Consider the following 57,671-nt stretch of genomic DNA (forward strand, 5'->3'; position numbering starts at 1 on the left):
GACGGATCCTTCGACCTTCGTCGTTACGCACAGGGATATTTTGCAGGTTTGGATCGCTAGATGAGAGGCGTCCTGTCGCAGTAACCGCCTGATGATAGGAGGTATGCACACGCCCAGTAGCAGGGTTAATCATCTGCGGAAGTTTATCGGTATAGGTGCTCTTTAGCTTGGCTAAACCACGATGTTCCAAAATGATGGTTGGCAGTTCAAAACCTTGTTCCGACAGCTCAGCTAACACTTCTTCGTTGGTCGAGGGTGCGCCGCCCGGTGTTTTCTTCACAACTGGCAGTTTCTGTTTTTCAAACAGAATAGCTTGTAGCTGTTTTGGAGAAGAGAGATTAAACGGCTCACCCGCGGCTTCATGCGCCTTTTTCTCAAGCTCATCTAAACGAATAGCTAACTCTTGCGAGTGCTTACCCAGAATATTGCTATCGATCAGCACCCCAGTACGTTCCATACGGGAAAGCACAGGAACCAACGGCATATCAATATCGGTGAAGACTTTCTTCAGACCGGCTTCTTTTTCCAACTGTGGCCAAAGTTTGAGATGCAGCTGCAATGTAACATCGGCATCTTCGGCTGCGTAAGGTGCGGCCTGTTCCAAAGCGATTTGATTAAACGTGAGCTGAGATTTCCCCTTACCCGCAATTTCTTCAAATGTGATCGTTTTATGATTCAGATGACGCTCAGCTAAGCTATCCATATCATGGCGGCCAGCGACGCTATCGAGATCGTAAGATTCAAGCATAGTGTCAAAGGCAATCCCCTGAAGCTCAATACCATAGCGAGCCATCACTCCCTGATCGTACTTGAGGTTCTGCCCCACCTTCAGCAAGTTAGCATCTTCCAGCACGGGTTTTAGCTTAGCTAATACATCGTCACGATCCAGTTGATCGGGTGCATCCAAATAATCATGACCAACCGGAATATATGCCGCTACGCCTGGCGCAGTGGCAAATGACAGACCAACCAGATTGGTAGTCAATACATCCAGAGAGTCTGTCTCTGTATCGAAGGCAAAAATCTTGGCCGCTTTCAAACTGGCGATGAGGCTATCAAGCGCTGCATCATCCAGAACAGTGAGGTAGTTTTCTTGCGACAGAATCGCCGTAGTTTCTTCAACGGCGGTAACCGCGGTTTCAGTATCATCTTTTGCCGATTTTCGCGCCGCCGGCGCTTTTTTCTCACCGCTTAACCAAGAGCCGGTTTCAGCATCTTCGAGCCAACGTTTAAATTCATACCGACTAAACAACTCATGCAGCTGAGCTGTATCCATGGGTTTAAGCTTGAGATCATCACAGGTAACGTCTAGCTCAACGTCGGTCTTAATCGTCGCCAACAGGTATGAGAGATCGGCCTGATCTTTATTCAATTCAAGTTTGGCACCCATGGTTTTAGCACCACGGAAACTCAGCGTCGCGACTTTATCCAGATCGCTGTAGATCTGTTTTAGGCTACCAATTCCCTGCAACAATGCCTGAGCCGTTTTTTCACCGACTCCAGGCACACCTGGAATGTTATCCGAGGAGTCGCCCATCAGCGCGAGGAAATCAATGATCAACTCTGGCGGTACGCCATATTTATCGCATACTTCCTGAGGCCCCAGAATCGTATTATTCATGGTATTGATCAGCGTAATATTCGGCGTAACCAACTGAGCCATATCTTTATCGCCGGTACTGATCAGTACATGGCGACCTGCTTTTTCAGCAGCCTGCGCCAGCGTTCCGATGACGTCATCGGCTTCAACGCCCGATACAGCCAGCAGCGGCAATCCCACCGCTTGTACCATCTTATGTAGCGGTTCTATTTGCTCGCGTAAATCGTCCGGCATTGGCGGGCGATGAGACTTATATTCAGCAAACAGCTCATCACGGAAAGTCTTTCCTTTGGCGTCAAATACCACGGCTACGTGGCTAGGTTGATATTGCAGCATCAGGCTGCGCAGCATGTTCAACACGCCATACATTGCCCCTGTAGGCTCACCCGCACGATTAGTTAGTGGAGGAAAAGCGTGGTATGCGCGATACAGGTATGAAGATCCATCAACTAGGATCAGAGGGTTTTCAGGTATTTCGGCCATAGTATGTCTTTATCGTGATGGTGGACTTAGAGGTAAGGATGCCATACCTCGAGACAAGAGACGAATTTTAGCGGGAGATTTGATGAGGAATGCGATCAAGTATTCAGATCTTGTTGATCAAATTGTGGATAAGTTTGTGAACAAAAGATCATAAATTTAATAACGCGGGTTCTCACTGAGAACTTAGTAGTAATTTTATTAGTAATTTAAATGAGTTATATACAAAAACACATATGTGTGTATAAAAGCATCAAGCAACTAATGATGTGGATAATATTTCAATCACTTACCAAAAATTTTGTATACCTGCATGCAACCTCATACAGATTAGCCTAAATTATCAACAACGCCACTGCTTTGCAGCTTATCTGTCATATATTTTTAGAATTGCTGTCGTTCAATGACCCTTCTGATAAAATCGTACTTTAACAACTCGATTGCGATTGCGCGAACAAGCTAATGCCTACGTTAATTACCTTGGTCCTATCCCCTATCATATTTGTGTTATCCACGGTGTTAACGGTAATGGTAACGATTTTATGTTCTGTGCCGATTACGCTTGCCGGGGTCCTTAAGCTACTGCTCCCCATCCCTATCGTTTGGCGCTATATCGCAAGCTTCGCCGACTTCATGATGTGGTGCTGGTGTGAGGGGTTATCCATTCTGATGAAGCTTAATTACGGCCTGAATTGGGAAGTTTACGGCCTAGAAGACCTAAGCAAAGAGAACTGGTATTTAGTTATCAGTAACCACAAAAGCTGGACAGATATCGTCGTTCTTTGCGTTTTGTTACGCAATCATATTCCAATGAATAAGTATTTTCTAAAGCAACAACTCGCTTGGATTCCGTTCGTTGGCTTGGCATGTTGGGCATTAGATATGCCATTTATGAAACGCTATTCTCGAAGTCATTTGCTAAAGCACCCTGAACTGCGCGGGAAAGATATTGAAGCCACTCGCCGTTCCTGTGAGAAATTCCGCATACGCCCTACGACCATTGTTAACTTCGTTGAAGGTACTCGGAGCACTAAAGAAAAACGCATAAAATCACACTCTCCTTATCGCAACTTACTTCCTCCCAAAGCCGCTGGAATTGCATTCACTTTGAACGCATTAGGCCAGCAATTTGATCGTGTATTAAATGTCACGCTACTGTACCCAGACAATAACCGTAGTCCTTTTCTCGATTTACTTTGTGGAAGAATGAAACGAATTGTTGTACATGTGGAAACCCTATCAGTGAGCTCCGAAATGCATGGAGACTACTTTAACGATAAGGTTTTCAAAAGAAAGTTCCAGCTATGGCTGAACAATCTGTGGCAGCAAAAAGATCAGCTTATCGATCATTTGAAAAAAGTTTATGCCTCGCCGAGTAAATAAAAAACCGGGCTTTAGCCCGGTTTTTTATGAGACGGAAATGGATTATTTCTGTTTCAGCAGGAAGTTGACTACGTTAGAGAACTGCTGAACGTAGGAGTCCATTGAGCTGGTATCCAAACCATCATTTTTGACCATATATTTGCCGTTAACGAAGATTGCAGGAACACCACGCAATTGAAGATCTTCAGCAGCTTTCTCTTGCTGAACAACCAGAGATTTCACGACAAAGCTGTTCAAGGCACCATCATAGTCTGCTGCACTGACACCCGCTTTAATAAAGACGTTGCGGATATCTTCTGGGCTCTGAACGCTCTGAGTTTTCTGCACGGCCTCAAACATTGGCTGAGTAATTTTATCCTCAACACCTAACGCCATCGCAACAGCCCAAGCCTGAGTCAGTTGTTTACCCAACGGCCCCAAGAACTCAACATGGTATTTGGTCATCTTGACGCCTTCAGGCAGACCTTTACGCACTGCATCAGAAACGTGGTAAACCTCTTCGAACTCATAGCAGTGTGGACAGTAGAAAGAGAAAAACTCTAATACCTGTGGTTCTCCAGTTATGCTTTTATCAAGCTTAACGTACTGATCGCCTTCAGAGAATTGAGCCGCAGAGGCACCAAATGCCATTGCGATCCCAACTAACGCCAACAAAATCTTTTTCATGCGAACTTCTCCATCGTCTTAAGTTTTTGATTTAATACATCGGCATTAGCTGCAACGGTGGTGCTCGTAACAGCTTAACCTGCTCCATAAAGGCTGATGTTTGCCTCAACCAGAAACTTTCATCAACCATCCACGGAAAACTCTTTGGAAAGGCAGGGTCTTGCCAGCGACGAGCAACCCATGCCAAATAATGCACCATACGCATCGCGCGTAACGGCTCAATAAGCTTTAACTGTTGAGTATCGAAATCAGCAAATTCTCCATATGCCTCAAGCAAAATATCCAACTGGATCAGCTGTTCTTGGCGCTCACCGTGCAACAACATCCAAAGATCCTGAACAACCGGACCGTTGCGCGCATCATCTAGATCGACAAATAATGGGCCATCACGCCATAGGATATTCCCTGGATGACAGTCACCATGCAAGCGTACGGGGGCCCAATCCGTCGTCCAATATTGCTCAACCTCAACAATCAACGAGTTTAACGCAGCCAGAAAGGCTGGCTTGAGTTTCGCTGGCAATAATGGTGTTCTTTCTAAAACGTCTCTTGGCTGATAAAGATATTCATCCAAGCCAATCGTTGGGCGCTCAGAAAAGAGCTGTTGTTTACCCACTTGGTGGATTCGAGCCATATAGCGCCCGACCCATTCAAGTTGATCGTCGTTGTCTATTTCATATTGCCGCCCCCCAACACTGGGAAACAGAGTAAACGCATATCCAGCAAAGTGATGAAGAGTTTGTCCATGCAGAGATAGGGGGGCCACAACAGGAATTTCAGCGTTGGCCAATTCGCGAGCAAAAACATGCTCTTCATCAATTTGGCCATCAGACCATCTCTCCGGACGATAAAATTTCACAACATAACGTTGTCGATCTTCGTCCATTAACTGAAAGACGCGGTTCTCATAGCTGTTAAGCTCTGTTAAACCTGAATCAATGCGAATTCCTGTACTCTCGATAGCATCAAGAATGAGATCGGGAGTAAGTGTTTGAAAACTGAAAGCTGGATTAGTCATAGTCAGGCCAAGACTCACGCAATAAACCGAGATAATAGCACTATCAAATCGACCTATTGCGCTGTTTGTGCACTATCGTGTCTGAAATTAATCCTTAATTACGCCTCTAGCGCGCAGGATGGCGGTTTTGAAGTCTTCTTCATAGTCTTTCTTCAAACCGGGAATAGCCTCTGTACTTGAGCTATTACGCATCTTAAGGTGATAAATAAGGATATCGTCGGTCAGCTCACCTAAATTACCTTTAAATCCGGCCTCATCGGCCAACTTCTGCAAAAACTGCACCAAATTCAAATCAGGCTCTTGCTGCCAAGCTGGATGGATTAATTCAATTAGTTCATTAACGCGATGGCATTTCATTTTATTTCTCCCTGATGCTTAATGGGCTGACAAATTATCAGGCTTAATTTACCAAAGATAGTCCTAGCTCGTATAACATTCACTTTTTACAAACTATTACACGCATGGGAAAGTGCTGCATCCCCGCGTTACAATACAGTATATAAGTAACAAAAGGAGGCCCACATGCATGATATTGAAGGCGTAATACTGGCAGGAGGAAGAGCCTCTCGAATGGGTGGAGATGATAAAGGGCTAGTCATGCTTAACGGGAAGCCCCTTTATCAATATGTCTTAGAAACACTTAAGCCCCAAGTCAAAACACTCTCAATCAGCGCAAATCGTAATTTACCCATCTATCAGCAATCGGGGCTAAAGGTTTTCACTGATACGCTCAGAGACTATCCTGGCCCGTTAGCAGGGATGCTAAGTGGTTTGCAGCAAAGCAAGCATGAATGGGTTATGTTTGCGCCCTGTGATGTCCCCTTTATCCCATCAGATATAGTGCAATATCTTTGGATGCAAAGAGATGGTCATAAGGCCGCATATATACATGATGGCAATAGAGCTCATCCAACTATCGCATTATTAAGTCGCGAACTTATTTCGCCATTGATGAAATATCTTGAGCAAGGTGAACGCAAATTAATGATATTTTTAGAACAATGTAATGCACAGCAGGTTATCTACCTTGCTCAAGATTGCTTTATTAATTTTAATACTCATGAAGAATGTCAGCGTTGTGAGCAGAAGCTAAAGGAACAAGAATGAAAACTCAAATACCTTTACTTGGAATCGCTGCCTATAGCGGAACAGGAAAGACCACGCTTTTAAAGAAGTTGATACCACAGCTGAATGCTAGAGGGATCAGGATAGCGCTAATTAAGCATACCCACCATGATATGGATGTGGATACACCAGGAAAAGACAGTTACGAATTGCGTAAGGCCGGAGCAGAACAAACGTTAGTGGCAAGCGATAAGCGTTGGGCGCTAATGACTGAAACGCCTGAGCAAAAGCCTCTAGACCTGCAATTTCTTGCATCAAAGATCGATCCTGAGCGCTGTGATTTAATTTTAGTTGAGGGCTTCAAGCATGAAGCAATCTCTAAGATTGCACTCTACCGTGCATCAGTAGGAAAGCCATTTACAGGCATCATTGATAAGCATGTGCTGGTGTTAGCAAGTGATGGGCATGTTGATTGTGATATTCCGCAATTAGATATTAATAAGACCGAGAAAATTGCAGATTTTATCGAACAGTGGCTAAAACAACTGAAGCCATGAAGAAGAAAAATTCGCCGCGTCAGCGGCGATTCTTTTTAGATTTTCTTTTTTCCAATAGCAAAAAGGCCCCATGCTTTCGCATGAGGCCTTTTCGTTTATTTGATGCCTGGCAGTTCCCTACTCTCGCATGGGGAGACCCCACACTACCATCGGCGCTACGGCGTTTCACTTCTGAGTTCGGCATGGGGTCAGGTGGGACCACCGCGCTATCGCCGCCAGGCAAATTCTGTTAATCAACCCGCTACGTATATCGCTATACCCAGCCAGTTAATCCAATCTTTGAACAAGCTTACTCTTCGTCTTAGTCTCTCAACCAAAACATCTTCGGTGTTGTAAGGTTAAGCCTCACGGATCATTAGTACTGGTTAGCTCAACGTATCGCTACGCTTACACACCCAGCCTATCAACGTCTTAGTCTTAAACGTTCCTTTAGGAGACTCAAGGTCTCAGGGAAGACTCATCTCGAGGCAAGTTTCGCGCTTAGATGCTTTCAGCGCTTATCTTTTCCGCATTTAGCTACCGGGCAATGCCATTGGCATGACAACCCGAACACCAGTGATGCGTCCACTCCGGTCCTCTCGTACTAGGAGCAGCCCCTCTCAATCTTCCAACGCCCACGGCAGATAGGGACCGAACTGTCTCACGACGTTCTAAACCCAGCTCGCGTACCACTTTAAATGGCGAACAGCCATACCCTTGGGACCTACTTCAGCCCCAGGATGTGATGAGCCGACATCGAGGTGCCAAACACCGCCGTCGATATGAACTCTTGGGCGGTATCAGCCTGTTATCCCCGGAGTACCTTTTATCCGTTGAGCGATGGCCCTTCCATTCAGAACCACCGGATCACTATGACCTACTTTCGTACCTGCTCGAGCCGTCACTCTCGCAGTCAAGCTAGCTTATGCCATTGCACTAACCTCACGATGTCCGACCGTGATTAGCTAACCTTCGTGCTCCTCCGTTACTCTTTAGGAGGAGACCGCCCCAGTCAAACTACCCACCAGACACTGTCCTCAATCCCGATTAGGGACCGGAGTTAGAACATCAAACATTAAAGGGTGGTATTTCAAGGTTGGCTCCATGCAGACTGGCGTCCACACTTCAAAGCCTCCCACCTATCCTACACATCAAGGCTCAATGTTCAGTGTCAAGCTATAGTAAAGGTTCACGGGGTCTTTCCGTCTTGCCGCGGGTACACTGCATCTTCACAGCGAGTTCAATTTCACTGAGTCTCGGGTGGAGACAGCCTGGCCATCATTACGCCATTCGTGCAGGTCGGAACTTACCCGACAAGGAATTTCGCTACCTTAGGACCGTTATAGTTACGGCCGCCGTTTACTGGGGCTTCGATCAAGAGCTTCGCCTTGCGGCTGACCCCATCAATTAACCTTCCAGCACCGGGCAGGCGTCACACCGTATACGTCCACTTTCGTGTTTGCACAGTGCTGTGTTTTTATTAAACAGTTGCAGCCAGCTGGTATCTTCGACTGGCTTCAGCTCCATCCGCAAGGGACTTCACCTACGCGCCAGCGTGCCTTCTCCCGAAGTTACGGCACCATTTTGCCTAGTTCCTTCACCCGAGTTCTCTCAAGCGCCTTGGTATTCTCTACCTGACCACCTGTGTCGGTTTGGGGTACGATTCAATGTTACCTAGAGCTTAGAGGCTTTTCCTGGAAGCTTGGCATCAACTACTTCATCACCGTAGTGACTCGTCATCACGCCTCAGGGTTGATATGCGACCGGATTTACCAAGTCACACCCCCTACACGCTTAAACCGGGACAACCGTCGCCCGGATAGCCTAGCCTTCTCCGTCCCCCCTTCGCAGTAACACCGAGTACAGGAATATTAACCTGTTTCCCATCGACTACGCCTTTCGGCCTCGCCTTAGGGGTCGACTCACCCTGCCCCGATTAACGTTGGACAGGAACCCTTGGTCTTCCGGCGAGCGGGTTTTTCACCCGCTTTATCGTTACTTATGTCAGCATTCGCACTTCTGATACCTCCAGCAACCCTCACAGGCCACCTTCACAGGCTTACAGAACGCTCCCCTACCCAACAACACCTAAGTGTCGCTGCCGCAGCTTCGGTGCATAGTTTAGCCCCGTTACATCTTCCGCGCAGGCCGACTCGACCAGTGAGCTATTACGCTTTCTTTAAATGATGGCTGCTTCTAAGCCAACATCCTGGCTGTCTATGCCTTCCCACATCGTTTCCCACTTAACTATGACTTTGGGACCTTAGCTGGCGGTCTGGGTTGTTTCCCTCTTCACGACGGACGTTAGCACCCGCCGTGTGTCTCCCGTGATAACATTCTTCGGTATTCGTAGTTTGCATCGAGTTGGTAAGTCGGGATGACCCCCTAGTCGAAACAGTGCTCTACCCCCGAAGATGAGTTCACGAGGCGCTACCTAAATAGCTTTCGGGGAGAACCAGCTATCTCCCGGTTTGATTGGCCTTTCACCCCCAGCCACAAGTCATCCGCTAATTTTTCAACATTAGTCGGTTCGGTCCTCCAGTTAGTGTTACCCAACCTTCAACCTGCCCATGGCTAGATCACCGGGTTTCGGGTCTATACCTTGCAACTTGACGCCCAGTTAAGACTCGGTTTCCCTACGGCTCCCCTATTCGGTTAACCTTGCTACAAAATATAAGTCGCTGACCCATTATACAAAAGGTACGCAGTCACCCCATAAAAGAGGCTCCCACTGCTTGTACGTACACGGTTTCAGGTTCTATTTCACTCCCCTCGCCGGGGTTCTTTTCGCCTTTCCCTCACGGTACTGGTTCACTATCGGTCAGTCAGGAGTATTTAGCCTTGGAGGATGGTCCCCCCATATTCAGACAGGATGTCACGTGTCCCGCCCTACTCATCGAACTCACAGCATATGCATTTTCAAGTACGGGGCTATCACCCTGTATCGCCGGACTTTCCAGACCGTTCCTCTGACACATACGCTGATTAAGGTTCTGGGCTGCTCCCCGTTCGCTCGCCGCTACTAGGGGAATCTCGGTTGATTTCTTTTCCTCAGGGTACTTAGATGTTTCAGTTCCCCTGGTTCGCTTCGTTAAGCTATGTATTCACTTAACGATAGTGCAACGAATTGCACTGGGTTTCCCCATTCGGAAATCGTCGGTTATAACGCTTCATATCAGCTTACCGACGCTTATCGCAGATTAGCACGTCCTTCATCGCCTCTGACTGCCTAGGCATCCACCGTGTACGCTTAGTCACTTAACCTCACAACCCGAAGGTGTCTCTTGGTGAACGCGGTTACGAACCGGTTCAAGACAACATTCAAGATTGCAAAAAATTGAGAGACTGCTTAATGCTCGCTGTGTCAGTGTTTGACCGAAGTCATTCTCACAGCGGCTTAAGCTTTCAAATTTCAGCTTGTTCCAGATTGTTAAAGAGCAAAATACTTCGCAGCATACTGTTTCCAATACGCTCTGAAGTATGTTTTGAGACTGAACCTCTGTTGTATTCAACAAGAAGTAATGGTGGAGCTATGCGGGATCGAACCGCAGACCTCCTGCGTGCAAGGCAGGCGCTCTCCCAGCTGAGCTATAACCCCATACAGTCAACAGTTTACCTTTTGATACCAACTCGCTTAGCCGCGGAAAGATTCAACGTGAGTAGCGCAATGTGCAAACGCACATGAGCAACGCAACGATTGAAGATTTCAAGGATAAGTAGAGTTTGGTAGGCCTGAGTGGACTTGAACCACCGACCTCACCCTTATCAGGGGTGCGCTCTAACCACCTGAGCTACAAGCCTATAAAGGTATTCTGCTCGTTATTCTTCATCAGACAATCTGTGTGGACACTGCACTTAACGCTATCTTTAGGTAAGGAGGTGATCCAACCGCAGGTTCCCCTACGGTTACCTTGTTACGACTTCACCCCAGTCATGAATCACAAAGTGGTAAGCGCCCTCCCGAAGGTTAAGCTACCTACTTCTTTTGCAACCCACTCCCATGGTGTGACGGGCGGTGTGTACAAGGCCCGGGAACGTATTCACCGTAGCATTCTGATCTACGATTACTAGCGATTCCGACTTCATGGAGTCGAGTTGCAGACTCCAATCCGGACTACGACATACTTTATGAGGTCCGCTTGCTCTCGCGAGTTCGCTTCTCTTTGTATATGCCATTGTAGCACGTGTGTAGCCCTACTCGTAAGGGCCATGATGACTTGACGTCATCCCCACCTTCCTCCGGTTTATCACCGGCAGTCTCCTTTGAGTTCCCGACATTACTCGCTGGCAACAAAGGATAAGGGTTGCGCTCGTTGCGGGACTTAACCCAACATTTCACAACACGAGCTGACGACAGCCATGCAGCACCTGTCTCAGAGTTCCCGAAGGCACTAAGCTATCTCTAGCAAATTCTCTGGATGTCAAGAGTAGGTAAGGTTCTTCGCGTTGCATCGAATTAAACCACATGCTCCACCGCTTGTGCGGGCCCCCGTCAATTCATTTGAGTTTTAACCTTGCGGCCGTACTCCCCAGGCGGTCGACTTAACGCGTTAGCTCCGGAAGCCACGCCTCAAGGGCACAACCTCCAAGTCGACATCGTTTACAGCGTGGACTACCAGGGTATCTAATCCTGTTTGCTCCCCACGCTTTCGCACCTGAGCGTCAGTCTTTGTCCAGGGGGCCGCCTTCGCCACCGGTATTCCTCCAGATCTCTACGCATTTCACCGCTACACCTGGAATTCTACCCCCCTCTACAAGACTCTAGCTTGCCAGTTTCAAATGCAGTTCCCAAGTTAAGCTCGGGGATTTCACATCTGACTTAACAAACCGCCTGCGTGCGCTTTACGCCCAGTAATTCCGATTAACGCTTGCACCCTCCGTATTACCGCGGCTGCTGGCACGGAGTTAGCCGGTGCTTCTTCTGCGAGTAACGTCAATCACCAAGGTTATTAACCTTAATGCCTTCCTCCTCGCTGAAAGTACTTTACAACCCGAAGGCCTTCTTCATACACGCGGCATGGCTGCATCAGGCTTGCGCCCATTGTGCAATATTCCCCACTGCTGCCTCCCGTAGGAGTCTGGACCGTGTCTCAGTTCCAGTGTGGCTGGTCATCCTCTCAGACCAGCTAGAGATCGTCGCCTAGGTGAGCCATTACCCCACCTACTAGCTAATCCCATCTGGGCACATCTGATGGCGTGAGGCCCGAAGGTCCCCCACTTTGGTCCGAAGACGTCATGCGGTATTAGCTACCGTTTCCAGTAGTTATCCCCCTCCATCAGGCAGTTTCCCAGACATTACTCACCCGTCCGCCGCTCGTCACCCAGAGAGCAAGCTCTCTTGTGCTACCGCTCGACTTGCATGTGTTAGGCCTGCCGCCAGCGTTCAATCTGAGCCATGATCAAACTCTTCAATTAAAAGCTTGATGTGCTTCAACAAGTGAAGCGATGCTCGAAAATTAACTTTCGTAATAATTCAAAAATGAATTACTGCTTGGTCACTCTTCAAGACTTTAATATTTTATCGTCCGAGGACGTTAGATATTGTCTTGTGAGTGCCCACACAGATTGTCTGATAAATTGTTAAAGAGCAGTGAGTTGCGAACATTCGTTCCAGCAACTCGGGAGGTGCATATTACGCTTTCCTCCTGAAGAGTCAAGCCTTTTTCTTTTCAGAATTTCGCTAGTTAGCGACGCTTTTCTCTTCCTCACCGAGCGACGTTTGCGTCGTTGTTCCCGGTCAGTGGTGGCGCATTATAGGGACTTCTGAGCTGGTGACAAGCGTTTATTTCATAATTTTTTTTGAACGTATAATATTTCGACATCAAGTTCAAAAAACGATAAATACAGGACGAAATTCATACAAAAAATAGAGAACCCAAGCTTCTAGCTCCGCTGCTCATTCCAAGCAGCCGCCCAAGAAAATTTACGCATTCGCCATCTTGCCACTACTCTATTAACTAGTTTTTAAATATCTAAGAAGTAGAGACCGACATGATCAGAGGTAATATTGGTCGTTCTGCTAGTATCGTCGGCCCCTAAAGATAAGATAATAAGGTGTGAAAAAGGCAAATAGGGTCGAGTACAGATACAGACAGAACCCATCAATAGGCATACTAATGGAACTCAAATTAATATTTACCAGAACAGAACGACCGTCCAAACAATCTAAGAAGATCGTTTTGTCAGATCTCAAATAGCAAAAAAGCCCCATGCTTTCGCATGAGGCCTTTTCGTTTATTTAATGCCTGGCAGTTCCCTACTCTCGCATGGGGAGACCCCACACTACCATCGGCGCTACGGCGTTTCACTTCTGAGTTCGGCATGGGGTCAGGTGGGACCACCGCGCTATCGCCGCCAGGCAAATTCTGTTAATCAACCCGCTACGTATATCGCTATACCCAGCCAGTTAATCCAATCTTTGAACAAGCTTACTCTTCGTCTTAGTTTCTCAACCAAAACACCTTCGGTGTTGTAAGGTTAAGCCTCACGGATCATTAGTACTGGTTAGCTCAACGTATCGCTACGCTTACACACCCAGCCTATCAACGTCTTAGTCTTAAACGTTCCTTTAGGAGACTCAAGGTCTCAGGGAAGACTCATCTCGAGGCAAGTTTCGCGCTTAGATGCTTTCAGCGCTTATCTTTTCCGCATTTAGCTACCGGGCAATGCCATTGGCATGACAACCCGAACACCAGTGATGCGTCCACTCCGGTCCTCTCGTACTAGGAGCAGCCCCTCTCAATCTTCCAACGCCCACGGCAGATAGGGACCGAACTGTCTCACGACGTTCTAAACCCAGCTCGCGTACCACTTTAAATGGCGAACAGCCATACCCTTGGGACCTACTTCAGCCCCAGGATGTGATGAGCCGACATCGAGGTGCCAAACACCGCCGTCGATATGAACTCTTGGGCGGTATCAGCCTGTTATCCCCGGAGTACCTTTTATCCGTTGAGCGATGGCCCTTCCATTCAGAACCACCGGATCACTATGACCTACTTTCGTACCTGCTCGAGCCGTCACTCTCGCAGTCAAGCTAGCTTATGCCATTGCACTAACCTCACGATGTCCGACCGTGATTAGCTAACCTTCGTGCTCCTCCGTTACTCTTTAGGAGGAGACCGCCCCAGTCAAACTACCCACCAGACACTGTCCTCAATCCCGATTAGGGACCGGAGTTAGAACATCAAACATTAAAGGGTGGTATTTCAAGGTTGGCTCCATGCAGACTGGCGTCCACACTTCAAAGCCTCCCACCTATCCTACACATCAAGGCTCAATGTTCAGTGTCAAGCTATAGTAAAGGTTCACGGGGTCTTTCCGTCTTGCCGCGGGTACACTGCATCTTCACAGCGAGTTCAATTTCACTGAGTCTCGGGTGGAGACAGCCTGGCCATCATTACGCCATTCGTGCAGGTCGGAACTTACCCGACAAGGAATTTCGCTACCTTAGGACCGTTATAGTTACGGCCGCCGTTTACTGGGGCTTCGATCAAGAGCTTCGCCTTGCGGCTGACCCCATCAATTAACCTTCCAGCACCGGGCAGGCGTCACACCGTATACGTCCACTTTCGTGTTTGCACAGTGCTGTGTTTTTATTAAACAGTTGCAGCCAGCTGGTATCTTCGACTGGCTTCAGCTCCATCCGCAAGGGACTTCACCTACGCGCCAGCGTGCCTTCTCCCGAAGTTACGGCACCATTTTGCCTAGTTCCTTCACCCGAGTTCTCTCAAGCGCCTTGGTATTCTCTACCTGACCACCTGTGTCGGTTTGGGGTACGATTCAATGTTACCTAGAGCTTAGAGGCTTTTCCTGGAAGCTTGGCATCAACTACTTCATCACCGTAGTGACTCGTCATCACGCCTCAGGGTTGATATGCGACCGGATTTACCAAGTCACACCCCCTACACGCTTAAACCGGGACAACCGTCGCCCGGATAGCCTAGCCTTCTCCGTCCCCCCTTCGCAGTAACACCGAGTACAGGAATATTAACCTGTTTCCCATCGACTACGCCTTTCGGCCTCGCCTTAGGGGTCGACTCACCCTGCCCCGATTAACGTTGGACAGGAACCCTTGGTCTTCCGGCGAGCGGGTTTTTCACCCGCTTTATCGTTACTTATGTCAGCATTCGCACTTCTGATACCTCCAGCAACCCTCACAGGCCACCTTCACAGGCTTACAGAACGCTCCCCTACCCAACAACACCTAAGTGTCGCTGCCGCAGCTTCGGTGCATAGTTTAGCCCCGTTACATCTTCCGCGCAGGCCGACTCGACCAGTGAGCTATTACGCTTTCTTTAAATGATGGCTGCTTCTAAGCCAACATCCTGGCTGTCTATGCCTTCCCACATCGTTTCCCACTTAACTATGACTTTGGGACCTTAGCTGGCGGTCTGGGTTGTTTCCCTCTTCACGACGGACGTTAGCACCCGCCGTGTGTCTCCCGTGATAACATTCTTCGGTATTCGTAGTTTGCATCGAGTTGGTAAGTCGGGATGACCCCCTAGTCGAAACAGTGCTCTACCCCCGAAGATGAGTTCACGAGGCGCTACCTAAATAGCTTTCGGGGAGAACCAGCTATCTCCCGGTTTGATTGGCCTTTCACCCCCAGCCACAAGTCATCCGCTAATTTTTCAACATTAGTCGGTTCGGTCCTCCAGTTAGTGTTACCCAACCTTCAACCTGCCCATGGCTAGATCACCGGGTTTCGGGTCTATACCTTGCAACTTGACGCCCAGTTAAGACTCGGTTTCCCTACGGCTCCCCTATTCGGTTAACCTTGCTACAAAATATAAGTCGCTGACCCATTATACAAAAGGTACGCAGTCACCCCATAAAAGAGGCTCCCACTGCTTGTACGTACACGGTTTCAGGTTCTATTTCACTCCCCTCGCCGGGGTTCTTTTCGCCTTTCCCTCACGGTACTGGTTCACTATCGGTCAGTCAGGAGTATTTAGCCTTGGAGGATGGTCCCCCCATATTCAGACAGGATGTCACGTGTCCCGCCCTACTCATCGAACTCACAGCATATGCATTTTCAAGTACGGGGCTATCACCCTGTATCGCCGGACTTTCCAGACCGTTCCTCTGACACATACGCTGATTAAGGTTCTGGGCTGCTCCCCGTTCGCTCGCCGCTACTAGGGGAATCTCGGTTGATTTCTTTTCCTCAGGGTACTTAGATGTTTCAGTTCCCCTGGTTCGCTTCGTTAAGCTATGTATTCACTTAACGATAGTGCAACGAATTGCACTGGGTTTCCCCATTCGGAAATCGTCGGTTATAACGCTTCATATCAGCTTACCGACGCTTATCGCAGATTAGCACGTCCTTCATCGCCTCTGACTGCCTAGGCATCCACCGTGTACGCTTAGTCACTTAACCTCACAACCCGAAGGTGTCTCTTGGTGAACGCGGTTACGAACCGGTTCAAGACAACATTCAAGATTGCAAAAAATTGAGAGACTGCTTAATGCTCGCTGTGTCAGTGTTTGACCGAAGTCATTCTCACAGCGGCTTAAGCTTTCAAATTTCAGCTTGTTCCAGATTGTTAAAGAGCAATATCTTAAACACGACTTAATCAAGTCATCTTTAAGATATTCAGGTGATAATGTCTTTCACTCATTATCGGAATGGCGTCCCCAAGGGGATTCGAACCCCTGTTACAGCCGTGAAAGGGCAGTGTCCTAGGCCTCTAGACGATGGGGACACGAAAATACCGACAAAGCTTACACTTTCTCGTTTCGTATCAGCATGAGTCTTAAAACTCACAACATCAACAGGTGCTCTTGCTCATTAATTTCATCAGACAATCTGTGTGGACACTGCACTTAACGCTATCTTTAGGTAAGGAGGTGATCCAACCGCAGGTTCCCCTACGGTTACCTTGTTACGACTTCACCCCAGTCATGAATCACAAAGTGGTAAGCGCCCTCCCGAAGGTTAAGCTACCTACTTCTTTTGCAACCCACTCCCATGGTGTGACGGGCGGTGTGTACAAGGCCCGGGAACGTATTCACCGTAGCATTCTGATCTACGATTACTAGCGATTCCGACTTCATGGAGTCGAGTTGCAGACTCCAATCCGGACTACGACATACTTTATGAGGTCCGCTTGCTCTCGCGAGTTCGCTTCTCTTTGTATATGCCATTGTAGCACGTGTGTAGCCCTACTCGTAAGGGCCATGATGACTTGACGTCATCCCCACCTTCCTCCGGTTTATCACCGGCAGTCTCCTTTGAGTTCCCGACATTACTCGCTGGCAACAAAGGATAAGGGTTGCGCTCGTTGCGGGACTTAACCCAACATTTCACAACACGAGCTGACGACAGCCATGCAGCACCTGTCTCAGAGTTCCCGAAGGCACTAAGCTATCTCTAGCAAATTCTCTGGATGTCAAGAGTAGGTAAGGTTCTTCGCGTTGCATCGAATTAAACCACATGCTCCACCGCTTGTGCGGGCCCCCGTCAATTCATTTGAGTTTTAACCTTGCGGCCGTACTCCCCAGGCGGTCGACTTAACGCGTTAGCTCCGGAAGCCACGCCTCAAGGGCACAACCTCCAAGTCGACATCGTTTACAGCGTGGACTACCAGGGTATCTAATCCTGTTTGCTCCCCACGCTTTCGCACCTGAGCGTCAGTCTTTGTCCAGGGGGCCGCCTTCGCCACCGGTATTCCTCCAGATCTCTACGCATTTCACCGCTACACCTGGAATTCTACCCCCCTCTACAAGACTCTAGCTTGCCAGTTTCAAATGCAGTTCCCAAGTTAAGCTCGGGGATTTCACATCTGACTTAACAAACCGCCTGCGTGCGCTTTACGCCCAGTAATTCCGATTAACGCTTGCACCCTCCGTATTACCGCGGCTGCTGGCACGGAGTTAGCCGGTGCTTCTTCTGCGAGTAACGTCAATCACCAAGGTTATTAACCTTAATGCCTTCCTCCTCGCTGAAAGTACTTTACAACCCGAAGGCCTTCTTCATACACGCGGCATGGCTGCATCAGGCTTGCGCCCATTGTGCAATATTCCCCACTGCTGCCTCCCGTAGGAGTCTGGACCGTGTCTCAGTTCCAGTGTGGCTGGTCATCCTCTCAGACCAGCTAGAGATCGTCGCCTAGGTGAGCCATTACCCCACCTACTAGCTAATCCCATCTGGGCACATCTGATGGCGTGAGGCCCGAAGGTCCCCCACTTTGGTCCGAAGACGTCATGCGGTATTAGCTACCGTTTCCAGTAGTTATCCCCCTCCATCAGGCAGTTTCCCAGACATTACTCACCCGTCCGCCGCTCGTCACCCAGAGAGCAAGCTCTCTTGTGCTACCGCTCGACTTGCATGTGTTAGGCCTGCCGCCAGCGTTCAATCTGAGCCATGATCAAACTCTTCAATTAAAAGCTTGATGTGCTTCAACACGTGAAGCGATGCTCGAAAATTAACTTTCGTAATAATTCAAAAATGAATTACTGCTTGGTCACTCTTCAAGACTTTAATATTTTATCGTCCGAGGACGTTAGATATTGTCTTGTGAGTGCCCACACAGATTGTCTGATAAATTGTTAAAGAGCAGCGCCAATCGAACGTAAGTTCTCATTGGCGTGGGCTGCGTATATTACGCTTTTAGCCCGCAGAGTCAAGCATTTATTTTTCAACAAACTGCATAACTCTATAAATCATCTACTGGCTAAGCGATGCTTGCATCGTTGTTCTCAGTCAGTGGTGGCGCATTATAGGGACTTCTGAGCCGGTGACAAGTGTTTATTTCATAAAACTTTTTGAACGTATAATATTTCGGCATTAAGCTTAAAAAACGTAATATATGAGACTCTTTTAACCGAATAAAGCAATTGCTCTTCTCTTTTGTAGGATAAAATAAGAAGGAAACATTGGTAATTATGCCAAATAGGATCTGAAGACATGCAACTCAACGCACAACAACAAGCCGCACAGCGTAATCTTTCCTATTTATTAGCGGAAAAGATTGGGCAGCGCATTCTCTCCGGAGAATATCAAGCTGGGAGTATCCTGCCTGGAGAACTTGAGCTTGGTGACATTTATGGTGTCAGCCGAACCGCCGTTCGTGAGGCTGTAAAAATGTTGGCAGCTAAAGGTATGGTATTACCACGCCCACGTATTGGTACTCGAGTCATGCCAAGCAGCAACTGGAACTTTCTGGATCAGGAACTGTTAACTTGGTGGTTAACTCGCGAAAACTTTGAACATGTAAAAGAACATTTTTTGGTTCTGCGTACAGCTCTAGAGCCTCAGGCATGTTTATTAGCGGCACTTCATGCTTCTGATGAACAAAAAGCAGAACTCAGTGCATTAATGGAAGAAATGCGGGAATTAAACACGCGATTTGACCGTGAGCGTTGGATCAAGGTTGACGTTCAATTCCACCAGCTTATCTATAAAGCTAGCGCAAATCCGTTCCTAACCTCTTTCGCGAACCTATTTAGTTCTGTTTACCAGAGCTACTTCCGGGCTATTACCGGCGATGAAGTCATTAAGCTAAGTCTTCATCAAGATATTGTTGACGCTATTTTGACGGGGAACAGTATGACTGCATTTATATCCTGTCAGGCTTTGTTGGGACAAAAAGACGAATAAACGGTACATATATGACGAAAACTGCCCGTAGTATGGCTGGCTTGCCTTGGATCGCAGCCATGGCTTTTTTCATGCAAGCTTTGGACGCAACCATTTTAAATACGGCTATTCCGTCCATTGCGCGTAGTTTGGATCGCTCCCCACTCGCCATGCAATCAGCCATCATTAGCTATACGTTAACGGTCGCGATGCTCATTCCTGTCAGTGGATGGGTTGCTGATAAATTCGGTACGCGTAAAGTATTTATTTTCGCCGTATCTTTGTTTTCTCTTGGGTCGTTATCCTGTGCTCTTTCTGGCTCATTGGCGATGCTAGTATGTTCACGCGTGCTGCAGGGAATTGGCGGCGCGATGATGATGCCAGTGGCACGTCTAGCATTGCTACGAGCCTACCCTCGTAGCGAACTATTACCGGTATTGAACTTCGTCACCATGCCAGGTTTGATTGGTCCAGTCGTTGGGCCAATGCTGGGTGGTTGGTTAGTCACCGTTGCAACTTGGCACTGGATATTTCTAATCAATATTCCGATTGGTGTTGCCGGTATTTTCTACGCTCGCCGTTACATGCCTGATTTCACGGCACCGACCAGACGTTTCGACTATGTGGGCTTTTTGGTTTTTGGTTTAAGTTTAGTTTGCCTTTCTACCGGCATGGAGCTGTTTGGCGAGAATGTTCTGCCAATGGTATATGCATGGCTGATATTGTTTGCTGGGGTAGCTCTTCTATTTATCTATGTTCTTCATGCTCGCGTTCACCCGCAGCCACTCATTGACTTACCACTCTTTAAAACACGTACTTTCTCTATTGGCATCATTGGCAACGTAGCATCACGCCTTGGCACTGGCTGTATCCCTTTCCTGATGCCTTTAATGCTGCAAGTCGGTTTCGGTTATTCAGCCATCATTGCGGGTTGTATGATGGCGCCAACAGCCATTGGCTCGATAATCGCAAAATCGACCGTGACCGGCGTTTTGCGTCGTTTTGGTTATCGCAAGACGCTGGTGTGTGTGACGATGATTATTGGCGTAATGATTGCCCAGTTCTCTCTGCAAACACCTGATATGCCGCTATGGATGTTGGTTTTGCCGCTATTTTTACTGGGCATGGTGATGTCGACTCAATTTACGTCGATGAACACCATTTCATTAGGTGATTTAACCGATAAAAATGCCAGCGCAGGGAATAGTGTTTTAGCAGTGACTCAGCAGCTATCAATTAGTTTTGGGGTTGCTGTCAGTGCAGCGGTATTGCGATTCTACGATTCACTGTCGTTTGGCTCATTAGTCGATCACTTCCACTACACCTTTATTACTATGGGTATAGTGACTATTCTGTCAGCGCTAATCTTCTTAATGCTGCGCCCTACCGATGGCGATGCCTTAATTAAAGGGCGTAAAGCGCAGCTACGTAGAAAAAGTCGAGAGACTAAATCTGCCCAACAGAATCCCTAACCATGAGCTCTGGCGTTAAAACCAGAGTTTGTGGTTCTAGGCTAAGATTCATGAGCCGATGTAAGAGTGTGTCTACAGCTAACTCCCCCAGCTCATCTTTGGGCTGGTGAATGGTGGTTAACGGTGGCGAAAGATACTGAGACATCTCAATATCGTCGTAGCCTATAACAGCGACATCCTCGCCAACTTTTAATCCTGCACGATATAAAGCCTGATAGACACCAACCGCCATCGCATCATTGCCTGTGAATACCGCATGGGGTGGTTCAGGCAGTGCGAGTAACTGATTCATCGCGTTAACGCCGCCTGAAAACTCAAAGTCACTAAAAATGACATACTCATCAGGAATGGGAATCCCCGCCATCTGCATTTCATGACGGAAACCTTCTAAGCGCTCCCATGCTGGAGTTTTATCTTTTGGCCCAGCGATACAGGCAATTTTGGTATAGCCACGCTCTAACAGATGCCGAGTAGCAATTTGGCCACCGAAAAATGAATTATCTTGGATTACATCATTTGGACCATCGAATACGGCCCAGTCCATCATCACTGTAGGTAATGATGGATAGCGACTCAGCATTTCACGCGCCGGCCGATAGCTCTCCGTGCACATCATCAATAAGCCATCAACGCGCTTTTGCAGCAGCGTCTCTAGACTCTGATTCATACGAGACACATCCCCTTCGGTATTACATAGAATAAGGCTGTAGCCACGCTCATAGCAGCTGCGCTCAACGCCACGAACCACTTCAGCAAAAAAAGGATTGTTACTGGTCGTGACGAGCATACCGATAGTTCGAGTTTGATTGAGCTTTAGACTCCTCGCCAACGCGGAAGGCGCATAGTTAAGCTCTTTGACCGCAGATAACACTTTGTCGCGCACAGAGTCGCTCACAAAGCGGTTGTTATTGATGACATGGGAAACGGTGGACGTTGATACGCCCGCTAAGCGGGCGACGTCTTTCATGGTGGTCACGCAGAGCTACTCCTAATACCGCGACTCTTAATGTGACTGGAGAAAAGAATCGATCTCTTTGCGCCAAGGAACGGATGGCTGTGCACCTTCACGCGTAACAGCGATCGCTGCGGCCGCATGTGCAAAACGTACTGCAGCATTAATTTCCACGCCTTCCAACAAGGCGGTCACTAAGGCACCGTTGAACGTATCGCCTGCAGCGATAGTATCGACGGCTTTGACTTTAAATCCGGGAATGGTTTTTCCCTGCTGATTTTGGCTGAGCCATACGCCACGGCTTCCCAAGGTTATCAATACGGTTTTAATCCCTTTTTGATGCAGGATATCTGCCGCACGCTGAGCACCGAGATCATCTTTTACAGCAATACCCGTCAGCTTTTCAGCTTCAGTTTCATTTGGCGTGATGACATCAATATTAGAAAGCAGTTCATCGGGCAGTTCGCGAGCCGGTGCCGGATTTAAAATCACCTGCGTATTGTGCTCGCGAGCTAATTTAGCAGCGGCAATGACGGTTTCTAACGGTGATTCGAGCTGCATCAACAGCGCATCGGCATTTTCTATCAGTTTCTGATGACGAGATAAATAAACAGGTGTTACCGCAGCGTTAGCGCCAGCGCTGATACCAATGACATTTTCGCCGTCTTGATTAACAAAAATTAGAGCAACACCGGTGGTTTGTCCCTCAATAGCACCTATTGCTTGAGTATCAATGTTATCACTAGAAAGTTGCTGACAAATGCGTTCACCAATATCGTCCTGTCCAACGCATGCAATAAAGGAAATATCGGCACCGCTACGGCCAGCAGCGACTGCTTGATTAGCGCCTTTACCACCAAACGCCACTTTATATTGCTGACCTAGAACCGTTTCACCTGGGCGAGGGAAGTGTTCAATATTTAAGATATGATCAGCATTAATACTGCCCAACACCACCAATTTGCCTTTTTGCATCTTACCTAATCCCTTAAATGGACACCGCCGCAGAACTGTCTGCGGCGGCGTTTTTATTACTCGGTAACCAGTTTTAGCTCAACAGGGATATTGGCCGGCACTTTCTCACCTTTCAATACTTTATCCGCTGTTTCTACGCCAATTACGCCAATTTGCTCAGGCTGTTGAGCAACGGTTGCACCCAATTTGCCACGCTGAACCGCTTTTACACCATCAGCGGTACCGTCAAAGCCAACGACCAATACATCGCTTTTGCCAGCGGTTTGCAACGCACGTAAAGCACCCAACGCCATTTCATCATTCTGTGCAAATACGGCTTGTACCTGAGGATGCGCAGTCAACAGGTTCTGCATCACGTTCAGACCCTTGGTACGGTCGAAATCTGCAGGCTGACTAGCCAACATATTAAACTTGTGTTCTTCCTGCGCTTTTTTGAAACCGTCGCCGCGCTCACGAGCTGCTGACGTTCCGGCGATACCTTCGAGCTGAATGACTTTGGCATTGTCACCCAACTTCTTCGCAATAAATTCTCCAGCTGCTTTACCACCTGCAACGTTATCAGAAGCGATATGACTCACAACTTCACCTTTGTTCGCTGCACGGTCTAAGGTGATTACCGGAATTTTTGCCTGATTAGCCATCAGAATAGCATTACCGACGGCATCAGAATCAGTTGGGTTAATCAGCATCAATTTGGTACCACGTACCGTTAGATCCTGTACGTTAGCCAACTCTTTTGCTGGGTTGTTCTGAGAATCCAGAATGACCAGTTTATAGCCTAATTTATCCGCTTCTTTCTGTGCACCATCTTTCATGGAGACAAAGAACGGGTTGTTCAGCGTTGATACCACCAGCGCAATGGTATCTTGCGCCATTGCGTTCGCGCTCAGAGTTGCACTCAAAGCGGCCGCGGAGATTAAAGTTGCCAGTTTTTTCATATTCATTATCGTCGTTTCCTGTAGGGAAGATTATTTGTTGCTTTTGTTGTCTACCAGAACCGCCAGCAAAATAACCACTGCTTTAACGATCATTTGGTAGTAAGACGAAACACCCAGTAAGTTCAGCCCATTATTGAGGAAGCCTAAAATCAATGCACCGATCAAAGTCCCCATAATACGGCCTTTACCTCCCGCCAAACTGGTTCCTCCCAGTACAACGGCGGCGATAGCATCTAACTCATAGCCTGTACCCGCCGTTGGCTGCGCTGAGGAAAGACGAGCGACCTCAATCACACCCGCCAAGGCAGAGAGTAAACCACACAGCGAATAAACAATAATTTTGACGCGGTCAACGCTGATACCAGACAAGCGAGTCGCTGACTCATTACCGCCTAGTGCATAGATATAACGACCAAGACGAGTGTGGTGCAGCATGTACCATGCTAACGCAAACACAATAACCATCAACCAGATAGGTGTAGGTATGCCAAGAGGACGGCCAATACCAAACCAACCGAAGAGATCCGCTGCATCAGAGAAGCCGGTATTGATCGGGCTACCATTGGTGTACACCATCGTGACACCGCGTAATAGCAGCATCATGACCAACGTCGCGATAAATGCCTGAACTTTGCCTTTTGCAACAATCACACCCGTACAGCCACCAATGGCGGCGCCCAAAGCGAGAGCTGCAAATACAGCAATAAATGCGTTAACTTCTAATCCAACAATGGAGGCTGCGACAGCGCCAGTTACGGCCAGTAATGATCCAACGGATAAATCAATGCCCGAAGTTAGAATCACCAGCGTCATCCCCACCGCCATAATGGCGTTGACCGACGTCTGCTGCAAAATGTTGAATAGGTTATTGAGCGTAAAGAAGTTAGGGCTCATTGAGGACACTACCGCAATCAGCACCAGCAGGGCGATCAGCGATTTTTGTTCCAGCAACAACGTTTTTAACTGATCTTTACTAAACCCACCTTGTTTCTGGGTTGTCTGGGTGTTCATCTGCGATTACTCCTGCTTCACGCCGTATTGCTTGCCAACGGCGGCTGCCATCAGCACTTCTTGGGTTGCCTGTTCAATAGGGAATTCCCCACTCAGATGACCATCATGCATAACCAAAATGCGGTCACTCATGCCAAGCACCTCGGGCATTTCTGAAGACACCAAAATGATGCTCAGACCTTCTTGTTTGAACTGGTTAATAAGTTGGTAAATCTCTTTTTTGGCGCCAACGTCTACACCGCGAGTGGGTTCATCAAGGATCAGAACTTTTGGACGCGTCATGAGGCCACGCGCAATGGCCACTTTTTGCTGATTACCACCAGAAAGTAGTCCGATAGGCTGATCCATTGATGGCGTTTTCACGTTGAATAAGCGCATAAAATCGCTAACGGCCTCTTGCTCTTCGGTGTGTTTGAGTGAGCCATTGGCACGGCTGAAGTAGCGCAATGCGGTAAGCGACATATTTTCTTTAACGGACATCCCCAGAACCAAACCATCACGCTTACGGTCTTCAGAGATGTAAACAATGCCGTTCGCTAAACCATCCTGAGGTGAATGAGTCACGACCTCTCGGCCGTCGAGCATGACAAATCCCTGCTTACGCGGTAACGCGCCATACAGAATCTTCATCAGTTCAGTACGCCCAGCCCCCATCAAGCCAGATACGCCTAAAATCTCTCCGCGATAGAGATCAAAGCTAACGTTTTCAACCCCAGGGCCATACAAGCCTTTCACCTGCAGACGGAGCTCACCACGCGGCTGGTTTAAGCGTGGGTATTGCTCTTCCAGCTTACGACCAACCATCATTTCAATGAGAGAGTCTTCCTGTAACTCACTGACAGGGCGCTCAGCGATAAACTGCCCGTCACGGAAAATAGTGACGTCATCGCAGATCTCAAAGATCTCTTTTAAACGGTGTGAAATGTAAACTATGCCGCGCCCTTCAGCCTTCAGCTCATTAATCACCTTGAACAGTGACTCAGTTTCAGTATCCGTTAAAGCATCTGTTGGCTCATCCATGATGATGACTTTGGATTCAAAGCTCAGCACCTTGGCGATCTCCACCATTTGCTGATCGCCGATGGATAAATCGCCCACCAGCCGATGGCTGCTGTAGCGAATATTTAAACGAGCCAGAAGTTTATCCGCTTCGGCATACATCTTTTTCCAGTCAATACAGCCCAAACGGTTAACAAATTCACGCCCCAAGAAAATGTTCTCGGCAATCGTGAGTTGTGGAATGAGGTTTAATTCTTGGTGAATAATACCGATACCCGCTTCCTGAGAAGACTTAGGGCCATTAAAAACGACCTCTTTACCCAAAAAGTGCTGAGTCCCGGCATCTTTTTGATAGATACCGGTTAACACTTTCATCATCGTGGACTTACCCGCACCATTTTCACCGACTAACGCCATTACGCGTCCCGGATAAACATTTAGCGCGGCACCAGACAGGGCTTTAACCCCAGGAAAGCTTTTATCAATGCCTTTTAAGGCTAATAAAGGTTGCATAGCGGCCTCAGAAGGTTACGCCAGAATAAAGCAGAACATTGGCATACGGAGAACACTCTCCGCTACGAATGACGGCCTTACTGGCAGAGCTCAGCGCTTTAAATTGCTCATGGCTGACATACTCCACCGTGATGGTATTTCCCTGGTGTTGTTCGAGTTGTTTCAAGTGATCAAGTAACTGTTCATGAATCACGGAGTTATTACTAGGCATCTCTTGCGCAATAACCGCTTTCTCAACCTGCATTTCCTGCGTAATCACACCAACAACCTGCAAAAAACCGGGAACCCCATGAGTCAGCGCTAAATCAATACGCTGAGTCGAATCAGGAATTGGAAGCCCCGCATCACCCACAACAATGGCGTCGGTATGACCTAAACGAGAAATGAGATAGGAAATCTCAGAGTTGAGTAAAGTGCCTTTTTTCATTTATTTGCTCCATCAGCGAAACGTTTCGCTTGAGAGGGAGTTTAGGAGCTAATAAAACACAGACAATAAATAATATGAAGAAATGTGATCTCTATCGAAACGTTTCGCTAGCAGAAGCGTTTCAGCTTATATGGGCCGTTAAGCTGAAACTACTTATTATTTTCTGCGTTTAAGTATTGGTAGAGAAAGCCAACGACGGAAAGGAGTCTCACAAGGTTTGGGGGCGCTGGATGCACATCCCAAACCTTGCGGAAAAACTACCTAGGTATATGCAATGCCTAAATTTCCACCTGCGTACCAAGCTCGATCACCCTGTTTGGCGGGATCTCGAATTGATCGGCAGCCTGCAGTGCATTTCGACTTAAGGCCATAAACAGTTTGCCACGTGCTTTTAAATACCACGGACGATTGCCCAAGATCAGCGATTCGTGAGACATGAAGAACGAGGTTTCCATCATCCGACACGGCAATCCTTCCAAACCACAGCGATGGAAGATTTCTTCTACGTTTGGCGTTTCTTTAAAGCCGTAGCTCGCCACGACTCGCCAGAAAGTAGGCGACAGTTGCTCAATGGTCACACGCCGAACATTGTGTACATAAGGAGCATCTTCCGTGCGAAGCGTAAGCAAGATCACCCGTTCATGTAGCACTTTGTTATGTTTGAGATTATGTAACAGCGCAAAAGGAATGACGTTCATCGCTCGCGACATATAGACCGCGGTTCCTTGCACACGAACCGGAGGGGATTTCTCTAATGAGGCAATCATTGCTTCCAAAGAGTTACCATGTTCATGTAAACGACGCAGCAGGCGGAAACGCTCGCTTTTCCATGTGGTCATAATGATGAACATCACAAGCCCCAATGCAAGCGGCAACCAACCACCAGAGAAGAATTTCAGCGCGTTGGCTGTAAAGAGTGGAATATCCATACATAACAGACCCGCGAGCAGAATCATGACCACAAAGCGGTTCCAGTGCCAGTTTTTCACTGCAACGGTACAGCAGAGAATACTGGTTAATACCATGGTTCCTGTCACGGCAATACCGTAAGCCGCAGCCAGATTACTGGAATGTTCGAAGCTCGCGATAACAATAACCACCGAGATATACAGCGCCCAATTGATTGCTGGTATGTATATTTGTCCCGCTTCCATATCAGAGGTATGGATAATGCGCATCGGGGGTAGATAGCCGAGACGAACAGCCTGCCGCGTTAATGAGAAGACGCCAGAAATAACCGCCTGTGAAGCGATAACCGTCGCAAAAGTCGCCAGAATAAGAAGTGGAATCAATGCCCAATCTGGTGCAAGCAAGAAGAACGGGTTTTTAATCGCCTCTGGGTTTTTCAGTAGCAGCGCCCCTTGACCAAAGTAGTTCAAGATAAGAGACGGAATGACAAAGAAAAACCACGCTAAACGAATTGGCTTCTTCCCAAAATGTCCCATATCGGCATACAGAGCTTCAACACCAGTGATAGAAAGCACCACTGCGCCCAATGCGAAGAATGCCATTGAACGATGTTCAACGAAGAATCCAATAGCCCATTTAGGGTTTAGCGCAGTGAGCACTTGCGGGTTATCGATAATACTGCGAGCGCCGAGGATGGCCAACGTGAGAAACCATAGCACCATGACCGGCGCAAAGAGTTTACCGATACTCCCCGTTCCATGTTTTTGAATGAAAAACAGAATGGTCAGAACCAGAATGGAGAGCGGAACAATATAGGGATCAAGAGACGGTGCTGCTATCTCAAGGCCTTCTATTGCTGACATCACCGAAATTGCTGGCGTAATCACCACTTCCCCATAGAAGAAGCTGCCACCAATTAACCCCAAGATCACTAATATTGCCGTCACTTTAGGTGCAGTATTCCGCCCCGCTAATGACATTAGGGTTAATATCCCCCCTTCGCCGGCGTTATCTGCGCGCATAACGAAAGTTAAGTATTTAAGGGATACAATCAGGATCTGCATCCAGAAAATCAGTGAAAGAAAACCAAATACTATTTCTGGCTCAACACTAAAACCGTAGTGGCCAGAAAAACACTCGCGTAAGGTATATAACGGACTCGTACCTATATCGCCATACACTACACCGATTGCGGCCAGTGTGACTGTCGTTAATGAACGTTTATGTTCTGAACTCATAACTTGTTTCTTTTGCTGTAACATCTATAAGCGATGCGTGTACTGACAGACCGAGCGCTTATAAGAAACGCACAGTATGCATAAATCAGCACAATTTCCTACTATTTAGGATAAAGGAAATATGACTGAGCCTAGGGTAACCGGCCTATAACAAGCTTAGAAAGGTTTAAAAAAATCAACAAGCTAAGCAGTAAAATAAAGCTGGTCAACGCGCCAAGAAGTCGATAAAACAAAACAATCCTTGTTATGAATGGGACCATTATGACGCAATCTAGCCAATTGGCCGAACGTATTTCACGGCTCAGCCATGCTTTGGAAAACGGACTTTACGAACGACAAGAGGCCATCCGCCTATGTCTACTCGCTGCTCTATGCGGTGAAAGCGTGTTTTTACTGGGTCCGCCGGGAATTGCAAAAAGCCTGATCGCCCGTCGTTTAAAATTTGCGTTTAGCCATGCTCGCGCATTTGAATATCTGATGACTCGCTTTTCAACTCCAGAAGAAGTTTTCGGCCCACTGTCTATTCAGGCTCTCAAAGATGAAGGTCGCTACTTACGTTTAACCCACGGATATTTGCCAGAAGCCGAAATCGTATTCTTGGACGAAATTTGGAAAGCAGGGCCTGCCATTTTAAATACCTTGCTTACCGCGATTAACGAGCGACGCTTTCGTAATGGGGACAGTGAAGACCCTATTCCTATGCGTTTGTTGGTTACCGCATCTAACGAACTTCCTGAAGCAGACAGTAGCCTAGAAGCATTATACGACCGTATGCTTATTCGACTCTGGCTGGATAAGGTGCAAGAAAAACAAAACTTCCGCGCGCTAATCACCAGCAGTCAGGATGAAAACGCAAATCCTGTTCCTGAAGCATTAAGTATCTCAGATGAAGAGTTTTATGCTTGGCAGCCGCAAATAGGCAAAGTCACATTGCCGACTCACTGCTTCGAGCTCATTTACCAACTTCGTCAAAGAATCAATACGCTAGATGATGCGCCATATATCTCTGACCGTCGCTGGAAAAAAGCGCTTCGGCTGCTACAAGCCTGTGCGTTTTTCAGCGGCCGCTCGGAGCTGGCGCCACTCGATCTTATTTTGCTCAAAGATTGCCTATGGCATGACTTTGCATCACGACGGATGCTAAATCAGCAAATTCAACAAATGCTGACCGATCAGGCTTATCAACAACAAAACCTGTTATTGCAGCTACAGCAGGCCGAGGCCAATTGGTTACAGTCGCAACGTGACCAAAGCCAACAGCAAGCAATGACTCTGCCAGTAAAGTCAGGCTTATTTAACCGTAAGCAGGTGCACTCTTTGCCAGACGATTTCCCTGTAGGCAAAGTCACGTTAATGTTATTTAAACCATTAAAAATTCACGATATGCAAGTAACCCATATCGTGACGGATTCAGGTGACCTATCCCGCTGGTTACAAAAAGGAGGGGAGTTCCGTGCCAAACTCAACGGTATTGGATTTGCCCTGCCTGTAGACATCACGTTAGACGACAAGCACCAATTACAGGTGCGTGATGTAAGTTATCAAAGCACTATGCTTTCACTGCCGGGAAAAAGAAACGGTGACGTTCCCGCAGACGTTCAAGAAAAAATCCAGCAGATAGAAAACACGCTAGCTGAACAACGCCGATTGTTCGCTTCACACCAGCCTTGCTTATTTGTAAGTAATGATTGGTTAGCGCAAATTGAAGCCAGTCTGGCCGGTATCGATGAAAAGTTGCGTACTTTAAAAACAACCTTAAAGGGCGCGTGAAATGCCAAGTCTTGAAGCCGTCGAAGCTTTTTTGGTCGTCAATGAAAACGAGCTAATGCAGGATTTTTTAATTGGATTGATGGCGGCTCCGCAGCTGGCTGTCTTTTTTGAAAAATTTCCGCGTCTGCGTACGATCCTTGAAGGCGATCTCCCTAGTTGGCGACGACGCTTAGAGCAAAGGATCAAAGACACTTCTGTGCCGGACGATCTAGCGCGTGAATTCACTCTTTACCAACACCAGCTTGGCTTACAAAGTTCGGACTTCTTCCAACAACTCCCGAACACTTTGGCCACCTTACGCGAGCAAGAATCGCCTTTTATCTATGAGGCGGACTCACTATGTCCCGAAGGTAGCGCTCCCCGTAGCATTAGTTTCCAAACCTTATTTTTACAACGCTGGCGCTTAAGTTTGATAGCAAGAACGCTGACATTACATCATCAGGTGTTAGACGAAGAACGTGAGCTATTACAGGCCGAATTACAGCAACGTATGCAAATCAGCGGTGCACTTGAGCCCGTGCTGGTGGATAACGAAAACGCTGCAGGTAAGCTGTGGGACTTAAGCCGCGGAGAACTGCACCACGGTGACTATCAACTGATGGTGCAATATGGTGATTTTCTTGCTCAGCAACCAGAATTAAAAAAGCTGGCAGAACAGCTGGGACGTAGCCGAGCGTCTACTGCCGAAGATAAGCAGAGTACCGAGCAGGAGATCGCTCGAGTCATGGTGCGAGAACCGGCCATCATGCCGGAGGAAGTCAGCGGTATTCATCAAAGTGACGATATTTTACGTCTTTTACCCACAGAGCTTTCTATGCTTGGCATGGATGATCTGGAGTTTGAATTCTATCGCCGATTACTCGAAAAACGTCTGCTGAGCTATCGTCTACAGGGTGACGTATGGCGTGAACAGGAGTTTCAGCGTCCGATCACCTATCAGAAAACACACCAACAGCCACGCGGTCCTTTTATTGTTTGCGTGGATACCTCCGGCTCCATGGGAGGCTTCAACGAACAATGTGCAAAAGCATTTTGCTTGGCGCTACTGCGCGTAGCTCTTGCGGATAACCGACGCTGCTACATCATGCTATTTTCCAGCAGCGTCGTGCAGTATGAGCTAACCGCAGATTCAGGTATTGATCAGGCAATTCGTTTTCTCTCTCAGCGATTTAGAGGAGGGACGGATTTGGCCCAATGTTTGTCATATACCGTAGCTATGATGAAACAATCGGCATGGAAACAGGCTGACGCAGTCGTTATCTCTGACTTTATCGCCCAGCGATTACCTGAAGAGATGGTGAAGCAGATCCGCCAGCTACAACAAAATAATAGCCACTGTTTTCACGCAGTGGCTATGTCTGAGCACGGCAAACCCAGCATTATGAAGATCTTTGATCACATCTGGCGTTTTAACACCGGGATCAAAGGGCGCCTTTTGCGCCGTTGGAAACGCTAGCGATTACAGCAACGCATCAACTTGTTCACGAACTTCTGGCGCCCAAACACCGCATTGAACCTGACCAATATGCTTCTGTTTCAGCATCAGCATAACCAGACGAGACTGGCCGATGCCGCCGCCAATAGTCTGCGGCATCTCGCCACGAACCAGCGATTGATGCCACTCAAGCTTCATACGCTCTTCATCATCAGTTAGCGACAGCTGGCGCTTCAGAGTATCGGCATCAACACGGATCCCCATAGAAGAAAGCTCAAACGCATCTTCTAATACGGGGTTCCACACCACGATATCACCGTTTAAACCGGCAAAACCCTCTTCACCAACTGAGGTCCAATCATCATAGTCCGGAGCACGAACATCGTGTGGCTTACCATGAGACAGCTTGCCGCCGATCCCAATCAGGAATACAGCACCAAATTCTTTGGCAATGGCACGCTCGCGTCCTTTAGCATCCAGATCAGGGAAACGACGTAGCAGCGTTTCGCTGTGAATAAAGTGGATCTCTTCCGGTAAGGAAGGTTCGATACCAAACTCTGCGGCAACTTCCGCTTCGGTCGCCTTCATCGCAGCATAGATTTTACGCACGGTTTCCTTCAAGAATTCAGGCGTACGCTGACCGTCGCCCATCACTCGCTCCCAATCCCACTGATCAACGAAAACCGAGTGAATAGGCGTCAAGCGATCTTCATCCGGACGTAAGGCTTTCATATGGGTATATAAGCCTTCACCTGGGCCAAAATCATGCATACCGAGTGTCTTACGTTTCCACTTAGCCAATGAATGCACGACTTCAAACGTATCTTGCGGTAGCGTTTTCACTTTTACCTGCACTGCCTTTTCACATCCAGACAGGTTGTCCTGTGTGCCATCGCCCAAACGGCTCAGAATTGGCGCTTGAACTTCAATTAGACCTAGCTGTTTTTCCAACTGACGAGAGAAGGAAGATTTTACGAAGCTGATTTGTTGTTGTTTTTGTATAAATTGTTTTTTCATTGCCGTTCTCACATTAACCTGTCTTTGTTAAAACAGATTAAGCAACAGAATGGTATCAAGATTCAATATCCAACAATAAATATTGCCTTTTAGGTTTTATTCCATCATTTTCTAAAGGGTAAAAATAACAAATCGCTAAAAAAGAGGTGATAAATTGGCAGAAATTTACCAGATCGATAATCTCGATCGCGGCATTCTGAACGCATTAATGGAAAATGCCCGCACGCCTTACGCTGAATTAGCCAAGGTATTCAACGTAAGCCCTGGAACTATCCACGTTCGCGTAGAGAAAATGAAACAGGCAGGGATCATTACCGGCGCTTGCATACAGGTGAGCCCAAAAAAATTGGGTTACGACGTTTGCTGCTTTATCGGCATCATTTTAAAAAGTGCTAAAGACTATCCTTCAGCATTAGCACGATTAGAAAGTCTAGAAGAAGTGGTCGAGGCCTACTACACCACTGGGCACTACAGCATCTTTATTAAGGTCATGACACGATCAATTGACGCGCTACAGCATGTACTTATCAACAAGATCCAAACCATTGATGAGATCCAATCAACAGAAACGCTGATCTCCTTACAGAATCCGATTATGCGCGATATTACCCCCTAAGTTATTTTCTTTCATACCCACATTATCCACAGGTAGATCCCAGACCTTTCCCGGCGTACAATAGCCGCCTTTATAAAGGTTGGGATCGTTATGGCTGATATTACTCTGATCAGTGGCAGTACTTTAGGTAGTGCCGAATACGTAGCTGAACATCTAGCTGAAAAGCTAGAAGAGCAGGGTTATTCAACTGAAACTCTTCACGGACCCGAACTTGATGAAGTTCCATTGCAAGGTATTTGGCTGGTGGTCACTTCGACTCATGGGGCGGGTGAGCTTCCAGATAACCTTCAACCTTTATTTGAACAGATTGAAACCCAACAACCCGATCTGACTCGGGTTCGTTTTGGCGCAGTCGGAATTGGAAGCAGCGAGTACGACACTTTCTGTGGTGGGATCAAAATAGTGGATCGCGTTTTGATCTCATCAGGAGCGCAACGGATCGGTGAAGTACTCGAGATCGATGTGACTAAACACGAGATTCCTGAAGATCCCGCTGAGATTTGGCTCACGAATTGGGTCAAAGTTATCAATTAAGCGTACAAATTGTGCGATCGGTATGTGGATAACTAGGCTTAAATAGGTCTAATAACCGGTAGTTATCCCAAGAACAACCCTTGTACGTTTTTCAGGCTGTGTATAAAGTGCCATTTAGATCCCAGCTTATACGGTTTGGGATCACCGATCATCCACAGTAAATGATCCACACTAGATGATTGATCTTCATATTGAAATTTGGCTTATCCACAGAGGATCATGATCCTAGTAGTAAGATCTAATAAAAAGATCCTTAAATAAAAAGATCTTTTTAATACTTAGTGATTCTCCTACCCGTTTGACCTTCCTCTAAACTTGAGTAGAATCCCCACCCCAAGGCAAAAACGATCGTTCATAGCCTTCCGGTTTTCGCGAGGTGCAGTACCATGTTCTATCCAGATATTTTTGACGTCATCATCATCGGTGGTGGCCATGCAGGTACAGAAGCTGCAATGGCATCAGCCCGCATGGGTCGTCAAACTCTATTATTAACGCATAACATTGATACGCTTGGACAAATGTCCTGTAACCCTGCGATCGGTGGTATCGGAAAGGGACATCTGGTTAAAGAGGTTGATGCGTTAGGTGGCCTAATGGCAACCGCAATTGACCACGGCGGTATTCAGTTTAGGATACTAAACAGCAGCAAGGGACCCGCTGTAAGAGCAACCCGTGCTCAGGCTGACCGCGTGCTATACCGTCAGGCCGTTCGTACTGCATTGGAAAACCAACCCAATTTAATGATCTTCCAGCAAGCTGTTGAAGATCTGATTGTTGAAAACGATCGTGTCGTCGGCGCTGTAACCCAGATGGGACTAAAGTTCCGTGCTAAAGCGGTTGTCTTGACCGTAGGGACTTTCCTCGACGGCAAGATCCATATTGGTTTGGAAAATTACAGCGGTGGTCGTGCCGGTGATCCTCCCGCAATTGCACTTTCTCGCCGTTTGCGTGAATTGCCACTGCGAGTCAACCGCTTGAAAACCGGTACGCCACCCCGTATTGATGCAAGAACGATTGATTTCTCGGTATTAGCACCGCAATACGGTGATAATCCATCTCCGGTATTCTCGTTTATGGGAAACGCATCCCAGCACCCTGAACAAATGCCGTGCTACATCACTCATACCAATGAGCGTACCCATGAAGTGATCCGAAATAATTTGGATCGTAGCCCAATGTATGCCGGGATCATCGAAGGGATCGGACCTCGTTATTGCCCTTCTATCGAAGATAAAGTGATGCGTTTTGCCGATCGCAATGCGCATCAGATCTTCCTTGAGCCAGAGGGATTGACCAGCAACGAAATTTATCCAAACGGTATTTCGACGAGTCTGCCGTTTGATGTTCAGATGCAAATTGTACGTTCGATGGAAGGTATGGAAAATGCGCGCATTGTTCGTCCTGGATATGCCATTGAATACGATTTCTTCGATCCGCGTGATTTGAAACCGACACTTGAAAGCAAATTTATTCAGGGTTTGTTCTTTGCTGGACAGATTAACGGCACTACCGGATATGAAGAAGCGGCTGCCCAAGGACTGTTAGCGGGTCTTAATGCGGGTCGCTTTGCCAATGAAGATGAAGGTTGGTCACCACGTCGTGATCAGGCCTATTTAGGTGTATTGGTGGACGATCTGTGTACCTTAGGTACCAAGGAACCCTACCGCATGTTCACTTCGCGTGCTGAGTATCGTTTGATGCTACGTGAAGATAACGCCGATTTGCGCTTAACGGCTATTGGCCGAGAGCTTGGTCTGGTTGATGACGTTCGCTGGGCGCACTTTAATCAGAAGCTGGAAAATATCGAACGTGAGCGTCAACGGCTACGTGAAATCTGGGTACACCCTAATTCTGAGCAAGTTGCTGAGCTGAACACGTTGTTGAAAGCCCCATTATCACGTGAGGCCAACGGCGAAGATCTTCTGCGCCGCCCTGAAATTGATTATACCAAGTTAACCCAGTTAGCTCCTTTTGCTCCCGCGCTAGATGATGAGAAAGCAGCCGAGCAAGTTGAAATTCAGGTCAAATACGAAGGCTACATTGCGCGTCAGCAGGAAGAGATTGAAAAACATCTGCGTAATGAAAATACCTTGCTGCCAGCGGATTTGGATTACTCTCTGGTTTCAGGTCTTTCTAACGAAGTTATCGCGAAACTTAACGATCATAAGCCAAGTTCTATTGGCCAAGCATCGCGAATTTCAGGGATCACTCCTGCGGCTATTTCCATTTTGCTTATTTGGCTAAAAAAGCAGGGCTTATTGCGCCGGAGTGCATAAATCTGCATAAAACCGCACCAAACGGTGCGGTTTTTTTATAGCTAAGCTTCACTATGTCATCTTTTCGCTGCATCATACCGTATTAGGCTTTTTTATTGGCTGATGTCGATGTCTGACTGAGGATTCTTCTGTGCAAAAACAACTCGATACGCTGCTGGCTCAGGCTGGGATTTCGCTAACCGATCAGCAAAAACAACAGCTTCTAGGTTATGTAGGCTTGTTGGATAAATGGAATAAGGCTTATAACCTGACTTCTGTGCGTGATCCTAAAGAGATGTTAGTGCGTCATATCCTCGACAGCATCGTGGTTAACCCTTTCCTGCAAGGCAACCGCTTTATTGATGTCGGAACAGGTCCTGGTCTACCGGGGATCCCGTTGGCGATTGTTCGTCCAGAATCCCATTTCACCCTCCTAGATAGTTTGGGTAAACGCGTGCGTTTTCTGCGCCAAGTACAGCATGAATTGAAGCTAACCAACATTGAGCCAGTGCAAAGTCGTGTGGAAGAGTTCTTACCGGAACCCCCGTTTGACGGTGTTATCAGTCGTGCATTTGCTTCACTGCAAGACATGCTTTCTTGGTGTCATCATTTGCCAAAGCCTGAGTCTGGCCGCTTTTACGCGTTGAAAGGTGTTCGTCCTGATGACGAGCTATCCCAGCTTCCAAATGGCGTTGAGCTAGTTTCCGTTGAGCGTTTGCATGTGCCTACGCTTGATGGTGAAAGACATTTGGTCATTCTCAAAACAAACTAATTTTGTCTTTTGTCAAAAAAAGTTAAGAAAGTTACCGATGAAAACTAACCATTAATACACTAAATCATTAGCGTGGTAGCTTTTTGTTTTTTACTTTTATTTCACATATAAGCGTTTTAAACGATTAAATTATTGGTATTCAGGTTCTCCATTAACGTGATTTAATTAATTTCATCGACTAATTCAACGTGGATTAGAGGTAGGAATAAACAATTAAAGTTGTCTGATTTGTCAATAATATGTTTCGTTCCGGTTTGATAAATGAAGCTCAAATATTCAAAATTTAACGTTATGATTTTAAATAGTTTAAAGCGCTCATTTAGCTAAAACGGGGTGAGAGACCACATGGTATATAAGACTTCTCTGTTTTTATTTTTGTGATCTGTGATCACCCGTGGATTGTAATGGTGGAATTGTCGGACAAAGGAATGAGATATGATATTCTGATGATTCTTAGTGATCGTAGTTAAAAGGTGAAAATATTTAATTTATTATTCACTTTTTCGCTACTTATCCATTGAATTTGCTGGTGTGAACCGTATAATTTGCACGTTTTTCTAGCTTGACTCGGCCTCGTAAAGGCAGTTTTATTACGTCACTCAATCAGCATACCCTAAAGGGGTACGGAGAGAGCAAACGTCATGTCTGTAACGCTTTTTAACGGCAAGGCAGCGCGAAAATTACTGGCTCTGCAGTTACTGACTTTTGTTCTGTTCGGCATCGGCTTTGCAACTAAAGAGATAAGCTGGGGTTATTCAGCCGTTCTCGGCGGATTGTCAGCGTGGTTGCCAAGCGTCGTTTTCATGCTGTTTGCTTTGCGTCATCAAGCTCATACTCCAGCAGGAGGCCGAGTAGCATGGTCTTTTGCTATTGGTGAGGCGTTAAAGGTCGTCAGCACGATTGTACTCATGATCGTGTCACTGGGGTGGTTTAAGGCGGCGTTATTCCCGCTTGGCCTGACTTATATCGCTGTGTTGGTTGTTCAAATCGTGGCACCAGCAATGATAGGTCGTAGCAACTGACCTGTTATAAACGGCCTTAATTAAAACAGTTACCGTACTTAACTACTTAAAGGGTAAGAGGCATCATGTCTGCAGGAGAAATCTCTACGCCACAAGAGTATATCGGTCACCATCTGACACAGCTTCAGATTGGGACGGGATTTTGGTCGATTAACATTGACTCAATGTTTTTCTCCGTTGTCCTCGGCCTACTCTTCTTGGTTATCTTCCGCAAAGTGGCTAAAAACGCGACTAGCGGTGTTCCGGGTAAATTACAGTGTGCGGTTGAGCTGGTTGTCGGCTTTGTCGATAGCAGCGTGCGCGACATGTATCATGGTAAAAGCAAGGTTATCGCCCCTCTGGCTCTAACGGTGTTTGTCTGGGTTTTCCTGATGAACCTGATGGATCTGCTGCCAATCGACTTCTTACCTTATATCGGTGAGCATGTTCTTGGTTTACCAGCGTTGCGCGTCGTTCCTACTGCTGACGTAAACATCACGTTGTCTATGGCTCTGGGCGTATTCATTCTGATTCTGTTCTACAGCATCAAGATGAAAGGTGTGGGCGGTTTCGTAAAAGAACTGACCATGCAGCCGTTTAATCATCCTGTATTTATTCCTATCAACCTTATTCTGGAAGGCGTCAGCCTGTTGTCTAAGCCAGTTTCACTGGGTTTGCGACTGTTCGGTAACATGTATGCCGGCGAGCTGATTTTCATCCTGATTGCCGGTCTGTTGCCGTGGTGGTCACAGTGGGTGCTCAATGTTCCATGGGCTATCTTCCACATCCTGATTATTACGCTGCAAGCCTTTATCTTCATGGTTCTGACGATCGTCTATCTCTCGATGGCGTCTGAAGAGCACTGATATTTTTAATAACACTACTGCGTTTAAACTGAAACAAACTGGAGACTGTCATGGAAAACCTGAGTATGGATCTGCTGTACATGGCTGCCGCTGTGATGATGGGTTTAGCGGCAATCGGTGCTGCGATCGGTATCGGCATCCTGGGTGGTAAATTCCTGGAAGGCGCTGCACGCCAACCTGACCTGATTCCTCTGCTGCGTACACAGTTCTTTATCGTTATGGGTCTGGTGGATGCTATCCCAATGATCGCTGTTGGTCTGGGTCTGTACGTCATGTTTGCTGTCGCGTAAAAGAGCCTCGGCTCTTCTACCGTAAAGAAACACATACCAATTAACTATTTAAGAGGCATTGTGCTGTGAATCTTAACGCAACAATCCTCGGCCAGGCCATCGCGTTCATTTTGTTCGTATGGTTCTGCATGAAGTATGTATGGCCTCCAATTATGGATGCCATCGAGAAACGTCAAAAAGAAATTGCTGACGGTCTCTCTAGTGCAGAACGTGCGAAGAAAGATTTGGACTTAGCTCAAGCCAATGCGACCGACCAGCTGAAAAAAGCTAAAGCCGACGCTCAGGTGATCATTGAACAAGCGAACAAACGCAAAGCTCAAATCATCGACGAAGCTAAAGTAGAAGCTGAGCAGGAACGTAATAAAATTGTGGCGCAGGCGCAGGCTGAAATCGACGCAGAACGTAAACGCGCTCGTGAAGAGCTGCGTAAGCAAGTCGCTACGTTGGCTATTGCTGGTGCCGAGAAAATTATCGAACGTTCCGTGGATGAAGCTGCTAACAGCGACATCGTTGATAAACTGGTCGCTGAACTGTAAGGAGGGAGGGGCTGATGTCTGAATTTATCACGGTAGCTCGCCCCTACGCCAAAGCAGCTTTTGACTTTGCCGTTGAGCACCAGAACGTTGATCGTTGGCAGCAAATGCTGGCGTTCTGCGCTGAGGTGACCCGCAACGAGAACGTGGCTGAAATGCTTTCTGGGGCTTTAGCGCCAGAAACATTATCAAACTTGTTCATTGAATTGTGTGGTGATCAGCTCGACGAATCCGGCCAGAACTTTATTAAAGTGATGGCTGAGAACGGACGTTTATTAGTTCTTCCTGAAGTACTGCAGCAATTCAATACGCTGCGCGATGCCTTGGAGGCCACGGTTGACGTGGAAGTCACTTCAGCATCAACTTTAAGCGAAGAACAACTGAATAAAATCAGTGCCGCGATGGAAAAACGTCTGTCACGTAAAGTGAAGCTGAATTGCAAAATTGATAAGTCTGTCATGGCTGGCGTGGTTATTCGCGCTGGCGACCTAGTGATCGACGGCAGTATTCGCAGTCGTCTGGAACGCTTGGCAGACGTCTTGCAGTCTTAAGGGGACTGGAGCATGCAACTGAATTCCACCGAAATCAGCGAACTGATCAAGCAGCGCATTGCTCAGTTCAATGTGGTGAGCGAAGCTCACAATGAAGGTACTATTGTGTCCGTGAGCGACGGTATTATCCGTGTTCATGGGCTAGCGGATGTTATGCAGGGTGAGATGATCGCACTGCCAGGCAACCGCTACGCTATCGCACTGAACTTGGAGCGCGACTCCGTAGGTGCGGTAGTTATGGGTCCATACGCTGACTTAGCCGAAGGCATGAAAGTTAAGTGTACTGGCCGTATTCTGGAAGTTCCGGTTGGTCGTGGCCTGTTGGGTCGCGTGGTTAACACCTTGGGTGAACCTATCGATGGTAAAGGTCCTGTAGACAACGACGGCTTCTCTGCCGTTGAAGCTATTGCACCTGGCGTTATCGAACGTCAATCCGTTGATCAGCCTGTACAGACTGGTTATAAGTCCGTTGATGCCATGATTCCAATCGGTCGTGGTCAGCGTGAACTGGTGATCGGTGACCGTCAGACCGGTAAAACGGCTCTGGCTGTTGACGCCATCATTAACCAGCGTGATTCCGGCATCAAATGTATTTATGTCGCTATCGGTCAGAAAGCTTCAACTATCGCAAACGTAGTTCGTAAACTGGAAGAGCACGGCGCACTGGCAAACACCATTGTTGTTGTTGCATCTGCTTCTGAGTCTGCGGCGCTGCAATATCTGGCTCCATATGCTGGTTGTGCGATGGGTGAATACTTCCGTGACCGTGGTGAAGACGCTCTCATCATTTATGATGACCTGTCTAAACAAGCGGTTGCTTACCGTCAGATTTCCCTGCTGCTCCGTCGTCCACCAGGACGTGAAGCATTCCCAGGCGACGTCTTCTATCTCCACTCCCGTCTGCTGGAACGTGCTGCGCGTGTTAACGCCGAGTACGTAGAAGCTTACACCAAGGGTGAAGTGAAAGGCGCTACCGGTTCATTGACGGCTCTGCCGATCATTGAAACTCAGGCGGGTGACGTTTCCGCGTTCGTTCCGACCAACGTAATTTCCATTACCGACGGTCAGATCTTCCTGGAATCTAACCTGTTTAACGCCGGTATTCGTCCTGCGGTTAACCCGGGTATCTCTGTATCTCGTGTTGGTGGTGCTGCTCAGACCAAGATCATGAAAAAACTGTCCGGTGGTATTCGTACTGCTCTGGCACAGTATCGTGAACTGGCTGCGTTCTCTCAGTTCGCTTCCGATTTGGATGATGCAACCCGTAAACAGCTGAATCACGGTCAGAAAGTGACCGAGTTACTGAAGCAGAAACAGTATGCACCGATGTCGGTTGCAGAACAGTCTCTGGTTCTGTTTGCAGCTGAACGTGGTTATCTGGAAGACGTTGAACTGGCTAAGATTGGTAGCTTTGAAGCTGCCCTGATGGCTTATGTTGAACGCGAGCACGCTGACCTGATGCAACAAATCAACCAAACTGGTGCTTACAACGATGAGATCGAGGGCAAGCTGAAAGGCATCCTCGATACCTTCAAGGCAACCCAGTCCTGGTAATACCGTTACGGCCTGATGGTAAACGCTGTCAGGCCGTAAGGTCTTGAGGAGAAGCAGAGATGGCCGGCGCAAAAGAGATACGTAGTAAGATCGCAAGCGTCCAAAATACGCAAAAGATCACTAAAGCGATGGAAATGGTCGCCGCCTCCAAAATGCGTAAAACGCAGGATCGCATGGCGGCCAGCCGTCCTTATGCAGAAACCATGCGCAAAGTGATTGGTCACCTTGCTCTTGGGAATCTGGAATATAAACACCCGTACCTGGAAGATCGCGACATTAAGCGCGTTGGGTATCTGGTGGTTTCTACCGACCGTGGTCTGTGTGGTGGCTTGAACATTAACCTGTTCAAAAAACTGCTGACGGATATGAAAAGCTGGAGCGAAAAAGGCGTTGAAGTTGATCTCGCGCTGATTGGTTCCAAAGCGGCATCTTTCTTTGGTTCTGTGGGCGGTAATATCGTTGCACAGGTAACCGGTATGGGTGATCACCCTTCCCTGTCTGAATTGATTGGGCCGGTAAAAGTGATGCTGCAGGCTTATGATGAAGGGCGTCTGGACAAATTGTATGTGGTGAGCAACAAGTTCATCAATACCATGTCTCAGGAACCTCAAATCCTTCAGTTGTTGCCTCTGCCACCGTCTGATGATGGCGAGTTGAAGAAGAAATCATGGGATTACCTGTACGAACCCGATCCTAAGGCGCTGCTGGATACCTTGCTGCGTCGTTATGTGGAATCTCAGGTTTATCAGGGCGTCGTGGAAAACCTGGCCAGTGAGCAGGCCGCTCGAATGGTTGCGATGAAAGCCGCAACAGATAACGGCGGTAGCCTGATCAAAGAGCTGCAGTTGGTATACAACAAAGCTCGTCAGGCCAGCATTACCCAAGAGCTCACCGAGATCGTCGGTGGAGCCTCCGCGGTTTAAGCTAGGTTTTACGAATTACGTAGAGGATTCAAGATGGCTACTGGAAAGATTATCCAGGTTATCGGCGCTGTGGTGGACGTCGAGTTCCCGCAAGATGCCGTGCCTAAAGTGTATAACGCACTTGAGGTGAAAGGCGGTGCCAAATTGGTACTGGAAGTTCAGCAGCAGCTAGGCGGCGGCGTTGTACGCTGTATCGCTATGGGTACTTCTGACGGTCTGCGTCGCGGACTGGACGTTGTTGACCTGGAGCACCCGATTGAAGTCCCAGTAGGTAAGGCGACCTTGGGTCGTATTATGAACGTACTGGGTGAGCCAATTGATATGAAGGGTGATATCGGCGAAGAAGATCGCTGGGCTATTCACCGTGAAGCTCCAAGCTACGAAGAACTGTCTAACTCGCAAGAACTGCTGGAAACCGGTATCAAAGTAATGGACCTGATTTGCCCGTTCGCTAAGGGCGGTAAAGTTGGTCTGTTCGGTGGTGCGGGTGTTGGTAAAACAGTAAACATGATGGAGCTGATTCGTAACATCGCAATCGAGCACTCAGGTTACTCTGTATTTGCCGGTGTGGGTGAACGTACTCGTGAGGGTAACGACTTCTACCACGAAATGACCGACTCCAACGTATTGGATAAAGTATCACTGGTTTATGGCCAGATGAACGAGCCACCAGGAAACCGTCTGCGCGTTGCGCTGACCGGCCTGACTATGGCTGAGAAGTTCCGTGACGAAGGTCGCGACGTACTGCTGTTCATCGATAACATCTACCGTTATACCTTGGCCGGTACTGAAGTATCAGCACTGCTGGGTCGTATGCCTTCAGCGGTAGGTTATCAGCCAACGCTGGCGGAAGAGATGGGCGTTCTGCAAGAACGTATCACCTCTACGAAAACTGGTTCAATCACTTCTGTTCAGGCCGTTTACGTACCTGCGGATGACTTGACTGACCCATCACCAGCAACCACCTTTGCTCACTTGGACGCAACCGTGGTACTGAGCCGTCAGATCGCTTCTCTGGGTATCTACCCAGCCGTTGACCCGCTGGATTCCACCAGCCGTCAGTTGGATCCACTGGTTGTGGGTCAGGAACACTACGACGTGGCTCGTGGCGTGCAGTCTATTCTGCAGCGCTATCAGGAATTGAAAGATATTATCGCGATTTTGGGTATGGACGAACTGTCCGAAGACGACAAACTGGTCGTTGCTCGTGCGCGTAAAATCCAACGTTTCCTGTCTCAGCCATTCTTCGTTGCTGAAGTCTTTACCGGTTCTCCGGGCAAGTTCGTCTCGCTGAAAGATACCATCCGTGGTTTCAAAGGCATTCTGGATGGTGATTACGATCATCTGCCAGAACAGGCGTTCTACATGGTTGGCACCATTGAAGAAGCAGTGGAAAAAGCCAAGAAACTGTAACGCCTTGAGAGGAGGTTGATATGGCTATGACTTACCATCTGGACGTTGTCAGCGCAGAGCAAAAAATGTTCTCTGGGCTGGTGCAAAAAATCCAGGTGACAGGTAGTGAAGGTGAGCTAGGGGTTTTCCCTGGTCACGCCCCGCTGCTTACTGCCATTAAGCCTGGCATGGTGCGTATTGTTAAACAGCACGGTGAAGAAGAGTTCATCTACCTGTCCGGCGGTATCCTTGAGGTACAACCGAGCTCGGTAACTGTGTTGGCTGATACCGCCATTCGTGGTCAAGACCTCGACGAGGCGCGAGCGATGGAATCTAAGCGTAAAGCGGAAGAACACATCAATAACTCGCACGGCGATGTTGACTATGCTCAGGCATCAGCGGAATTGTCCAAAGCGATCGCGAAACTTCGCGTTATCGAATTGACCAAGAAAGCGATGTAAGCAGACTCCAAATAGAAAAGCGGCTGAAAGGCCGCTTTTTTTTATTCTGAAAATAAGACTTTCCCCAGAGCAAAACCCGCCTAAACGTTGTGCAATTAACCTATTATTTGTCTCTGTTCGCAGACATATTTTCCCATTCTGCGTGCTGTTATTTATTATGTGTCTATTCCGCGGCCAGTGCGGCTTGCGAAAGTTTTGTGCTGAGAAATATGTAGTAATTCTGTTATCAAACAGGTTTACTTTGCCCATCAATTTGAATGAATCAGGTTGCTTATGTCTAACAGTTCTTTAAGCGTCGTCATCCTTGCTGCTGGCAAGGGGACTCGAATGTATTCCGATCTTCCTAAAGTGCTTCATCCGTTGGCTGGAAAGCCAATGGTTCAGCATGTTATCGATACGGCCCTAAAGTTGGGTGCACAGAACGTGCATCTGGTTTACGGTCACGGTGGAGATCTGCTCAAAGATAAACTGTCAGACCAGCCGCTAAATTGGGTGTTACAGGCTGAACAGTTGGGTACCGGTCATGCGATGCAGCAAGCCGCTCCACACTTCTCTGACGACGAAGATGTTTTGATGCTGTATGGCGATGTGCCTCTGATTTCTGAGGAAACACTGCAACGTTTGTTAGCCGCTAAACCGCAAGGTGGAATTGGTCTTCTTACCGTTAAGCTCGTTGATCCTACTGGCTATGGCCGCATCGTGCGTGAGAATGAGAATGTTGTTGGCATTGTAGAACATAAAGATGCCACGGCTGAGCAGCACAAAATCAATGAAATCAACACCGGAATTTTGGTGGCCAGCGGACGCGATCTGAAACGTTGGTTGGGTAAACTGGATAACAATAATGCGCAGGGTGAATACTACATCACAGATATTATTGCCTTAGCGCATCAGGAAGGAAACAAAATCGAGGCTGTCCATCCCGATCGTTTAAGCGAAGTTGAGGGGGTTAATAACCGTCTACAACTGTCAGCACTTGAGCGCGAATATCAGTCCGAACAAGCTCAGAAGCTGCTATTAGCGGGGGTTATGCTGCTTGACCCTGCACGTTTTGATCTGCGCGGTGAGCTTATCCATGGGCGTGATATTTCCATTGATACCAACGTGATTATCGAAGGTAACGTTAAGCTTGGCGATCGCGTGCGCATTGCGACGGGTTGCGTATTGAAAGACTGCGTTATTGGTGATGACTGCGAAATCAGTCCTTACACCGTCATCGAAAATGCCACGCTGGCCGCTGAATGTACCGTTGGACCCTTTGCTCGTCTGCGCCCAGGCGCTGATTTGGCTGAAAAAGCGCATGTTGGTAACTTCGTAGAAATGAAAAAAGCACGCTTGGGCAAAGGCTCAAAAGCAGGGCACCTTTCCTATCTGGGCGATGCTGAAATCGGCGATAACGTGAATATCGGTGCAGGCACCATTACCTGTAATTACGATGGCGCAAATAAGTTTAAGACTATCATTGGTGACGATGTGTTCGTTGGATCTGATACTCAGTTGGTGGCTCCTGTCACTATCGGTAACGGTGTCACCATTGCTGCGGGTACCACAGTGACTAAAGACGTAGCGGAAAAAGAGCTGGTCTTAAGCCGTGTGAAGCAAACACATATCCAAGGCTGGAAGCGTCCAGTAAAAGAAATAATCGCCAAATAAGATAGGTTATCCCCGTTAGACACGGTTGATGATTACCTCAGTAATCTGTTTTGCACTGTGCCTTGATCACTCAGGGCACAGAACAAAACCAGCAGTAAAAAATAATATCCCCAAAGGGGAATCGCTCCAATCTCTACAGGCTCGGGGCACAAAATCAGATCGTACGGACATCGACAGAACAGCAAACGAAATGCTGTTCTTGTTATAGGAATCAAACACTATGTGTGGAATTGTTGGCGCAGTTGCGCAGCGTGATATTGCAGAAATCCTGTTAGAAGGTCTGCGCCGTTTAGAATACCGGGGTTACGACTCAGCGGGTTTGGCGGTGGTGGATAATCAGGGGCATATGCAACGTATCCGCCGTGTCGGAAAGGTTCAGGCATTAAGTGATGCCGTCGTTGATAGCCCAATGACCGGCGGCACCGGCATTGCGCATACTCGTTGGGCAACTCATGGTGAACCAACGGAACAAAATGCTCACCCGCATGTTTCTGAGCATATTGCCGTGGTGCATAACGGTATTATCGAAAACTACGAATCACTGCGTACCCTATTGATTGAGCGTGGCTATCACTTCACCTCTGAAACTGACACCGAAGTTATTGCTCATCTGACGCACTGGGAACAACAGCAGTCAGGTGGTTCGTTGTTAGAAGTGGTTCAGCGTGTGATCCCTCAACTACGCGGTGCATATGGCACTGTGGTAATGGATGGTCGTCATCCCGATGTTCTCGTAACTGCACGTTCCGGTAGCCCTCTGGTCATCGGCTGCGGTATGGGTGAAAACTTTATTGCTTCCGATCAGTTGGCTTTGCTGCCAGTGACTCGCCGCTTTATCTTCCTCGAAGAGGGGGATATTGCTGAAGTGACTCGCCGTACGGTGAAAATTTTCGATAAAGACGGTAATGCTGTCGAGAGAGCCGAAATTGAATCCAACGTACAATATGACGCGGGTGATAAAGGCGCATATCGCCACTACATGCAAAAAGAGATTTATGAACAGCCTCTAGCAATTAAAAATACGTTGGAAGGCCGTTTTAGCTATGGCAAAGTCGATCTGAGTGAACTGGGCGAAAAAGCAGATACGCTGTTGGCCCAAGTAGAGCACATCCAGATTATCGCATGTGGTACTTCATACCATTCAGGAATGGTCGCGCGTTACTGGTTTGAATCTTTGGCCGGTGTGCCTTGTGACGTTGAGATAGCTTCTGAATTCCGCTATCGCAAATCTGCGGTACGTAAAAATAGCCTCATTATTACGCTGTCCCAATCGGGAGAAACCGCGGATACACTGGCGGCGTTGCGCTTATCGAAAGAAATTGGTTATTTAGGCTCTTTGGCTATCTGCAACGTGGCGAGCTCATCTCTGGTTCGTGAGTCAGATTTAGCACTCATGACCAAAGCGGGTACTGAAATTGGTGTTGCTTCTACCAAAGCCTTCACCACTCAGCTAACCGTACTGTTGATGCTGGTGGCGCGTATTGGTCGTTTGCACACGATGCCTGAAAAGGTTGAACAGGATATCGTTCATGCGCTGCAAGCACTGCCTGCACGTATTGAGCAGATGCTGTCGATGGATCAAGGCATTGAAGATCTTGCCGAAGATTTTATGGACAAGCAACACGCGCTGTTCTTGGGGCGTGGCGATCAATATCCCATCGCTATGGAAGGGGCTCTGAAGCTAAAAGAGATCTCTTACATTCACGCGGAAGCTTATGCTGCGGGTGAGTTGAAGCATGGGCCGTTAGCGTTAATTGATGCTGATATGCCAGTGGTAGTGATTGCACCGAACAACGAGCTGTTGGAAAAATTAAAATCCAACATTGAAGAGGTTCGTGCTCGCGGTGGCTTGCTGTATGTCTTTGCTGATAAAGATGCCGGTTTCACCGATAGTGAAGGTATGCGAATCATTTCATTACCGCATGTGGAAGAGGTGATAGCGCCAATCTTCTATACCGTGCCGCTACAGTTGCTTTCCTACCATGTTGCGCTGATTAAAGGGACTGACGTCGATCAGCCTCGAAATTTGGCGAAGTCTGTGACCGTAGAGTAACCATTCCACAAGCCCCGTACGCGGGGCTTTTTCTTTCGCGTTCAGATACAAATATTTCACCTGTCACAAAACTGTCATATTCCATACATTTTAGTGTCATCAAACTGCCTTATTTTCCCTCCTGCACCATACTTAAACTTGATTGTTCACACAGTAGCTGATGAATAACACTCCCTGTGGAGGGAATATGAAGCCGATGCGTTCCTTGGTTGTAACTAAAAAGATGGTTACCAATAAGACTGTTGCTGCCATTGTTGCTGCAACCTGCTCTCTGACTACGATGTCTGCATTTGCCGCTACCAGCTTGACCGGTGCCGGTGCCACCTTCCCTGCACCTGTTTATGCCAAGTGGGCTGATACCTACCAGAAAGAAACTGGTAATAAAGTTAACTATCAAGGTATTGGTTCTTCCGGCGGTGTTAAGCAAATCATTGCTAAAACCGTTGATTTTGGTGCTTCCGATGCGCCCCTGACCGATGACAAATTAGCCGCAGATGGCCTATTCCAATTCCCTACCGTGATCGGTGGTGTAGTTCTGGCAGTGAATATTCCTGGTTTGAAATCAGGTGAACTGACTCTGGATGGTAAGACGCTGGGCGATATCTATCTGGGTAACATCAAAAAGTGGAATGATCCAGCTATCACGAAATTAAATCCGGGGCTGAAACTGCCTGATACCAATATTGCCGTCGTTCGCCGTGCAGATGGTTCAGGTACTTCTTACGTATTCACCAACTATCTGGCAAAAGTAAATCCAGATTGGAAATCTAAAGTTGGCGCGGGTTCTACGGTTAACTGGCCAACAGGGTTAGGCGGTAAGGGTAACGACGGCGTGGCCGCGTTCATTCAGCGTCTGCCTGGTTCTATTGGTTATGTGGAATATGCCTACGTTAAGCAAAGCAAACTGGCTTACACCAAGTTGATCTCGGCTGATGGCGACGCAGTACTGCCAACTGAAGAGAGCTTTAGCAATGCGGCTAAAGGTGCTGACTGGAGTAAATCCTTTGCTCAAGACCTAACCAACCAGAAAGGTGCTAATGCATGGCCGATCAGCTCAACAACGTTCATTCTGGTGCACAAAGAGCAACAGAAGCCAGAGCAGGGCGAAGCAGTACTGAAGTTCTTTGATTGGGCATACAAAAACGGTGGCAAAGAAGCCAGCGCTCTCGACTACGCTCCGCTGCCGAGCTCCGTTGTTGAGCAGATCCGTGCTGCTTGGAAAACCAATGTAAAAGACAGTTCTGGTAAAGCATTGTACTAATGTTTCATCCGCTTCCAGTGCTGATGTTCTGGAAGCGGAACTCTAGTTTAAGAAGAGAATCGCATGGCTGATCATCCGTTATCTAAGCCTTCGTTGCCCAAGAAAGAATCAAAAATAAAACCACCGAGCAAGAACGGTGACGTTATCTTTGGTGCTCTAGTTAAACTAGCTGCACTGATTACCCTATTGCTGCTGGGCGGCATCATTGTTTCGCTGTTTATCGCGTCGCTGCCGAGTATTCAGAAGTTTGGTTTTTCCTTCCTGTGGTCCAAAGAGTGGGACGCTCCGGCCGAACAATTTGGCGCGCTGGTTCCGATTTACGGCACTATCGTCACCTCGATTATTGCTCTAGTGATTGCGGTTCCTGTGAGTTTTGGTATCGCCCTGTTTCTGACGGAGTTGGCTCCTAATTGGTTGCGCCGTCCTTTAGGCGTGGCGATTGAGCTGTTGGCAGCCATTCCGAGTATTGTATATGGCATGTGGGGGCTATTCGTATTTGCACCTCTGTTTGCCGAATATTTCCAAACGCCAGTAGGCGATGTTTTGTCGGGTATTCCCATTGTCGGTGAGCTGTTTGCTGGCCCTGCGTTTGGTATCGGTATTCTGGCTGCGGGTGTGATCCTCGCCATTATGATCATTCCTTATATCGCTGCGGTCATGCGTGATGTGTTTGAGCAGACACCGGTGATGATGAAAGAGTCTGCTTATGGTATCGGCTGTACGACATGGGAAGTGATGAGTCGCATAGTGCTTCCGTTCACCAAAAATGGAGTGATTGGCGGCATCATGCTAGGGCTAGGTCGTGCACTGGGTGAAACCATGGCGGTTACTTTTGTGATCGGTAATACCTACCAGTTAGACAGTGCTTCATTGTTCATGCCTGGGAACAGTATTACTTCGGCGCTGGCAAATGAATTTGCCGAGGCTGAATCTGGCTTGCATACCGCTGCGCTTATGGAGTTAGGGCTGATTCTGTTTGTCATTACGTTCATCGTGCTGGCGCTGTCTAAACTGATGATTTTACGTCTTGATAAGAATGAGGGACGTTAATATGGCGACGATTGATATGCATGACGCACAGTCTCTGGCTAATTCACGCCGCAAAATGCAGGCATGGCGTCGCCAGAAAAACCGCATCGCGCTGTTTTTATCGATGGCAACCATGGTGTTTGGCTTATTCTGGTTGGTGTGGATCCTCTTCTCAACCATAACCAAAGGCGTAGATGGTATGTCCATTGCGCTCTTCACCGAAATGACGCCGCCACCCAATAGCGAAGGCGGTGGTTTGGCTAATGCTATCGCGGGATCCGGTTTACTGATCCTGTGGGCAACGGTGATTGGTACTCCGCTGGGGATTATGGCGGGTATCTATCTGGCTGAGTATGGACGCAAAGGCTGGCTGGCTAACTTTATTCGCTTTATTAACGACATCTTGCTGTCTGCACCTTCCATCGTGGTTGGGTTGTTCGTCTACACCATTGTGGTTGCCAAAATGCAGCATTTCTCCGGCTGGGCCGGTGTGATTGCGTTAGCTCTATTGCAGATCCCCATAGTGATCCGTACCACTGAGAACATGCTTAAACTGGTGCCGGATAGCCTGCGTGAAGCGGCTTATGCGCTAGGGACACCTAAGTGGAAGATGATTTCAGCGATTACGCTGAAAGCATCGGTTTCCGGCATTATCACGGGAGTTCTACTGGCGATTGCACGTATTGCCGGTGAGACTGCGCCGCTGTTGTTTACATCGCTCTCCAACCAGTTCTGGAGTACCGATATGTCACAGCCGATTGCGAACCTCCCGGTCACCATATTTAAGTTTGCCATGAGTCCGTTTGCCGAATGGCAACAGCTGGCTTGGGCCGGGGTATTACTGATAACCCTCTGTGTTCTTTTACTGAATATTTTGGCGCGCGTCGTTTTTGCTCAGAAGAAGCGCTAAGCAACAGCACTAATCATTGCAGGCGTGGCTGTTCCATAGGGAAATGCGGCGCCGTGAAAAAGAGAGATAAGAGATGAGTATTGTTACAGACACGACCAACAGCAAAATTCAGGTTCGCGATCTTAACTTCTACTACGGTAAATTCCACGCGCTGAAAAATATCTCGCTGGATATCGAAAAGAACAAGGTAACCGCGTTTATCGGTCCATCAGGCTGCGGTAAGTCAACTTTGCTGCGTACCTTTAACAAAATGTTCCAGCTGTATCCAGAGCAACGCGCAGAAGGCGAAATCTTGCTGGATGGGCAAAATATTTTGACCGATAACTCGGATATTGCGCTGCTACGTGCCAAAGTCGGTATGGTGTTTCAGAAGCCCACTCCGTTCCCGATGTCTATCTACGACAACATTGCCTTTGGTGTGCGTTTGTTTGAAAAGCTGTCTCGCGCTGAAATGGATGAGCGAGTGCAGTGGGCGCTGACGAAAGCGGCATTGTGGAATGAGTCAAAAGATAAACTGCACCAGAGCGGCTATAGCCTGTCCGGTGGGCAGCAACAGCGTCTCTGTATTGCGCGTGGTATTGCCATTCGGCCAGAAGTTCTGCTGCTCGATGAACCCTGCTCGGCGCTGGATCCAATCTCCACCAGCAAAATTGAAGAACTGATCACTGAGTTGAAAGAAGACTACACCGTGGTGATCGTGACGCATAACATGCAGCAGGCAGCACGCTGTTCGGATCATACCGCTTTTATGTATCTGGGCGAGCTGGTGGAGTTTAGTGATACTGACACCCTATTTACCGCTCCGGCGCAAAAGCAGACCGAAGATTATATTACTGGCCGCTACGGCTGATTACGGGACTTATCATGGATAATTTAAACTTAAATAAACATATCTCCGGTCAGTTTAACGCCGAGCTCGAGCACATCCGCACTCAGGTTATGACGATGGGGGGGATGGTTGAACAGCAGCTTTCAGACGCGATTACGGCGATGCATAACCAAGATGGTGAGCTAGCTAAGCGCGTTATTGAAGGTGATAAAAAAGTTAACATGATGGAAGTGGCGATCGACGAAGCCTGTGTGAAGATCATCGCGAAGCGCCAGCCCACAGCCAGTGATTTGCGCTTGGTGATGGCTATCATCAAAACTATCTCTGAGCTGGAGCGAATCGGTGACGTTGCGGATAAAATCTGTCGTACCGCGTTGGAGAAATTTTCCCACCAGCATCAACCGTTGTTGGTAAGCCTTGAGTCATTAGGGCGGCACACCGTACAAATGCTTCATGATGTACTGGATGCCTTTGCGCGCATGGATTTGGACGAAGCCGTTCGTATCTATCGTGAAGATAAAAAGGTCGATCAGGAATATGAAGGCATTGTGCGCCAGTTGATGACGTACATGATGGAAGATACGCGCACCATCCCAAGCGTGCTGACCGCACTGTTCTGCGCCCGTTCGATTGAGCGTATTGGTGACCGTTGCCAGAATATCTGTGAGTTCATTTTTTACTTCGTTAAAGGGCAGGATTTCCGTCACCTAGGTGGTGATGAATTGGATCAGCTGTTGGCGAAGGATGGAAATAAGCCGAGTTGATGTAAGGGGTAGTGTACCAATCGTACATATCCCCTCTGTGTGTGGTTTCTTTGCCTGTCTATGCCGATTGTGGTGGCAGGTTACGTCCACTTTTAAGCATTGCATTTCTATGTAATAACAGCGTTCGCATCCGTGTCGGGGGGCTCAATCGCCGCCCTCCGACGCCTCGACTTGGCATCACCTCTACTGCCTGCTGCGCGGGTGACCTTATTTCATCATTCCGGTATTAATAGAACGACAATCGCCATCCTGACTCCTCCGTTCTTTCTTGATACCGCTCATCTTCTTACAACAAATTCATCTATCTATATCCTCTAATAGTATTTCCAGTTCTATGTTGATTGGGCGTAATTTAACCCTGTCGCTAAAAAATAAAGCTGCAAAAACATACTTCTGGGCAAAATATTTTAGGAGCTTCTTCATGAAACAACGCGTTCTCGTACTTTCCCTGCTGGCCAGCCTCTCCGCTGTTTCTGGTTTTGCTCATGCTGATAAACTCGATGATATTCAAAAAGCAGGTGTGGTTCGTGTCGCGGTGTTTGATAGCAATCCACCGTTTGGCTATGTTGACCCGCAAACCAAGAAGCTGGTGGGCTATGACGTCGATGTTGCCGATGCTATCGGGAAAGCCTTAGGGGTGAAAGTTGAACTACGCGCGACTAATCCTGCCAACCGAATTCCATTGTTAGCGTCCAAGAAAGTCGACTTGATTGCTGCAAACTTTACTATCACGCCGGAACGTGCCAAAGAAGTGAATTTCAGCGTGCCTTATTTCCGTACTGGGCAGAAGTTTATTGCTCGCAAAGGTGTGCTGAAACAGCCTGATGATATCGCTAAGCTGCGCATTGGCGCAGATAAAGGCACTGTGCAGGAAATTACACTGCGCGATAAATATCCTACGGCAAAAGTGATTTCATACGACGATACCCCGTTGGCTTTTGCTGCCCTGCGTAACGGTAACGTGCAAGCAATTACTCAAGATGACGCTAAGTTAGTTGGGCTGCTGGCAAATGTTCCCGATGCGGCTAAAGCTGATTTTGAAATATCACCATTTAGCATAACCAAAGAATATCAAGGTATTGGCTTGCCGAAGGGCGAAGATCGCCTGACGGATAAAGTGAATACTGCACTGGAAAATTTGGAAAAAGAGGGGCAAGCCGAGAAGATTTACGATCGCTGGTTTGGACCAGAAACTAAATCTGCTCAGCCGCGTGGCGATTTTAAAATCGGCCCAGTAGAAACCAGTAAATCATAATTAAAGAATAAGTGCGGCTGCGCTGCTGTGTCTAGGCGTGGTCGCATTTCTATTTTTGGTTGGTGAGTATTATGAACGGGCAATCTTTCTACGATTTTATTCTCGCGCCGCAATATCTACACTGGCTATGGTCAGGTTTTCTCATCACGTTGGTTATTTCAGCCTGTACTATTGTGCTGTCTACAATTTTAGGACTGATTTTAGCGGCGCTGCGAGATAGCTCATCCCGCTGGCTTAGTTTGCCTGTCATCGCCTACAGTTCTGTTTTTCGTAATACCCCTCTGCTTGTCCAGCTTTTTTTCTGGTACTTCGGTGCAGGTCAACTCCTACCTTCCGTTGTGATGCAGTGGCTGAATACGCCTCATGAGTGGATGTTTGATGGATGGACGATCGCGTGGCCATCGTTTGAGTTTTTGGCCGGTTTAGTTGGCCTGACGCTGTATTCCGCAGCGTTTATTTCTGAAGAGATCCGCGCTGGAATTCGCGGTGTGGCAAGTGGACAAAAACAGGCGTCTCAGGCTTTAGGGCTTAGCCTTTGGCAAAGTATGCGATATGTGGTGCTGCCACAGGCGGTGAAAATTGCTCTACCGCCCCTGTTAGGGCAATACATGAACATTATCAAAAACTCATCCCTTACGATGGCCATTGGTGTGGCTGAGCTTTCATATGCTTCAAGACAGGTTGAAACCGAAACGCTAAAAACGTTTCAGGCCTTTGGTGTCGCTACGTTGTTATACGTGCTGATTATTGCTCTGATGGAAGGTTGGGGAATGTGGTATCAGCAACGTCGTCGGATGCAGGAGCGTTATTAAAATGGATTTCACCATTATTCATGACAACCTCAGCTATTTGCTATGGGGACAATTTCCCGATGGCCCTTTAGGGGGGGCTGCATTAACGCTGTTGATGAGCCTTATTGCTGGTCTAGCTTCTGCGATATTAGGCACTTTGCTTGGGGTGGCCTTAGCGATGTCGCGTGGTTGGCTAGGTGCGGTATTGGCTACTGTGCTGGGCTTTTTCCGCGCAATCCCAGTCATCATGTTGATATTCTGGACTTATTTTTTGCTGCCAATCGTATTTGGTGTCGATATTCCTGAAATTACTACCGTTGTCTGTGCGCTGGCGTTGATTGCTTCTTCGTATTTGGCTCATGCGGTAGCGGCGGGTATCCATGCTGTAGGGCGTGGACAGTGGCAGGCTGGCCTTTCTCTGGGGCTCAATCGCTGGCAGGTTTTAGGTAATGTCGTGTTACCTCAGGCACTAAGAATGATGGTGCCATCGTTTATTAATCAGTGGATTTCACTAATTAAAGATACTTCTCTGGCCTATATTGTTGGCGTGAGTGAGCTGACATTTTTGGCGACGCAGGTAAACAACCGCAGCATGGTCTACCCAATGGAAGTCTTTATGTTTGTGGCTGGCGTTTACTTTGTGATGTGTCTGGCTTTGGATCTCGCCGCTAATCACTTGAGTCGGCGTTTTACGTCACAAAATGTGGTGGTAAAACGCCGCTGGTGGCAGTTAAAACCCGCGCTGCCTGCAAGTTAAGTCCCTTAATGCGTCATTTGCTACTTGGTCAGTGACCAGCCTCTTGCGCGCCATAACTCAGGTAATTGGCGAAGGTCGTCAAAAGAGGTAACGAGCGGGTGTTCAATGACTGGGTTATGAGCATCACCACAATAATAAAATACGGGAATACCCGCCGCGATACCTGATTGGACGCCTGATGGGGAATCATCAACTAGAATACACGCTTTAATATCTACACCCATTTCGTTGGCCGCGTGGAACATAAGGTCTGGGTCTGGTTTCCAACTCTGAATATCGTAGCCGCTATACAACCGGTCACCAAAATAGCCCAACATGCCGGTTGAGCCCAATGAGTTCTGCATTTTGCTGACGGGGCCGTTGGAGGTGGTGCACATCGGTACTGTAATTTGTGCCAATAGCGATTCTGCATGGGGAATCGGTTTTAGCTCGGTTTTAAACAGGCGAGCAACTTCATCGCGGTAAATCTGTTCCATCTCGTCACGATCTGATTCGAACTCATGTTCCTGCTTGATTCGCTCGATGATCTCATACAGCTTAACGCCTTTAAACTTCTTAAAAACGCGATCCAATGACAGATGTACACCGTAATGAGCGAACATATGAACGTAGGCTTTGCTGCACAGGTATTCGCTATCTACCAGCGTGCCGTCGCAGTCGAAGAAAATACAGCTGATGGGGGTCATTGGGCTTCCTTGTTTTCATGGCAGACGGCAAGCTTGCGTTGCCGTCGTCAGAGATAAACCAGAGCCCAGTTTAATCGCTTGGGGAAGAAAAGCGAGTCTCTGTAAATGCAAAGCGGTCTACGTCAAATAACCCTAAGCTTGTTAGCTTCAGTGATGGAATGACAGGCAACGATAAAAATGCCATCTGAATAAAGGGTTCGTTGAGCGTAACGCCGCAGGCGCGGCAGGCGGCTTTCAAATGGGAAATATCATCGGCGATGTCTGCGGCTGATTTATCGCTCATTAATCCTGCGATAGGCAAAGCAAGATGGCTTTTTACTTCCCCCTCGTCGGCGACGCAGAGTCCGCCTCCGTTTGCGATTAGCTGATTTACGGCCACAGCCATATCACGCGGATGGTGACCGATCACCACGATATTATGACTGTCGTGGCTTACCGTTGCGGCCATTGCTCCGCGTTGTAACCCGAAGTTTTGCAGCAGTCCCCGTGCTGGTATTTTTTGATGACCGTAACGTTCCATTACAGCGATATGGCATACGTCGTCGTGATCAAATTTTTCTCCGAGCCAGGTAACCGGCAATGTGCAGGTGATGAGTTCGTTCGGGATAATCTGAATCGCGCGGTAGCTAACGCCGACTTCCAGCGGTAGTGCGAGTTCCGCTGCGTTAACAGGATTTCGGCGAATCGTATTTTGCACTGGTGGTTGGGTTTGCTGGTGTTTCTGTTCACAGGTTTCTTTCAATCGCTGTGCGTCCACGACCTTGCCACCCACAATGACTTGCTGGATTACCACCTGCTGTACATCGGAAAGTAATACGATATCGGCTCTTTTCCCCGGTGCTATCAGACCTAGACGTTTTAAACCAAAATGACGAGCCGCTGACCAGCTTGCGACGCGGTAAGCCACGTGAGCAGGGATATTATGCTGATTAATCAGACGATAAATCA

44 protein-coding genes, 3 tRNA genes and 6 rRNA genes (2 of these 53 running past the window's edge) are annotated in these 57,671 nt (G+C 47.8%); 30 read left to right on the top strand and 23 right to left on the bottom strand.

What is annotated here, in order from left to right; genetic code table 11:
• Nucleotides 1-2,083, bottom strand: the 5' portion of a protein-coding gene (gene polA / locus K9N75_RS21465; RefSeq protein WP_130974511.1) for a DNA polymerase I. The gene continues 719 nt to the left of window position 1, outside the view; 2,083 of the gene's 2,802 nt are visible here — the first part of the coding sequence; it begins with the start codon at nucleotides 2,081-2,083; its stop codon lies off the left edge, out of view.
• Nucleotides 2,084-2,542: 459 nt separating this feature from the next.
• Between polA and yihG the strand changes: the two genes are divergently transcribed.
• A complete protein-coding gene (gene yihG / locus K9N75_RS21470) occupies nucleotides 2,543-3,463 on the top strand; it encodes a 1-acylglycerol-3-phosphate O-acyltransferase, YihG family (RefSeq protein ID WP_008815691.1) in 921 nt (306 codons plus the stop codon).
• A gap of 42 nt (nucleotides 3,464-3,505) precedes the next feature.
• Here yihG and dsbA read toward each other — a convergent pair whose 3' ends face one another.
• From dsbA to K9N75_RS21485, 3 genes are all read right to left on the bottom strand, one after another.
• On the bottom strand, nucleotides 3,506-4,129 hold the full coding sequence (gene dsbA, locus K9N75_RS21475; protein ID WP_004090749.1) for a thiol:disulfide interchange protein DsbA: 624 nt from the start codon (nucleotides 4,127-4,129) through the stop codon (nucleotides 3,506-3,508).
• A gap of 31 nt (nucleotides 4,130-4,160) precedes the next feature.
• Entirely contained in the window at nucleotides 4,161-5,147 is a 987-nt protein-coding gene (locus tag K9N75_RS21480) for a serine/threonine protein kinase (RefSeq protein ID WP_020303539.1), read from the bottom strand.
• An 87-nt stretch (nucleotides 5,148-5,234) separates the two neighbouring features.
• Nucleotides 5,235-5,504, bottom strand: coding sequence for a YihD family protein (locus K9N75_RS21485; protein ID WP_004090751.1), 270 nt, complete (start codon nucleotides 5,502-5,504; stop codon nucleotides 5,235-5,237).
• Nucleotides 5,505-5,669: 165 nt separating this feature from the next.
• Here K9N75_RS21485 and mobA point away from each other — a divergent pair, with 165 nt between their 5' ends.
• Nucleotides 5,670-6,254, top strand: coding sequence for a molybdenum cofactor guanylyltransferase MobA (mobA, locus tag K9N75_RS21490; RefSeq protein WP_039186149.1), 585 nt, complete (start codon nucleotides 5,670-5,672; stop codon nucleotides 6,252-6,254).
• Nucleotides 6,251-6,769, top strand: a complete 519-nt coding sequence (gene mobB, locus K9N75_RS21495) for a molybdopterin-guanine dinucleotide biosynthesis protein MobB (RefSeq protein WP_008815694.1) — start codon at nucleotides 6,251-6,253, stop codon at nucleotides 6,767-6,769. The genes mobA and mobB overlap by 4 nt, the downstream gene beginning before the upstream one ends.
• Nucleotides 6,770-6,873: 104 nt before the next feature.
• On the opposite strand, the gene rrf (K9N75_RS21500) is transcribed toward mobB, so the two are convergent.
• The 9 genes from rrf (K9N75_RS21500) to K9N75_RS21540 all read right to left on the bottom strand — a co-directional run bounded on the left by rrf (K9N75_RS21500) (nucleotide 6,874) and on the right by K9N75_RS21540 (nucleotide 18,136).
• A 5S ribosomal RNA gene (gene rrf / locus K9N75_RS21500) occupies nucleotides 6,874-6,989 on the bottom strand.
• 114 nt (nucleotides 6,990-7,103) lie between these two features.
• A 23S ribosomal RNA gene (locus K9N75_RS21505) occupies nucleotides 7,104-10,012 on the bottom strand.
• Between the two features lie 258 nt (nucleotides 10,013-10,270).
• Nucleotides 10,271-10,346, bottom strand: a tRNA-Ala gene (locus K9N75_RS21510).
• Nucleotides 10,347-10,472: 126 nt separating this feature from the next.
• Nucleotides 10,473-10,549, bottom strand: a tRNA-Ile gene (locus tag K9N75_RS21515).
• A 71-nt stretch (nucleotides 10,550-10,620) separates the two neighbouring features.
• Nucleotides 10,621-12,163 (bottom strand): 16S ribosomal RNA (locus K9N75_RS21520).
• A gap of 828 nt (nucleotides 12,164-12,991) precedes the next feature.
• Nucleotides 12,992-13,107, bottom strand: a 5S ribosomal RNA gene (gene rrf / locus K9N75_RS21525).
• A 114-nt stretch (nucleotides 13,108-13,221) separates the two neighbouring features.
• Nucleotides 13,222-16,130 (bottom strand): 23S ribosomal RNA (locus K9N75_RS21530).
• A gap of 249 nt (nucleotides 16,131-16,379) precedes the next feature.
• Nucleotides 16,380-16,455 (bottom strand) — tRNA-Glu (locus tag K9N75_RS21535).
• 138 nt (nucleotides 16,456-16,593) lie between these two features.
• Nucleotides 16,594-18,136, bottom strand: a 16S ribosomal RNA gene (locus tag K9N75_RS21540).
• Together the 16S, 23S and 5S rRNA genes with 3 tRNA genes alongside form the textbook arrangement of a ribosomal RNA operon.
• A 523-nt stretch (nucleotides 18,137-18,659) precedes the next feature.
• On the opposite strand from K9N75_RS21540, the gene K9N75_RS21545 reads away from it, so the two are divergent.
• Nucleotides 18,660-19,352, top strand: a complete 693-nt coding sequence (locus K9N75_RS21545) for a FadR/GntR family transcriptional regulator (RefSeq protein ID WP_008815695.1) — start codon at nucleotides 18,660-18,662, stop codon at nucleotides 19,350-19,352.
• Nucleotides 19,353-19,363: 11 nt separating this feature from the next.
• Entirely contained in the window at nucleotides 19,364-20,803 is a 1,440-nt protein-coding gene (mdtD, locus tag K9N75_RS21550) for a multidrug transporter subunit MdtD (protein ID WP_008815696.1), read from the top strand.
• Here mdtD and rbsR read toward each other — a convergent pair.
• From rbsR to kup, 7 genes are all read right to left on the bottom strand, one after another.
• Nucleotides 20,778-21,779 carry a ribose operon transcriptional repressor RbsR gene (gene rbsR / locus K9N75_RS21555; protein WP_008815697.1) on the bottom strand — a complete coding sequence of 334 codons (1,002 nt, stop codon included), beginning with the start codon at nucleotides 21,777-21,779 and terminating at the stop codon, nucleotides 20,778-20,780. The two genes, mdtD and rbsR, sit on opposite strands and share 26 nt — an antisense overlap.
• A 27-nt stretch (nucleotides 21,780-21,806) precedes the next feature.
• On the bottom strand, nucleotides 21,807-22,730 hold the full coding sequence (gene rbsK, locus K9N75_RS21560) for a ribokinase (protein WP_039185028.1): 924 nt from the start codon (nucleotides 22,728-22,730) through the stop codon (nucleotides 21,807-21,809).
• A 56-nt stretch (nucleotides 22,731-22,786) separates the two neighbouring features.
• Nucleotides 22,787-23,674: a ribose ABC transporter substrate-binding protein RbsB gene (gene rbsB, locus K9N75_RS21565; RefSeq protein WP_008815699.1), complete on the bottom strand. Its 888-nt coding sequence runs from the start codon at nucleotides 23,672-23,674 to the stop codon at nucleotides 22,787-22,789.
• Between the two features lie 24 nt (nucleotides 23,675-23,698).
• Nucleotides 23,699-24,679 (bottom strand): ribose ABC transporter permease, encoded by a 981-nt coding sequence (gene rbsC, locus K9N75_RS21570; RefSeq protein WP_004093868.1) that lies wholly within the window; start codon nucleotides 24,677-24,679, stop codon nucleotides 23,699-23,701.
• A 6-nt stretch (nucleotides 24,680-24,685) separates the two neighbouring features.
• Nucleotides 24,686-26,191 (bottom strand): ribose ABC transporter ATP-binding protein RbsA, encoded by a 1,506-nt coding sequence (gene rbsA, locus K9N75_RS21575; protein WP_004093870.1) that lies wholly within the window; start codon nucleotides 26,189-26,191, stop codon nucleotides 24,686-24,688.
• Between the two features lie 7 nt (nucleotides 26,192-26,198).
• Nucleotides 26,199-26,618, bottom strand: coding sequence for a D-ribose pyranase (rbsD, locus tag K9N75_RS21580; protein WP_008815700.1), 420 nt, complete (start codon nucleotides 26,616-26,618; stop codon nucleotides 26,199-26,201).
• Nucleotides 26,619-26,896: 278 nt separating this feature from the next.
• Nucleotides 26,897-28,765 (bottom strand): low affinity potassium transporter Kup, encoded by a 1,869-nt coding sequence (kup, locus tag K9N75_RS21585; RefSeq protein WP_039185034.1) that lies wholly within the window; start codon nucleotides 28,763-28,765, stop codon nucleotides 26,897-26,899.
• A 261-nt stretch (nucleotides 28,766-29,026) separates the two neighbouring features.
• Between kup and ravA the strand changes: the two genes are divergently transcribed.
• A complete protein-coding gene (ravA, locus tag K9N75_RS21590; protein ID WP_224452096.1) occupies nucleotides 29,027-30,535 on the top strand; it encodes an ATPase RavA in 1,509 nt (502 codons plus the stop codon).
• Nucleotide 30,536: 1 nt separating this feature from the next.
• The gene (gene viaA, locus K9N75_RS21595) at nucleotides 30,537-31,991 is read left to right on the top strand and encodes an ATPase RavA stimulator ViaA (protein WP_061059380.1); all 1,455 of its coding nucleotides are present in this window, start codon (nucleotides 30,537-30,539) and stop codon (nucleotides 31,989-31,991) included.
• A 3-nt stretch (nucleotides 31,992-31,994) separates the two neighbouring features.
• On the opposite strand, the gene asnA is transcribed toward viaA, so the two are convergent.
• Nucleotides 31,995-32,987 carry an aspartate--ammonia ligase gene (gene asnA, locus K9N75_RS21600; protein ID WP_008815704.1) on the bottom strand — a complete coding sequence of 331 codons (993 nt, stop codon included), beginning with the start codon at nucleotides 32,985-32,987 and terminating at the stop codon, nucleotides 31,995-31,997.
• A gap of 154 nt (nucleotides 32,988-33,141) precedes the next feature.
• On the opposite strand from asnA, the gene asnC reads away from it, so the two are divergent.
• The 23 genes from asnC (at nucleotide 33,142) to K9N75_RS21715 (ending at nucleotide 56,037) form a co-directional block, all read left to right on the top strand.
• Entirely contained in the window at nucleotides 33,142-33,603 is a 462-nt protein-coding gene (asnC, locus tag K9N75_RS21605) for a transcriptional regulator AsnC (protein WP_004093884.1), read from the top strand.
• Between the two features lie 90 nt (nucleotides 33,604-33,693).
• A complete protein-coding gene (gene mioC / locus K9N75_RS21610; protein WP_224452097.1) occupies nucleotides 33,694-34,137 on the top strand; it encodes an FMN-binding protein MioC in 444 nt (147 codons plus the stop codon).
• Between the two features lie 386 nt (nucleotides 34,138-34,523).
• On the top strand, nucleotides 34,524-36,413 hold the full coding sequence (gene mnmG, locus K9N75_RS21615; RefSeq protein ID WP_039185042.1) for a tRNA uridine-5-carboxymethylaminomethyl(34) synthesis enzyme MnmG: 1,890 nt from the start codon (nucleotides 34,524-34,526) through the stop codon (nucleotides 36,411-36,413).
• A 130-nt stretch (nucleotides 36,414-36,543) separates the two neighbouring features.
• Nucleotides 36,544-37,164, top strand: coding sequence for a 16S rRNA (guanine(527)-N(7))-methyltransferase RsmG (rsmG, locus tag K9N75_RS21620; protein WP_130954620.1), 621 nt, complete (start codon nucleotides 36,544-36,546; stop codon nucleotides 37,162-37,164).
• Between the two features lie 641 nt (nucleotides 37,165-37,805).
• Complete coding sequence (gene atpI, locus K9N75_RS21625) at nucleotides 37,806-38,186, top strand: F0F1 ATP synthase subunit I (protein WP_004093893.1); 381 nt, start codon at nucleotides 37,806-37,808, stop codon at nucleotides 38,184-38,186.
• A gap of 65 nt (nucleotides 38,187-38,251) precedes the next feature.
• Nucleotides 38,252-39,031 (top strand): F0F1 ATP synthase subunit A, encoded by a 780-nt coding sequence (gene atpB / locus K9N75_RS21630; RefSeq protein WP_004093894.1) that lies wholly within the window; start codon nucleotides 38,252-38,254, stop codon nucleotides 39,029-39,031.
• 50 nt (nucleotides 39,032-39,081) lie between these two features.
• Nucleotides 39,082-39,321, top strand: coding sequence for a F0F1 ATP synthase subunit C (gene atpE, locus K9N75_RS21635; protein ID WP_004093904.1), 240 nt, complete (start codon nucleotides 39,082-39,084; stop codon nucleotides 39,319-39,321).
• A 65-nt stretch (nucleotides 39,322-39,386) separates the two neighbouring features.
• Nucleotides 39,387-39,857 (top strand): F0F1 ATP synthase subunit B, encoded by a 471-nt coding sequence (gene atpF / locus K9N75_RS21640; RefSeq protein ID WP_004093905.1) that lies wholly within the window; start codon nucleotides 39,387-39,389, stop codon nucleotides 39,855-39,857.
• Nucleotides 39,858-39,871: 14 nt separating this feature from the next.
• The gene (gene atpH, locus K9N75_RS21645) at nucleotides 39,872-40,405 is read left to right on the top strand and encodes a F0F1 ATP synthase subunit delta (RefSeq protein ID WP_004093906.1); all 534 of its coding nucleotides are present in this window, start codon (nucleotides 39,872-39,874) and stop codon (nucleotides 40,403-40,405) included.
• 12 nt (nucleotides 40,406-40,417) lie between these two features.
• Nucleotides 40,418-41,959, top strand: a complete 1,542-nt coding sequence (atpA, locus tag K9N75_RS21650; protein ID WP_004093908.1) for a F0F1 ATP synthase subunit alpha — start codon at nucleotides 40,418-40,420, stop codon at nucleotides 41,957-41,959.
• Between the two features lie 59 nt (nucleotides 41,960-42,018).
• On the top strand, nucleotides 42,019-42,882 hold the full coding sequence (gene atpG / locus K9N75_RS21655) for a F0F1 ATP synthase subunit gamma (protein WP_224452098.1): 864 nt from the start codon (nucleotides 42,019-42,021) through the stop codon (nucleotides 42,880-42,882).
• 33 nt (nucleotides 42,883-42,915) lie between these two features.
• Nucleotides 42,916-44,295, top strand: coding sequence for a F0F1 ATP synthase subunit beta (atpD, locus tag K9N75_RS21660; protein WP_004093912.1), 1,380 nt, complete (start codon nucleotides 42,916-42,918; stop codon nucleotides 44,293-44,295).
• A gap of 20 nt (nucleotides 44,296-44,315) precedes the next feature.
• Nucleotides 44,316-44,735, top strand: coding sequence for a F0F1 ATP synthase subunit epsilon (locus K9N75_RS21665; RefSeq protein WP_004093913.1), 420 nt, complete (start codon nucleotides 44,316-44,318; stop codon nucleotides 44,733-44,735).
• Between the two features lie 273 nt (nucleotides 44,736-45,008).
• Nucleotides 45,009-46,388, top strand: coding sequence for a bifunctional UDP-N-acetylglucosamine diphosphorylase/glucosamine-1-phosphate N-acetyltransferase GlmU (gene glmU / locus K9N75_RS21670; protein WP_224452099.1), 1,380 nt, complete (start codon nucleotides 45,009-45,011; stop codon nucleotides 46,386-46,388).
• A gap of 220 nt (nucleotides 46,389-46,608) precedes the next feature.
• Complete coding sequence (glmS, locus tag K9N75_RS21675; RefSeq protein ID WP_224452100.1) at nucleotides 46,609-48,441, top strand: glutamine--fructose-6-phosphate transaminase (isomerizing); 1,833 nt, start codon at nucleotides 46,609-46,611, stop codon at nucleotides 48,439-48,441.
• 223 nt (nucleotides 48,442-48,664) lie between these two features.
• On the top strand, nucleotides 48,665-49,702 hold the full coding sequence (pstS, locus tag K9N75_RS21680; RefSeq protein ID WP_008815710.1) for a phosphate ABC transporter substrate-binding protein PstS: 1,038 nt from the start codon (nucleotides 48,665-48,667) through the stop codon (nucleotides 49,700-49,702).
• A 63-nt stretch (nucleotides 49,703-49,765) separates the two neighbouring features.
• Nucleotides 49,766-50,752 (top strand): phosphate ABC transporter permease PstC, encoded by a 987-nt coding sequence (gene pstC, locus K9N75_RS21685; RefSeq protein WP_004093917.1) that lies wholly within the window; start codon nucleotides 49,766-49,768, stop codon nucleotides 50,750-50,752.
• A gap of 1 nt (nucleotide 50,753) precedes the next feature.
• Entirely contained in the window at nucleotides 50,754-51,641 is an 888-nt protein-coding gene (gene pstA / locus K9N75_RS21690; RefSeq protein WP_008815711.1) for a phosphate ABC transporter permease PstA, read from the top strand.
• A gap of 73 nt (nucleotides 51,642-51,714) precedes the next feature.
• A complete protein-coding gene (gene pstB, locus K9N75_RS21695; protein WP_004093921.1) occupies nucleotides 51,715-52,491 on the top strand; it encodes a phosphate ABC transporter ATP-binding protein PstB in 777 nt (258 codons plus the stop codon).
• A gap of 14 nt (nucleotides 52,492-52,505) precedes the next feature.
• Entirely contained in the window at nucleotides 52,506-53,234 is a 729-nt protein-coding gene (gene phoU, locus K9N75_RS21700; RefSeq protein ID WP_004093937.1) for a phosphate signaling complex protein PhoU, read from the top strand.
• A 421-nt stretch (nucleotides 53,235-53,655) separates the two neighbouring features.
• On the top strand, nucleotides 53,656-54,489 hold the full coding sequence (locus K9N75_RS21705; protein WP_008815712.1) for an ABC transporter substrate-binding protein: 834 nt from the start codon (nucleotides 53,656-53,658) through the stop codon (nucleotides 54,487-54,489).
• 71 nt (nucleotides 54,490-54,560) lie between these two features.
• Nucleotides 54,561-55,301 (top strand): amino acid ABC transporter permease, encoded by a 741-nt coding sequence (locus K9N75_RS21710; RefSeq protein WP_008815713.1) that lies wholly within the window; start codon nucleotides 54,561-54,563, stop codon nucleotides 55,299-55,301.
• A gap of 1 nt (nucleotide 55,302) precedes the next feature.
• On the top strand, nucleotides 55,303-56,037 hold the full coding sequence (locus K9N75_RS21715; protein WP_039185082.1) for an amino acid ABC transporter permease: 735 nt from the start codon (nucleotides 55,303-55,305) through the stop codon (nucleotides 56,035-56,037).
• A gap of 20 nt (nucleotides 56,038-56,057) precedes the next feature.
• On the opposite strand, the gene yieH is transcribed toward K9N75_RS21715, so the two are convergent.
• A complete protein-coding gene (gene yieH, locus K9N75_RS21720; protein WP_224452101.1) occupies nucleotides 56,058-56,723 on the bottom strand; it encodes a 6-phosphogluconate phosphatase in 666 nt (221 codons plus the stop codon).
• Nucleotides 56,724-56,793: 70 nt separating this feature from the next.
• On the bottom strand, nucleotides 56,794-57,671 hold the 3' portion of the coding sequence (gene adeD / locus K9N75_RS21725) for an adenine deaminase (protein ID WP_130975479.1). Its footprint extends 898 nt past the window's final position; only the last 878 of its 1,776 coding nucleotides appear in the window; its start codon lies beyond the right edge, outside the window; it ends in the stop codon at nucleotides 56,794-56,796.

It is taken from the genome of Hafnia paralvei (genome assembly GCF_020150375.1).
Classification (GTDB): Bacteria; Pseudomonadota; Gammaproteobacteria; order Enterobacterales; family Enterobacteriaceae; genus Hafnia; species Hafnia paralvei.

Bases quoted from the DNA above. Each gene is read 5' to 3' on its own strand.
- yihG (WP_008815691.1), top strand. From the start codon at position 2,543: ATGCCTACGTTAATTACCTTGGTCCTATCCCCTATCATATTTGTGTTA.
- dsbA (WP_004090749.1), bottom strand. From the start codon at position 4,129: ATGAAAAAGATTTTGTTGGCGTTAGTTGGGATCGCAATGGCATTTGGT.
- K9N75_RS21480 (WP_020303539.1), bottom strand. From the start codon at position 5,147: ATGACTAATCCAGCTTTCAGTTTTCAAACACTTACTCCCGATCTCATT.
- K9N75_RS21485 (WP_004090751.1), bottom strand. From the start codon at position 5,504: ATGAAATGCCATCGCGTTAATGAACTAATTGAATTAATCCATCCAGCT.
- mobA (WP_039186149.1), top strand. From the start codon at position 5,670: ATGCATGATATTGAAGGCGTAATACTGGCAGGAGGAAGAGCCTCTCGA.
- mobB (WP_008815694.1), top strand. From the start codon at position 6,251: ATGAAAACTCAAATACCTTTACTTGGAATCGCTGCCTATAGCGGAACA.
- K9N75_RS21545 (WP_008815695.1), top strand. From the start codon at position 18,660: ATGCAACTCAACGCACAACAACAAGCCGCACAGCGTAATCTTTCCTAT.
- mdtD (WP_008815696.1), top strand. From the start codon at position 19,364: ATGACGAAAACTGCCCGTAGTATGGCTGGCTTGCCTTGGATCGCAGCC.
- rbsK (WP_039185028.1), bottom strand. From the start codon at position 22,730: ATGCAAAAAGGCAAATTGGTGGTGTTGGGCAGTATTAATGCTGATCAT.
- rbsB (WP_008815699.1), bottom strand. From the start codon at position 23,674: ATGAATATGAAAAAACTGGCAACTTTAATCTCCGCGGCCGCTTTGAGT.
- rbsC (WP_004093868.1), bottom strand. From the start codon at position 24,679: ATGAACACCCAGACAACCCAGAAACAAGGTGGGTTTAGTAAAGATCAG.
- rbsA (WP_004093870.1), bottom strand. From the start codon at position 26,191: ATGCAACCTTTATTAGCCTTAAAAGGCATTGATAAAAGCTTTCCTGGG.
- rbsD (WP_008815700.1), bottom strand. From the start codon at position 26,618: ATGAAAAAAGGCACTTTACTCAACTCTGAGATTTCCTATCTCATTTCT.
- kup (WP_039185034.1), bottom strand. From the start codon at position 28,765: ATGAGTTCAGAACATAAACGTTCATTAACGACAGTCACACTGGCCGCA.
- ravA (WP_224452096.1), top strand. From the start codon at position 29,027: ATGACGCAATCTAGCCAATTGGCCGAACGTATTTCACGGCTCAGCCAT.
- viaA (WP_061059380.1), top strand. From the start codon at position 30,537: ATGCCAAGTCTTGAAGCCGTCGAAGCTTTTTTGGTCGTCAATGAAAAC.
- asnA (WP_008815704.1), bottom strand. From the start codon at position 32,987: ATGAAAAAACAATTTATACAAAAACAACAACAAATCAGCTTCGTAAAA.
- mioC (WP_224452097.1), top strand. From the start codon at position 33,694: ATGGCTGATATTACTCTGATCAGTGGCAGTACTTTAGGTAGTGCCGAA.
- mnmG (WP_039185042.1), top strand. From the start codon at position 34,524: ATGTTCTATCCAGATATTTTTGACGTCATCATCATCGGTGGTGGCCAT.
- atpI (WP_004093893.1), top strand. From the start codon at position 37,806: ATGTCTGTAACGCTTTTTAACGGCAAGGCAGCGCGAAAATTACTGGCT.
- atpB (WP_004093894.1), top strand. From the start codon at position 38,252: ATGTCTGCAGGAGAAATCTCTACGCCACAAGAGTATATCGGTCACCAT.
- atpE (WP_004093904.1), top strand. From the start codon at position 39,082: ATGGAAAACCTGAGTATGGATCTGCTGTACATGGCTGCCGCTGTGATG.
- atpH (WP_004093906.1), top strand. From the start codon at position 39,872: ATGTCTGAATTTATCACGGTAGCTCGCCCCTACGCCAAAGCAGCTTTT.
- atpA (WP_004093908.1), top strand. From the start codon at position 40,418: ATGCAACTGAATTCCACCGAAATCAGCGAACTGATCAAGCAGCGCATT.
- atpG (WP_224452098.1), top strand. From the start codon at position 42,019: ATGGCCGGCGCAAAAGAGATACGTAGTAAGATCGCAAGCGTCCAAAAT.
- atpD (WP_004093912.1), top strand. From the start codon at position 42,916: ATGGCTACTGGAAAGATTATCCAGGTTATCGGCGCTGTGGTGGACGTC.
- K9N75_RS21665 (WP_004093913.1), top strand. From the start codon at position 44,316: ATGGCTATGACTTACCATCTGGACGTTGTCAGCGCAGAGCAAAAAATG.
- glmU (WP_224452099.1), top strand. From the start codon at position 45,009: ATGTCTAACAGTTCTTTAAGCGTCGTCATCCTTGCTGCTGGCAAGGGG.
- glmS (WP_224452100.1), top strand. From the start codon at position 46,609: ATGTGTGGAATTGTTGGCGCAGTTGCGCAGCGTGATATTGCAGAAATC.
- pstS (WP_008815710.1), top strand. From the start codon at position 48,665: ATGGTTACCAATAAGACTGTTGCTGCCATTGTTGCTGCAACCTGCTCT.
- pstC (WP_004093917.1), top strand. From the start codon at position 49,766: ATGGCTGATCATCCGTTATCTAAGCCTTCGTTGCCCAAGAAAGAATCA.
- pstA (WP_008815711.1), top strand. From the start codon at position 50,754: ATGGCGACGATTGATATGCATGACGCACAGTCTCTGGCTAATTCACGC.
- pstB (WP_004093921.1), top strand. From the start codon at position 51,715: ATGAGTATTGTTACAGACACGACCAACAGCAAAATTCAGGTTCGCGAT.
- phoU (WP_004093937.1), top strand. From the start codon at position 52,506: ATGGATAATTTAAACTTAAATAAACATATCTCCGGTCAGTTTAACGCC.
- K9N75_RS21705 (WP_008815712.1), top strand. From the start codon at position 53,656: ATGAAACAACGCGTTCTCGTACTTTCCCTGCTGGCCAGCCTCTCCGCT.
- K9N75_RS21710 (WP_008815713.1), top strand. From the start codon at position 54,561: ATGAACGGGCAATCTTTCTACGATTTTATTCTCGCGCCGCAATATCTA.
- K9N75_RS21715 (WP_039185082.1), top strand. From the start codon at position 55,303: ATGGATTTCACCATTATTCATGACAACCTCAGCTATTTGCTATGGGGA.
- yieH (WP_224452101.1), bottom strand. From the start codon at position 56,723: ATGACCCCCATCAGCTGTATTTTCTTCGACTGCGACGGCACGCTGGTA.